The sequence below is a fragment of the Vibrio sp. 2096 genome, assembly GCF_033339595.1.
Lineage (GTDB): Bacteria > Pseudomonadota > Gammaproteobacteria > Enterobacterales > Vibrionaceae > Vibrio > Vibrio alginolyticus.
The window spans coordinates 1-57,671 of sequence record NZ_JAWOUX010000009.1; the positions used below are offsets into that span (position 1 = coordinate 1).

Annotated in this window: 49 protein-coding genes (1 of these 49 running past the window's edge); 16 read left to right on the plus strand and 33 right to left on the minus strand. The window is 42.5% G+C overall.

The genetic code is table 11. From position 1 onward, the window contains the following. Positions 1–198: 198 nt before the first annotated feature. From R7Q41_RS16550 to R7Q41_RS16570, 5 genes are all read right to left on the minus strand, one after another. Positions 199–1,494 (minus strand): hypothetical protein, encoded by a 1,296-nt coding sequence (locus R7Q41_RS16550; RefSeq protein ID WP_318144584.1) that lies wholly within the window; start codon positions 1,492–1,494, stop codon positions 199–201. 647 nt (positions 1,495–2,141) lie between these two features. Further along, the gene (locus R7Q41_RS16555) at positions 2,142–2,426 is read right to left on the minus strand and encodes a MazG nucleotide pyrophosphohydrolase domain-containing protein (RefSeq protein WP_025794344.1); all 285 of its coding nucleotides are present in this window, start codon (positions 2,424–2,426) and stop codon (positions 2,142–2,144) included. Between the two features lie 151 nt (positions 2,427–2,577). Beyond that, positions 2,578–3,282 carry a hypothetical protein gene (locus R7Q41_RS16560; RefSeq protein WP_318144585.1) on the minus strand — a complete coding sequence of 235 codons (705 nt, stop codon included), beginning with the start codon at positions 3,280–3,282 and terminating at the stop codon, positions 2,578–2,580. A 135-nt stretch (positions 3,283–3,417) separates the two neighbouring features. Next, positions 3,418–3,792, minus strand: coding sequence for a hypothetical protein (locus R7Q41_RS16565; protein ID WP_025441761.1), 375 nt, complete (start codon positions 3,790–3,792; stop codon positions 3,418–3,420). Between the two features lie 114 nt (positions 3,793–3,906). After that, positions 3,907–4,287: a hypothetical protein gene (locus R7Q41_RS16570; protein WP_318144586.1), complete on the minus strand. Its 381-nt coding sequence runs from the start codon at positions 4,285–4,287 to the stop codon at positions 3,907–3,909. A gap of 253 nt (positions 4,288–4,540) precedes the next feature. Here R7Q41_RS16570 and R7Q41_RS16575 point away from each other — a divergent pair, with 253 nt between their 5' ends. Continuing rightward, the gene (locus tag R7Q41_RS16575) at positions 4,541–5,503 is read left to right on the plus strand and encodes an integron integrase (protein ID WP_017636093.1); all 963 of its coding nucleotides are present in this window, start codon (positions 4,541–4,543) and stop codon (positions 5,501–5,503) included. 43 nt (positions 5,504–5,546) lie between these two features. Here the strand turns inward: R7Q41_RS16575 and R7Q41_RS16580 are convergent, their stop codons facing one another. The 8 genes from R7Q41_RS16580 to R7Q41_RS16615 form a co-directional block, all read right to left on the minus strand. Beyond that, on the minus strand, positions 5,547–6,020 hold the full coding sequence (locus R7Q41_RS16580) for a DUF2947 domain-containing protein (RefSeq protein ID WP_017636094.1): 474 nt from the start codon (positions 6,018–6,020) through the stop codon (positions 5,547–5,549). A 13-nt stretch (positions 6,021–6,033) separates the two neighbouring features. Beyond that, positions 6,034–6,621: an HD domain-containing protein gene (locus tag R7Q41_RS16585; RefSeq protein WP_005376917.1), complete on the minus strand. Its 588-nt coding sequence runs from the start codon at positions 6,619–6,621 to the stop codon at positions 6,034–6,036. 1 nt (position 6,622) lies between these two features. Further along, on the minus strand, positions 6,623–7,207 hold the full coding sequence (gene rimJ / locus R7Q41_RS16590) for a ribosomal protein S5-alanine N-acetyltransferase (RefSeq protein ID WP_005376916.1): 585 nt from the start codon (positions 7,205–7,207) through the stop codon (positions 6,623–6,625). A 36-nt stretch (positions 7,208–7,243) separates the two neighbouring features. Continuing rightward, positions 7,244–8,788: a transcriptional regulator TyrR gene (gene tyrR / locus R7Q41_RS16595; protein ID WP_017820442.1), complete on the minus strand. Its 1,545-nt coding sequence runs from the start codon at positions 8,786–8,788 to the stop codon at positions 7,244–7,246. Positions 8,789–8,888: 100 nt separating this feature from the next. Continuing rightward, positions 8,889–9,929 (minus strand): YcjF family protein, encoded by a 1,041-nt coding sequence (locus R7Q41_RS16600; protein ID WP_005388274.1) that lies wholly within the window; start codon positions 9,927–9,929, stop codon positions 8,889–8,891. Beyond that, the gene (locus R7Q41_RS16605) at positions 9,926–11,302 is read right to left on the minus strand and encodes a YcjX family protein (RefSeq protein ID WP_064368575.1); all 1,377 of its coding nucleotides are present in this window, start codon (positions 11,300–11,302) and stop codon (positions 9,926–9,928) included. The genes R7Q41_RS16600 and R7Q41_RS16605 overlap by 4 nt, the downstream gene beginning before the upstream one ends. 256 nt (positions 11,303–11,558) lie before the next feature. Next, complete coding sequence (locus tag R7Q41_RS16610) at positions 11,559–11,744, minus strand: hypothetical protein (RefSeq protein ID WP_005376906.1); 186 nt, start codon at positions 11,742–11,744, stop codon at positions 11,559–11,561. A 174-nt stretch (positions 11,745–11,918) separates the two neighbouring features. After that, the gene (locus R7Q41_RS16615) at positions 11,919–13,436 is read right to left on the minus strand and encodes a fumarate hydratase (RefSeq protein ID WP_005376905.1); all 1,518 of its coding nucleotides are present in this window, start codon (positions 13,434–13,436) and stop codon (positions 11,919–11,921) included. A 270-nt stretch (positions 13,437–13,706) separates the two neighbouring features. Here R7Q41_RS16615 and pabB point away from each other — a divergent pair, with 270 nt between their 5' ends. Continuing rightward, complete coding sequence (gene pabB, locus R7Q41_RS16620; protein ID WP_318144587.1) at positions 13,707–15,071, plus strand: aminodeoxychorismate synthase component 1; 1,365 nt, start codon at positions 13,707–13,709, stop codon at positions 15,069–15,071. A gap of 365 nt (positions 15,072–15,436) precedes the next feature. Here pabB and R7Q41_RS16625 read toward each other — a convergent pair whose 3' ends face one another. Both R7Q41_RS16625 and R7Q41_RS16630 read right to left on the minus strand, forming a co-directional pair. Beyond that, positions 15,437–17,137, minus strand: coding sequence for an ATP-binding protein (locus tag R7Q41_RS16625; protein ID WP_005388280.1), 1,701 nt, complete (start codon positions 17,135–17,137; stop codon positions 15,437–15,439). Between the two features lie 7 nt (positions 17,138–17,144). Then, positions 17,145–17,684, minus strand: coding sequence for a heme NO-binding domain-containing protein (locus tag R7Q41_RS16630; RefSeq protein ID WP_005388282.1), 540 nt, complete (start codon positions 17,682–17,684; stop codon positions 17,145–17,147). Between the two features lie 231 nt (positions 17,685–17,915). Here R7Q41_RS16630 and R7Q41_RS16635 point away from each other — a divergent pair, with 231 nt between their 5' ends. The 5 genes from R7Q41_RS16635 (at position 17,916) to R7Q41_RS16655 (ending at position 24,059) form a co-directional block, all read left to right on the plus strand. After that, complete coding sequence (locus R7Q41_RS16635; RefSeq protein ID WP_115386131.1) at positions 17,916–18,515, plus strand: CoA pyrophosphatase; 600 nt, start codon at positions 17,916–17,918, stop codon at positions 18,513–18,515. A gap of 345 nt (positions 18,516–18,860) precedes the next feature. Then, complete coding sequence (locus R7Q41_RS16640; RefSeq protein ID WP_318144588.1) at positions 18,861–20,114, plus strand: aromatic amino acid transport family protein; 1,254 nt, start codon at positions 18,861–18,863, stop codon at positions 20,112–20,114. Positions 20,115–20,211: 97 nt separating this feature from the next. Then, positions 20,212–21,573 (plus strand): L-serine ammonia-lyase, encoded by a 1,362-nt coding sequence (locus R7Q41_RS16645; protein ID WP_005376899.1) that lies wholly within the window; start codon positions 20,212–20,214, stop codon positions 21,571–21,573. A 208-nt stretch (positions 21,574–21,781) separates the two neighbouring features. Continuing rightward, entirely contained in the window at positions 21,782–23,497 is a 1,716-nt protein-coding gene (locus tag R7Q41_RS16650; protein WP_318144589.1) for an EAL domain-containing protein, read from the plus strand. A 94-nt stretch (positions 23,498–23,591) separates the two neighbouring features. After that, positions 23,592–24,059, plus strand: a complete 468-nt coding sequence (locus tag R7Q41_RS16655; RefSeq protein ID WP_017636099.1) for a GNAT family N-acetyltransferase — start codon at positions 23,592–23,594, stop codon at positions 24,057–24,059. 88 nt (positions 24,060–24,147) lie between these two features. Here the strand turns inward: R7Q41_RS16655 and queD are convergent, their stop codons facing one another. The 4 genes from queD to R7Q41_RS16675 form a co-directional block, all read right to left on the minus strand. Continuing rightward, on the minus strand, positions 24,148–24,519 hold the full coding sequence (queD, locus tag R7Q41_RS16660) for a 6-carboxytetrahydropterin synthase QueD (protein ID WP_017820449.1): 372 nt from the start codon (positions 24,517–24,519) through the stop codon (positions 24,148–24,150). 589 nt (positions 24,520–25,108) lie between these two features. Beyond that, positions 25,109–26,026 carry a hypothetical protein gene (locus R7Q41_RS16665; RefSeq protein ID WP_052346880.1) on the minus strand — a complete coding sequence of 306 codons (918 nt, stop codon included), beginning with the start codon at positions 26,024–26,026 and terminating at the stop codon, positions 25,109–25,111. A gap of 20 nt (positions 26,027–26,046) precedes the next feature. Next, the gene (locus R7Q41_RS16670; RefSeq protein ID WP_318144590.1) at positions 26,047–30,846 is read right to left on the minus strand and encodes a PAS domain S-box protein; all 4,800 of its coding nucleotides are present in this window, start codon (positions 30,844–30,846) and stop codon (positions 26,047–26,049) included. After that, entirely contained in the window at positions 30,846–32,048 is a 1,203-nt protein-coding gene (locus R7Q41_RS16675; protein WP_318144591.1) for an EAL domain-containing response regulator, read from the minus strand. The genes R7Q41_RS16670 and R7Q41_RS16675 overlap by 1 nt, the downstream gene beginning before the upstream one ends. Positions 32,049–32,428: 380 nt before the next feature. On the opposite strand from R7Q41_RS16675, the gene R7Q41_RS16680 reads away from it, so the two are divergent. Continuing rightward, positions 32,429–34,054, plus strand: coding sequence for a methyl-accepting chemotaxis protein (locus R7Q41_RS16680; RefSeq protein WP_005389247.1), 1,626 nt, complete (start codon positions 32,429–32,431; stop codon positions 34,052–34,054). A 189-nt stretch (positions 34,055–34,243) separates the two neighbouring features. Beyond that, complete coding sequence (gene asnS, locus R7Q41_RS16685; RefSeq protein WP_047103214.1) at positions 34,244–35,644, plus strand: asparagine--tRNA ligase; 1,401 nt, start codon at positions 34,244–34,246, stop codon at positions 35,642–35,644. 90 nt (positions 35,645–35,734) lie between these two features. On the opposite strand, the gene R7Q41_RS16690 is transcribed toward asnS, so the two are convergent. Both R7Q41_RS16690 and R7Q41_RS16695 read right to left on the minus strand, forming a co-directional pair. Next, positions 35,735–35,959: a hypothetical protein gene (locus tag R7Q41_RS16690; RefSeq protein WP_017636102.1), complete on the minus strand. Its 225-nt coding sequence runs from the start codon at positions 35,957–35,959 to the stop codon at positions 35,735–35,737. A gap of 98 nt (positions 35,960–36,057) precedes the next feature. Beyond that, the gene (locus tag R7Q41_RS16695) at positions 36,058–37,449 is read right to left on the minus strand and encodes a PLP-dependent aminotransferase family protein (RefSeq protein WP_238969967.1); all 1,392 of its coding nucleotides are present in this window, start codon (positions 37,447–37,449) and stop codon (positions 36,058–36,060) included. Positions 37,450–37,707: 258 nt separating this feature from the next. On the opposite strand from R7Q41_RS16695, the gene R7Q41_RS16700 reads away from it, so the two are divergent. The 3 genes from R7Q41_RS16700 to R7Q41_RS16710 all read left to right on the plus strand — a co-directional run bounded on the left by R7Q41_RS16700 (position 37,708) and on the right by R7Q41_RS16710 (position 40,006). Further along, positions 37,708–37,938 carry a hypothetical protein gene (locus R7Q41_RS16700; protein ID WP_276439344.1) on the plus strand — a complete coding sequence of 77 codons (231 nt, stop codon included), beginning with the start codon at positions 37,708–37,710 and terminating at the stop codon, positions 37,936–37,938. 245 nt (positions 37,939–38,183) lie between these two features. After that, on the plus strand, positions 38,184–38,483 hold the full coding sequence (locus R7Q41_RS16705) for a hypothetical protein (protein ID WP_104975446.1): 300 nt from the start codon (positions 38,184–38,186) through the stop codon (positions 38,481–38,483). Positions 38,484–38,815: 332 nt separating this feature from the next. Beyond that, positions 38,816–40,006, plus strand: a complete 1,191-nt coding sequence (locus R7Q41_RS16710) for an amino acid aminotransferase (protein ID WP_042522780.1) — start codon at positions 38,816–38,818, stop codon at positions 40,004–40,006. An 89-nt stretch (positions 40,007–40,095) separates the two neighbouring features. Here the strand turns inward: R7Q41_RS16710 and R7Q41_RS16715 are convergent, their stop codons facing one another. After that, positions 40,096–40,737 (minus strand): outer membrane beta-barrel protein, encoded by a 642-nt coding sequence (locus R7Q41_RS16715; RefSeq protein WP_064368581.1) that lies wholly within the window; start codon positions 40,735–40,737, stop codon positions 40,096–40,098. A gap of 314 nt (positions 40,738–41,051) precedes the next feature. On the opposite strand from R7Q41_RS16715, the gene R7Q41_RS16720 reads away from it, so the two are divergent. Beyond that, the gene (locus R7Q41_RS16720; protein WP_017636107.1) at positions 41,052–42,941 is read left to right on the plus strand and encodes a DUF294 nucleotidyltransferase-like domain-containing protein; all 1,890 of its coding nucleotides are present in this window, start codon (positions 41,052–41,054) and stop codon (positions 42,939–42,941) included. Between the two features lie 8 nt (positions 42,942–42,949). Next, positions 42,950–43,669: a 3'-5' exonuclease gene (locus tag R7Q41_RS16725; protein ID WP_005376881.1), complete on the plus strand. Its 720-nt coding sequence runs from the start codon at positions 42,950–42,952 to the stop codon at positions 43,667–43,669. 70 nt (positions 43,670–43,739) lie between these two features. On the opposite strand, the gene R7Q41_RS16730 is transcribed toward R7Q41_RS16725, so the two are convergent. Then, a complete protein-coding gene (locus tag R7Q41_RS16730; RefSeq protein ID WP_005376880.1) occupies positions 43,740–45,623 on the minus strand; it encodes a methyl-accepting chemotaxis protein in 1,884 nt (627 codons plus the stop codon). A 231-nt stretch (positions 45,624–45,854) separates the two neighbouring features. Continuing rightward, positions 45,855–47,426, minus strand: coding sequence for a BCCT family transporter (locus R7Q41_RS16735; protein WP_005376879.1), 1,572 nt, complete (start codon positions 47,424–47,426; stop codon positions 45,855–45,857). A gap of 387 nt (positions 47,427–47,813) precedes the next feature. Between R7Q41_RS16735 and R7Q41_RS16740 the strand changes: the two genes are divergently transcribed. After that, positions 47,814–48,290 (plus strand): MarR family winged helix-turn-helix transcriptional regulator, encoded by a 477-nt coding sequence (locus R7Q41_RS16740; RefSeq protein ID WP_005376877.1) that lies wholly within the window; start codon positions 47,814–47,816, stop codon positions 48,288–48,290. Between the two features lie 40 nt (positions 48,291–48,330). On the opposite strand, the gene R7Q41_RS16745 is transcribed toward R7Q41_RS16740, so the two are convergent. From R7Q41_RS16745 to R7Q41_RS16770, 6 genes are all read right to left on the minus strand, one after another. Continuing rightward, positions 48,331–48,969, minus strand: a complete 639-nt coding sequence (locus R7Q41_RS16745; RefSeq protein WP_005376875.1) for a response regulator — start codon at positions 48,967–48,969, stop codon at positions 48,331–48,333. Further along, positions 48,962–50,317 (minus strand): cache domain-containing protein, encoded by a 1,356-nt coding sequence (locus R7Q41_RS16750; protein ID WP_005376873.1) that lies wholly within the window; start codon positions 50,315–50,317, stop codon positions 48,962–48,964. Before R7Q41_RS16750 ends, R7Q41_RS16745 begins: the two co-directional genes overlap by 8 nt. 151 nt (positions 50,318–50,468) lie before the next feature. Beyond that, positions 50,469–51,755, minus strand: a complete 1,287-nt coding sequence (locus R7Q41_RS16755) for a TRAP transporter large permease (protein ID WP_005376871.1) — start codon at positions 51,753–51,755, stop codon at positions 50,469–50,471. A 12-nt stretch (positions 51,756–51,767) separates the two neighbouring features. Beyond that, positions 51,768–52,307 carry a TRAP transporter small permease subunit gene (locus R7Q41_RS16760; protein WP_005376869.1) on the minus strand — a complete coding sequence of 180 codons (540 nt, stop codon included), beginning with the start codon at positions 52,305–52,307 and terminating at the stop codon, positions 51,768–51,770. A 115-nt stretch (positions 52,308–52,422) separates the two neighbouring features. Next, positions 52,423–53,514, minus strand: a complete 1,092-nt coding sequence (locus R7Q41_RS16765) for a TRAP transporter substrate-binding protein (RefSeq protein WP_017636112.1) — start codon at positions 53,512–53,514, stop codon at positions 52,423–52,425. A gap of 414 nt (positions 53,515–53,928) precedes the next feature. After that, the gene (locus R7Q41_RS16770) at positions 53,929–54,333 is read right to left on the minus strand and encodes a hypothetical protein (protein WP_005376863.1); all 405 of its coding nucleotides are present in this window, start codon (positions 54,331–54,333) and stop codon (positions 53,929–53,931) included. Positions 54,334–54,606: 273 nt separating this feature from the next. Between R7Q41_RS16770 and R7Q41_RS16775 the strand changes: the two genes are divergently transcribed. After that, on the plus strand, positions 54,607–55,272 hold the full coding sequence (locus R7Q41_RS16775) for a DUF2982 domain-containing protein (protein ID WP_005376857.1): 666 nt from the start codon (positions 54,607–54,609) through the stop codon (positions 55,270–55,272). 18 nt (positions 55,273–55,290) lie between these two features. Here the strand turns inward: R7Q41_RS16775 and R7Q41_RS16780 are convergent, their stop codons facing one another. The 3 genes from R7Q41_RS16780 to R7Q41_RS16790 form a co-directional block, all read right to left on the minus strand. Continuing rightward, positions 55,291–55,947 (minus strand): MBL fold metallo-hydrolase, encoded by a 657-nt coding sequence (locus R7Q41_RS16780; protein ID WP_005376855.1) that lies wholly within the window; start codon positions 55,945–55,947, stop codon positions 55,291–55,293. Positions 55,948–56,076: 129 nt separating this feature from the next. Then, the gene (locus R7Q41_RS16785) at positions 56,077–56,625 is read right to left on the minus strand and encodes a DUF882 domain-containing protein (RefSeq protein WP_025998732.1); all 549 of its coding nucleotides are present in this window, start codon (positions 56,623–56,625) and stop codon (positions 56,077–56,079) included. A gap of 166 nt (positions 56,626–56,791) precedes the next feature. Continuing rightward, positions 56,792–57,671, minus strand: partial view of a L,D-transpeptidase family protein gene (locus tag R7Q41_RS16790; protein WP_005376852.1) — the 3' portion only. 662 nt of this gene lie beyond the right edge of the window; the window shows 880 of its 1,542 coding nt (coding positions 663–1,542); its start codon lies beyond the right edge, outside the window; its stop codon occupies positions 56,792–56,794.

Below are 57,671 nucleotides of genomic sequence, written 5' to 3' on the forward strand. Positions count from 1 at the left end.
GAAAGGTGTAAAGACGAGCGCGAAAACAGATAAACACCAAAACTTATGACCTTTGACGTCAAACCCGTACTAACGCCGCATTAAGGTGTGAGCAACGCTACCACGAAACTTAACCAAACCGCCGTAAACACGAAACCCAACGATGGAATGAGGAATGCCAAGCGTTGGGAATCACTCTTAAATGCTTTGTTAGAACAATTAAATGATGGATAATTCTTCATGCTTAGGGCTAATTTTTGGATCAATATAAAACTCGCTCCCATTCATCAATATCACTGCATGTCTTACAATACCAGGTGCTAATAAACCAATTTCGTTATGAGAAATAGTTCCCTCTTTATCTGCTCCTGCCACCGTAAACAAGTCACCTCTTTGATAAACATAGCTATCATCTGGTATTGAAGTTTGTTTAGATGTTATTGAATCCACAAGTTTTAGAGGTGCTTGTTCAGTTGAGTATGAGCCAATTGGTATTTTTAGTTGGAACCAATCGTCTCCTCCTAAATTAAGCGCATATTTAGCATTAGCTTCAAATTTTATACAATGATTTAGATGCGATTGATTGTGTTCATTGCGAACGTATGTTGGTTGATAACAAATTACACAATCTATTTCTTCTGAATCTATTAGTTCCTTTATTGGTTGCTCCATATGTTTATAGTTAGCCCCTTCATGCATACGCATAAATACAACTTTCACTTGATTACTTTTAGTTTCTACGTTTTTATTTAAATTATTTACAGCTTGCCTTATTTTCTTTACATATCTCAATTTTTCACTTTCCGCTGGCATACTCATAATTTGAATGGTATGGGATACTTTTTGCCTTGAATAGGCATATTCCGTTGATGGAAGAGATGTAAAATTAAGTAAGATAGATTTATCTAATTGATAAGACTGATTTGATTTAAAACGACCTTTGCTAAGAAATTTAGTTATTTTATCAAAATCTGGTTTGGTTAAGATTTTATCTGATATTATCTGTAAGCTTAATCCATACCCTTTACGGGCTAGTGCTTTAACAAATGTACTTCTCACTAAGTCACTTTGTGACTTAAAAAAAGCATAAGAATCTGAAGCATCGATATTTTTAATGGAAACAACTTGGCTGTTTCCATTAACAAGATCTATGGAAAAATCATACCCTGGATTCTTACCAGGAGCTGGGTGAATTTTTGACTCAAACAGACTAAAAACACCAAAAAAGAATATTTCAGTGAAAAAACCAAGTGTGTTTCTAGGGTTCTCTTTTTTTATTTTCCGTATTGTAGATTTCAGCCACTTTTGGTTTTCTTCACTAAATTGCTGTAAACACTTACCTAAAGTATAAAGTTCTACCGTGGCCAAGCGATCCGGTCGATTCCATAATGTTGGTAATGTGTGGTTAGAGTTTGACTCTAAGTAATCTATTCCGAAGTATTCAATAATTGAAGTCAGAGCTTCTTCACCATCATTATCATAACTAAGCTTGTCTAAAGCTCTTCCTTTAATCATAAGTACCTCATCTCATATGCCTGACAATTGTTCTAACGCCGCATTAAGGGGTGAACAACGCCACCACCAAACCAAAACCATTGTGCCGTAAACACTAAAGTTAGTTCAAACCAAAACTGCCAAGCGTTGTGAATCCCTCTTGAATGCTTTGTTAGTTGCCAAGCCTAAAGCTTTGATTTGAAGCCAATGACTGCTTTGCCAACACTGTTTTTATGTGTTTTGAAAACTAAAATCAGGCGTAGTTTCAAAGCGACTGTCACTGAAACCACTTGGAACTCAAAGCGCCGCAGAAAACGAACCAACAACACCAAAAAGCTCTTTTAGACAGACAATGTCACCGAGCTGACTTTCAACAAATAAATCGGTTTCTGAAACAGAAAATTCAACCTCAAAAGAAACCTGAGAACGATTTTCACGCCCCCCCCGAACGATTCAAAATTTATGTACGAAACGCCACCAAAAACACACTGATTTTAATTCTAAACATTCTGCTTTAGCTGCGTTTTCCTCGTAGGCAACTAACGCCTTGTTAAGGGGTGAAGCACGCAACACCGATGCTACCACATACCGCCTTAATCACTAAAACCAACGCATAGTAAAAATACCACGCGTGCTGAATCCCTCTTGAACAATTTGTTATACGCGTTCTAGCGGTTGTACTTAACCTTGTTCAAAACTTCTTTTAGTTCATGCGTTTTCTCAAGGTTTACACCGTGAATATTGGCTAAAGCACAAACATAATACAAGACGTCATATAACTCTTCTGCGATTGAACCTTTAAGTTCATCTAGCGTTGGTTGCCCACTTTTACCTTTGCGAATAGATTCCGATAATTCGCCAACTTCTTCGATTAGTTTTAAAAAATAGTGTCCAGATTGCTCTGGCGCATAATCGAATTCTTTTATATGACTTTGTAACTCAGATAACTTCATAACGTCCTTTTTGTATCATTTTCTATTAAGCGTATAACGCCCTGTTAAGGTGTGAGCAACGCAATACCGATGCTTCCGCATGCCACCTTAAACACTAAACGCAACGCATAGCAAAAATGCCAAGCGTTGCGAATCACTCTTAAACAGTTTGTTAGGTTAAACTATCACTGTGCTTATATCTTTCTCTCATTACGTCACTGCTAAAAGGGAAGTAAGTTTCCTCGTTAAAGTAATCTTTAACATTCGACGCAGGCAACTTTCCTTTAGCCGCTTTAATAATCTGGTATGTAACTTCTTGGCACCACAAACAGAACTCTCTATTTTCGAGTAACTCTATCCAACTGGTTGCCTTGTTGGGTGCTTCAATTATCTTTTTCTGGAGGAGGTTATTTAGAAATTTGGGGTATCCAGACAATTTTCCAGTATCATTACAAATGATGACTTCTTCTGGTTTTAAATGCACCAACTCATTTCTAATTCGCTTTAACTCCTTGAGCTGCTGATACCATTTTTCTGACTCTTCCCACTCACCGATAATCGAAAGTTTATATAGAATATCTTTGCGTTCAGCAGCCTTTAGCCTATCTAACATTTCGCGCTCAACATCTGAAAGATAATAATCAGCTGGATGACCGTTTTCACCAACACGAACTGGCGTAGAACCAAAAAAGCTATACATCGCAATAACATCATTAATGAATGTTTCAACAACCGTGTAGCAAATAATTGCGCAAGCCACTCCTTCTCCACGTTTTGTTGGCTTATGAGTACGATCAAAAATAGCCAGATGATGATATGGAATAAACTTGCTGTTATTTTCTACTTCTGTTTCTTTTTTACGTGTAAAAATTGACACCTTATCTCCTTTTAACCTAACGCCGCATTAAGGGGTGAACAACGCCACCACCCAACCTAAGCTATTGTGCCGTAAACACTAAAGTTGATTCAAACCAAAACTGCCAAGCGTTGTGAATCCCTCTTGAATGCTTTGTTATGTGTAAGTTCCCACCAGTACTAGGATACTGACCAAACCGAATAGCACCCAAGACAAATGCTTACCTTTAGAGCCAAATAAAGCAATGACAAAGTGTGTACCAAACGTAATTGAAACTATTTGTCCAACCATAAATTTGTTTAATTCAGGCTGAGCTAACGCGGCAACAATACCCGCAAACCCAACCCATGTTATTGACGTTAAATGCCAAGCAAAACGCAATGTCCGTTTCGTAAAGTCGTCGCTACCAAAGAGCTTTGGTAAATTATCTCGTTTGAACAATCTAGAGAGAATATAACGCTCGCCAAGGTAAGAGTGAGCGAAAGAAACTGCAATTAATAAAAACACAGCAATATATAATATGAACTCCATTTCTCCTCCTTACACATAACGCCGCATTAAGGTGTGAGCGGCGCTTGGCTATACTTGAGCGAAGCGAAACTGCCAAGCGTTGCGAGTCACTCTTAAATGCTTTGTTAGGCGTATTTACGGAACATAAATCATATCAACATTAACAACAAAACTATTCTCTGATTCAGTAACTTGTGCACTCAGTACTAAATCACTCCTGCCTTCTGACTCAGTCCACAAATCAATTAAAACATCCCAATGGTTACCCATCCACATACAAATAGACGATTCCCAAGTTTCATCAGGAAGCTCTATCAACAACTCGCCGTAATCATCAATGAACTCTTCAATTTGAGTTGAGGTTTCACTTGTAACAGGAGCTAGACCTTCTAAGCCACTACTTATTGTGTAATCACGCTCTACAAATGATTTTACAATACTGCAAAACATTGGACGCCAAATCGAAGGGATGGGTTGTTGATTATCCTCATCTTTTGTAACTTCAAATTCAGGCATAGAACTCCTATAAATAGCGGAAAAATGATTTACGCCTAACGCTTTCTATACGGCGACTTGCCGTCTTTCTGGCAGGCTACCGCCTTCTTTCTTATCAAAAGCGCTATCAATCGTAGCACTTATCTGTATGAAACAAATAGAAAAACAGTATGAATATGTGTGGTGGCGCGCGCAATTAGGCGGCGCACAGCACGCTAATTTCAAAAGTGGTGATACATTAACGGAACTGTGTAAATAAACAGGTTAATTTATCATGAAAAGTCAGTTTTTACTTAGTGTAAAAGAGCACATGCTTACTCGTCATTATGCGAATAAAACTATCGAAAGTTATCTATTTTGGATAAAACGTTTTATCACTTTTCACCAGCTCGCCCACCCATCAACACTAGCAGAAGATGATGTCATTCAATTTCTGAGTTACTTAGCGGTAGAAGAAAAAGTTGCGGTAAAAACGCAAGCTTTGGCGCTGAACTCAATATCATTTTTATATCGTGATTATTTTAAAACCCCACTATCACTTGATATGAGATTTCAGAAATCCTTGACCGAAAAGAAACTTCCCGTTGTGTTAACCAGGGAGGAGATCCGAAGATTCGTTCAGCATATCGACCCGAGGTATAGACTCCATATTCAGCTACTTTACGGCTCCGGGCTTCGAGTTATGGAATGTTTACGCTTAAGAGTTCAAGACATCGATTATGATTATGGTGCAGTTCGCGTTTGGCAAGGAAAAGGAGGTAAAAATCGTACAGTCACATTAGCCAAAGAACTACATGAACCACTCAAAGCTCAAGTTAATTTAGCAAGAAACTACTACTTTAAAGATAGGCACATGCCTGGTTATGCGGGCGTATACATCTCTGAAGGTTTACGACGTAAATACCCAAAAGCGGAGCTAGATTTTAACTGGCACTTTTTGTTTCCATCAACAAAGTTAAGCGCAGATCGAGACACTGGTGAATTGAGAAGGCATCATATCAATGAAAGCGCAATACAAAGAGCAGTAAAGCGCGCGGCAAGCGACGCAAGCATTGAGAAAACTGTAACTTGCCACACACTAAGACACAGTTTTGCCACGCACTTATTGGAATCTGGCGCAGACATTAGAACTGTTCAGGAACAATTAGGGCATACTGATGTAAAAACCACGCAGATCTATACTCACGTTATCGAGCGCGGGGCTGGTGGTGTGTTGAGTCCATTATCCAGCCTTTAGAAAAACAAAGCCACCTCGAAAGGTGGCTTTGTTTTATAACTCTTTATTGACGAACACCGAGTTTCACATTGCCTTTTGAATCAAACCAAAGTGCTTGCGAACGGCGACGTCCTATTAGTATCGGACCATCGTCATAAAAGAGAAAGTTCTTCCAGTGCTTTTTAAAAATAGACCATTTCGTTTCGATGACATTGTACTTCTCGTAGCAAAAGTAAACGGTTACATCGTCTTGCCAATCGATATGTGCCTCAGCTTCCGCTGGCATGTCAGGATCATCCGACTCCCACGCAGCCATCCAATCCACAGTTTCAGACCAATTCGCCTCGTTCATTGGCCAGTCTTGGGAACTTAGTCTATCCATATCAGGGCTTTGAGCACTGATATTTTCTTTCCAAAATTGTGCTGAGCGGGCTTGGCTCATCGGCTTAATAAAAGCCAAATCTTCTTCTGGCACAGGCATCGACTGATGCGTAAAAATCCATTTTCTTTGGTATTCGTCCAAAGGCAAATAAGACATTCAGTCTCCTTTATTACGATTTCAGCCAACCTTTCTCTGTGGCTTCTTCAATCAACTCTTTCGCTTTGTCCCATAAGGTAACAGAGCCAAATTCAATTCGTTTATTAATGGTAAGTGCTTGTTCGCGTGAGACACCATGTTCCTTCCAACTCTGACCATTATTATGGTAGTTCAAGAGCATTGGAATTAACCGATCGAGTGCTTTTGCATACTTAGCATCATCGGTCTGCGCGGCTTCAAATTCATGCCAAAGCGCCAATAGCTCTTGCTCCTGATCGCTGGGTAACATACCAAACAAGCGCTCTGCAGCTCTAATTTCTTTTTCTGCTTGCTCTTGAGACGCAGCAGTATCATAAACAAAGGTATCGCCCGCGTCGATCTCTACTACGTCATGTATCAATAACATTTTCATCACTCGGCAAATATCAACAGGTGCATTCGCATGCTCTTCCATCAATATTGCCATCAGTGCGACATGCCAACTATGCTCACCACTATTTTCGAGGCGCCCTTCAGCACTTTTAACTCGAGTTCGGCGCAAAATGCTTTTGAGTTTATCGAGCTCGATTACAAGTGCTAACTGCTTTTCCAGTCGTTCCATACTATCGCCCTTCTGGCTGCCAATTCGGATTAATAAGCGACGTTAGAACGTGGTCTTGCCACTCACCATTAATCAAAAGGTAATCTTTTGCATACCCTTCTCGGTTGAAACCTACATGCTCTAGCACAGCTTCACTGCGTTTATTGTGAGGCATGTAGCCAGCTTGAATACGATGCAGTTTCTGAACGTTAAACATGTAGTCGCAAGCCATGGTTAATCCACGACGCATATAACCATGCCCTTGCGCTTTTTCAGCGAGAGAATATCCGACGTTACAAGAATAAAAAGGAAAACGACTCAAACTACTAAAGGATATCGTACCTAGCATTTCACCCGAAGAGGCTCTGACTAAAAGGCAATAATACCCCAATCCCATTCGATGCAGCTCATTGAGCTTGATAAGCTTTTGCAACCAACCGTTCACTGAGAAAAAAGCCTCTTCACGTTTCGGTTCAAACGGTTTCAGGTATTCTCGGTTGGCTTGAAAATATTCGGCAATCATATCTGCGTCACCGATTTCAGCGGTACGAAGAAGCAAGTCACCGTCCAACTTATGAACGGCGATAGATGAGCTGTTATCTTCCATTACAAATGATTAATTCCGTCTTTTCGTTCAATTCGATTAATTCTTACGTATACCGTAATCACGCAGTTTATTAGCGATTGAGGTATGCGATACATTCAAGCGCTTAGCAAGCTTGCGGCTTGATGGGAATGACTGATACAAACGTTCCAGAACTTGAGATTCATAATCACGCATGATCTCATCCAAAGAACCGTCGATGTTAAGCGTTGCACTACCAGCGCCGACTGACTGAGGCTGAGGTAAATTGAAGTGATCCGCGTTTAGTATATCACCATCCATTTCCGTGAGCGCTCGAAGAACCATGTTATCCAGCTGGCGCATGTTTCCTGGCCACTGATAATTTGCAAGGGCATCAACTAGACCATCATCAAACTCTGGCTTATCAATCCCAAGCTGTTGAGCATGTTTCGCCACAAACAACTCAAGCAATGGTGCAACGTCGTTTGAGCGCTTACGTAACGGAGGAATGCTGAGCGTAAGTACGTTGAGACGATAATACAAATCTTCACGGAACATTCCTGCTTCAGAAAGCTCGGCAAGGTTATGTTTTGTTGAAGCGATGATACGAACATCGACATGCATCTCATCTTCTGCACCGACACGACGGAAATTACCATCCTGTAGAAAACGTAACAGCTTGATTTGAAGGTGCGAACTCATTTCACCGATTTCATCAAGAAATACCGTGCCGCCATTTGCTTGCTCAAAGATGCCTTTGTGGCCTTGTTCATGATTGAATGAACCCGGCGCATGACCAAAAAGTTCGGTTTCTGCTACATCGTCAGGCATAGAAGCACAACTCAAAACTAGGAATGGCTTGCTCGCGCGGCTAGAACGGCTGTGGCAAGCTTTAGCAAGCATTTCTTTACCAGTCCCCGTTTCGCCCTCAATCAACAATGGTTGGTCAAGCACAGACAGCTTCTTAGCTTGGTTCATTAGTGCTTTATGACGGTTCGATATACCAACAAAGTGCTCAAAACCCAGAGGATTATGCAGCGGTAGTGCTTCTTCAATTCTGGCAACTTGCTGACTAGAGCGAATCGTCATTAGAGTACTCGCTAGAGTCGAGTTTTGCGCTTCGTCTCGGATATAAACGGGCATCAACTCTAGAACATAGTCCAAGCCATCAATCACAAGGTTTTCCCGCGTTCGACCATTAACACCTTCAGACCAACGAGAGAAACGAACACTTGGTAACAAAGCACCGATTTGAGTACCAATCACTTCTTGCTTGTGAAGGCCAAGCAATGAAAGTGCAGACATGTTTGCCATGTCTACGGCACCTTTAAGATCAATGGCAAAAACCGGATCGGGCAAGTTATCAACTAACGAGAGCAGCTCCGTATTGTGGCGCTCCATCGGCATAAACTGGATTTTACGTACGTCTTTCACCCCCGGAATACGGCGGATTTCAGCCATCAGCTCACTAAACGTATCAAAATCAATATCCGGGCAATTCAAATAGATAATACCGCTAATATCGATTTCGATACCACGCAAGTCGATGCTTTTAGACGCTAAAATATCGAGCAGTTCTCGGGTCAAGCCGAGTCGATCTTCACATAAGACTTCAAGACGCACTTAAAATATCCCAATTCACAACTGTCAGGAAAAGTTGACAGTAGTTTCTATCATGCTTGGAATGGCGTCAAGCAATCCTATCCATCAAAGTTGATATTCGTTACGGTTTCATCGTAATTGATGCAACTTTCGCCGCCACTGCCTTGCGTATGGTGCCCAACTTAACCTGACGGTCAGGATACCAGGGTAGTGGACGCAATAAGGTCATCGCTTTCAAGCCCAAACGTGCCGTTAGAATACCAACACCTAGTCCCTGCCCTGCACGAGCAGAAACTTTGCCAGCAAGATCCATCGACATCAAATCCATACTGGCATCAATAGCGAGCTCACTGGCTCCAGCCGCCGCCATATTGACAAATACCGCTCTTAGTAACTTGATGCGAGAGGCATAACCTAGCTCTACCCCATATACTTTGGAGAGGTTGTCGATCATTTTGAAATTTCGCCACGCCACCAGCAACATATCAGCGGCAGCCAGAGGGCTCACGGCGACTAGGGCCGCACACTCGGTTGCGTGCTGTGATACGATTTTCGTTGCCAACTTGTCTTGTTGGCTCACCACCATCGAGTCATACATATCAAGAATTTCAGCGTCACTATGAGCAGGGTTAATACTGTTCTGCCAACGATCAAAGCCCGGATTCTCTGCCATCACACCACTTTGTTCTGCTACGGTTTCGCAAAAGGCTTTCCCTTTCCCAACGCTCTCACTATTAACAAGTGCTTCTGCTTCTTCTTGAACACTAAAATGATTTCGTAGTTTTCGCAGTTTCCAAAGCTCTTTACCCATAGCTCCTAAACCAAGCGAAGCGATCGCAGCAATAAACCCCGTCCAGCTTAAGGCCAGCCAATCAGAAGCCTGAATTGCGGTTATAACCGAGTCCACCGCTTGCCAGCCAACCAAACCAGCAAAAGTTGCAAATGCGCCAGTCGCGAGCCATTTTCTGCCCGATTTTGGACGAATGACATGCTCGAGTTGCAATTCCTGTTCGGTCTCCTGGTGCGCTTCTTTAACTTCAACAGGTACAAATGTTTCTTTTTCGCCGAATGTTTGCTGCGCCGTCAACTCCGGTTGATTCGATTGCTGCTCTTTTTCCATTACCTTTTCAGAGAAAACTTGTTTTTGCTTCAACTCACTCATTTCAATTTATCTCCAATCAGGTAATCCAGTGCTTTGTCTAAGCGTATGTGCTTCACTGGCTCATCATTCGGTGAGGGCATCGGACGAAACGACGTAAAATCAAACCCGTTGTTTTGCCAATAAGCTGCATTTGGTAGCTTTTTCGGCACCTCTCCGGGAAACATAGTCATCGGCTCACCACCCAATGTTGTTCCTTGTAACGCCGGGATGGTCTTATCTCCAGAGGAAATAAACCCCGTCGTGGTTGCTTGGATGGAAGCGATACTCATGCAGCTCATCTCAATATTCTCGTAGGCTGCCGTTTGCCATGCTGGATGCACCATTTGTTGGAGCAGAGACACCAAATTTGGGTGCTGATCGGGCGTGATATGATCCGCTTTTGTAGCAGCAAACAACACTTTGTCGATTTTTGGTGAGAACAAACGACGCAAAAAGCTACTACGACCATAACGGAAGCTATGCATGATCTGTTCTAGCGCTTGGCGCATGTCGTAAAACGCTTCATCACCAGCATTGAGAGGCTGCAAACAATCCACCAGTACAATCTGGCGATCGAAGGTCGCAAAATGATGCTTATAAAACGCTTTCACTACTTTCTGTTGGTATTCCTGAAAACGGGCTTCTAGCATCGCTAAGTTACTGCCCTTGGACGCTTTGCTTTCCGAATCAACGCGACACGGGAAAAACTGTAGTACCGGCGCACCTGCTAGTTCACCAGGTAATACAAAGCGGCCAGGCTGAACCCAATGAAGGCCAACGTCTTTACAAGCATGAAGGTACTCGGTGTATGTGTGTGCAACTTTCTCAAGTAGTTTCTCATTCACTTCTGCAAAGAGATCCACTTTCTCCAGTTCAGAAAGCCAAGCTTTGGCTAAATCGCCACGCTGGCCTTTAAGTGCATCAAACTGAGTTTGCGACCACGTTGCAAAGTCCATGTCCAATAAAGGCAGGTCGAGCAACCACTCTCCTGGATAGTCGATAATATCAACATTTAAAATTGCGGTTTTACTCAACAGCTTTTTCGTAGTTTTATTTGGTTTGTACTTGAGCGCTAAGCGAATCTCACTCACATCACGTGTCGGTACTGGCCACTGAGGTGGAGTGGCATGAATTTGGCTCATCGCCTCATCGTAAGCAAAGCGTGGCACCATCATATTCGATTGAGGCTCACGCTTCGCCCCAATAAGGCGCTTATCTCTAGCCGCAGTCAAAAGAGGCAAATTGTCATGGGTTGCAGTATGAAGAAGCTGATTCACTAATGACGTGATGAATGCCGTCTTACCGGCACGAGAAAGTCCGGTGACAGCAATTCGAACATTAGAGTCCATACCTCTGTTGATAAAGTCATTAACTTCTTTCTTTATTCTTTTCATTGCGCTTCTTTATCTTACTCCACTTTAAAACAACGTTGTCAGCGACTTCGAATTTCGATCTATGAATACTGTTCTATCCCGAATTCTATGAGTTTAACTTTATATACCTTAATAAAAGATGAACAAAACATCCGGCTTGATGCTGTATTAAAAAAAGAAAAGCCCCTGAGTGGTTCAGAGGCTTACTTAATCTACAGCATTAGTAACTCTATATGCGCTGATTACTATGTTAAACAGGAACCCGCTTTCTTTAAGCCTAGTCGTCTTCGATCAACTTATAGATAACAAATAGAGCGATTTCCAAAATCAACCACAACACACATGTGATGGTTACGTACTTTTCATCAAAGATGCTGATACCGTGAAGAATCAAGTCATAGCCAACAAAGCCACCTATCACTACAGCAAGAATAATTTGTAGAATCTGAATAAAACGAGGCATGCCGTCTCCTAATTATTGTTCGCATAACGTTTGATTGCTATGCCTAAAGGTTTATATCCTTAATTATATAGACAAAAAGTGCAGGTTTCGCTGCACTTTTGTCAATTGTTTGCTAGGTAAATCAGCACCTTGTCACATTCTCTCTACTGAGACGCAGCAAGATTGCCCTTTGCCTTATGCTTCCATCTCTTGAATTTTCACTTTCCAAGTGTCTGGACCGATTTGGTGCGCGTTAACACCATTTGAGTCGACAGCCACTGTTACTGGCATATCTTCAACTTCAAATTCGTAAATCGCTTCCATGCCTAAATCTTCAAATGCGACAACGCGAGCTTTCTTGATCGCTTTCGCCACCAAGTATGCAGCGCCACCTACAGCCATTAGGTAAACCGCTTTGTGATTCTTGATAGATTCAACCGTTGCAGGGCCACGCTCAGCTTTACCGATCATGCCCATGATGCCGGTCTTTTCTAGCATCATGTCGGTGAATTTATCCATACGCGTAGATGTTGTTGGGCCAGCAGGACCAACGACTTCATCACCAACTGCATCGACAGGGCCTACGTAGTAAATGAACTTACCGTTGAGATCTACGCCTTCAGGTAGACCTTCACCGTTATCTAGCATGCCTTGAATACGTTTATGCGCAGCATCACGACCAGTCAGAATTTTACCTGATAGAAGAACCGTTTCGCCTGTCTTCCACTCTTGTACTTCTTCTTTAGTAATTGTGTCTAAGTTTACGCGACGCGTATTTTCGCCCGCTTCCCAAGTGATATCTGGCCAATCTTCTAGTTTAGGTGGTGTTAGCTCTGCTGGGCCGCTACCATCAAGCGTGAAGTGTACGTGACGAGTCGCCGCACAGTTCGGGATCAAACAAACAGGCTTAGAAGCCGCGTGCGTTGGCGCAGTTTTGATTTTAACGTCGACAACAGTCGTCAAACCGCCAAGACCTTGCGCACCGATACCAAGTTTGTTCACGCGATTGAAGATATCCAAACGAAGCTCTTCTTCTGCGTTTTGTGGGCCACGGTCAATAAGCTCTTGAATATCGATGTGTTCCATTAGAGATTCTTTTGCCAATACCGCTGCTTTTTCAGCCGTACCGCCGATACCAATGCCAAGCATGCCAGGAGGACACCAGCCAGCCCCCATTGTTGGTAGCGTTTTTTCTACCCACTCAGCAATATCGTCAGATGGGTTTAGCATCACCATCTTAGTTTTGTTTTCGCTACCGCCGCCCTTCGCAGCGATCTGAATTTCAACTTTATCGCCCGGAACCATGTTGATATGTACGACGGCAGGCGTGTTGTCTTTGGTATTAATACGTTTACCAGCAGGGTCCATAAGTACTGACGCACGCAACGGGTTATCAGGGTTCGTGTACGCTTGTCGAACACCTTCATCTACCATCTGCTGAACCGTCATGTCGGTCGAATCCCATTGCACGCCCATACCGATGTTGACGAAACACGTCACAATACCAGTATCCTGACAAATTGGACGGTGACCTTCTGCGGACATTCGGGAGTTAATTAAGATCTGAGCAATCGCGTCTTTAGCGGCTTGGCTCTCTTCGCGGTGATAGGCTTTTTCAAGAGCTTGAACAAAGTCTAGCGGGTGGTAGTAAGAAATATACTGTAGCGCATCAGCGACACTGCTGATCACATCCTGCTTGCGTATTACCGTCATTACATGCCTCGTTATAGTTATGCTTCCATTATTGGCTTAGCTTCAATCGTGTTTGTTGAGCTTATTGCTCTTTTGAGGTTCGTTTTTTATAAACAATTGTCGAACGGCTGATATCGACACACGAAATGCTGAAGTTGCCTACTTGTAAACCATCTCAAAACCCTATGAATAGAGGGAGTTTGGCTATACAGAGGAATATGATACTCTTGCTGCCCATGACATGCCATGCAGTGAACGATCTCTTTGTCACAAATTACACAAATGAACAACATGGACAATCAATTCATTGATTTTAAAGCGTTGGAATACGCACCAGAGTTTGCTCTTCACCTTTTTTCTCGCATTCAACACCTACCTTGGGCGATGTTGCTGCGTTCTGCATCAAAAACGCATATCGATAGCCGCTTCGATGTATTGGTTGCCAACCCAATTGCAACGTTAGAAACCACTGCCGACAACACACAAGTTGAAACGCCATCGAATGCCTATTCAACTCAAGATGACCCATTTGCGCTGCTTCATCAGATGCAAGAACAGTGGCTTCCTCACGTAGAGTTAAATAAAGAATTGGATTTGCCTTTTGTCGGCGGTGCGCTAGGTTACTTCAGTTACGATTTAGGTCGCCGCGTAGAAACGATGCCAGAAGTGGCAGAAAAAGATCTCAACACGCCGGATATGGCGGTAGGTCTGTATGAATGGGCCGTCGTTGTTGACCACAAGCTTAAAAAAGCATGCTTAGTCGGTCAGAACATCGAGCAAGCTTGGCAATGGTTAAACGAGCAAAAAGCAGAACAAACCGTTGACTTCGCTTTGTCTGGTGCTTGGCAGTCAAACATGACAAAAGAGAGCTACGCCACTCGCTTTGACAAGGTGCAAGAATACTTGTTGAGCGGTGACTGTTATCAGATCAATTTGGCGCAACGCTTTAACGCACCGTATCAAGGCAGTGAGTGGCAAGCGTATCTAAAATTAGAGTCCGCCAACCAAGCGCCATTTTCCGCTTTTATCCGTATGCCTGAGTCTTCGATTTTGAGTATCTCTCCAGAGCGCTTTTTAGAGCTCAAAGATCGCGTCATTGAAACAAAACCAATCAAAGGTACTCGCCCACGCAGCGAAGATCCAAAGAAAGATAACGCTAATGCCCATGACTTGCAGACAGCGGAAAAAGATCAGGCAGAAAACCTGATGATTGTCGATTTGCTGCGTAATGATATTGGTCGGGTTGCATCACCGGGTAGCGTTCACGTGCCAAAGTTGTTCGATATTGAAAGCTTCCCTGCCGTGCATCATTTGGTGAGCACCATTCGTGCAAATTTGGATGAACAATACGCTCCTGCGGATTTGCTGCGAGCGTGTTTTCCAGGCGGTTCAATTACGGGAGCACCTAAAGTTCGCGCAATGCAGATTATTGAAGAACTGGAGCCGCATCGACGCAGCGCGTATTGCGGCAGTATTGGCTACATTTCACGCCATGGTCGTATGGACACCAGCATTACTATCCGAACTCTTGTAGCGGAAAAAAACAAACTTTACGCTTGGGCTGGCGGCGGCGTCGTGGCAGATAGCGATTGCGCCTCTGAGTATCAAGAAACGTTGGATAAGCTTTCAAAGATTTTGCCAGCGCTGCAATCGTAGGTTTCAACAGCACACAACGCCGCTTTAATGCTATTGACGAAAACAATCTAAAACGCCTCCAGAACGGATAATGCCGCTCATTTAACAGCGAGTGGCATATTTCTGTATCTCATCACCCTGCACAGCGACGAAAGAGCGTGATACAGGTTCTTCTATTCAAGCACTTTGTGGTCAAATTTGTTTCATTATCCGCTCGGCGTGCTGCTACTAGATTCTTAGTCTCGCCAAGGCTCGCTAGAATGACCCAAAAAACATCGTTAAATGATCGGCATTATCCAGTGTGGTGCGTTTTTTTGTGTGTTTTATTTGCATGTACTTTAGCTTTTAGCCGTTGGCCAACAAACATACTTTTTAAGAGGCAGCGTCTACTGCTCAAGCCACTTACACATAATCTGTTCGATATCGGTTGCGGTGTACGGCTTAGTGAGGATGTCGTCCATGCCTGAATCAATGCACTTTTGACGCTCTTCGATGGTAGTGCCAGCGGTTAATGCAATAATAGGATGAGTAAAGCCACGCTCTCTCAGATACATCGTCGCCTCATAACCATCCATTTCTGGCATTCGGCAGTCCATGAATATCAGTTCGTAGTCTTTACTTTTCACCGCTTCTAATGCTTCTTTGCCGTTGGCTTTTAAATCAGGTGTAATGTCGAGTTTTTTCAGCATTTGAGTAACAATGACTTGATTCATTCTGATGTCATCAACCACTAATATTGACCGTCCTGCTAAATCGCTTCGCTCTATGGTGACCAATTCCCCCTCTGCTGTGCCTTGTGCTTGCCCTTCCTCAAGAGGAATAGCAACTTTAAAAGTTGTCCCTTTGCGCTCTTCACTCTCAAAGCTAATTTGACCTTGCATCAAATCCACGAGATTTTTACAAATCGCGAGACCTAAACCTGAGCCTTCAAAGCTGCGTTTCGCCGAGCGATCAACTTGGACAAATGGATCAAAGAGTGACGGCTGTGCTTTTATTGGGATGCCAATACCAGTGTCTTCAACCTCAAAATAAGCCGTGCCGTTAAGCCATTCCACCCGTAACACGACACCACCCAAGTGAGTAAACTTAATCGCGTTTCCCACCAAGTTAACCAAAATTTGTGTAATGCGCTCTAAGTCACCGACTAAAAACTCTGGAATCCCCAGCTTTTTGTCGATAGAGAAATGGATGCGTTTTTCCGCAGCCTTAGCTGCAAATACACCCATTATGGCTTTTTCAAGCTCCTCCCAGGCAAAAACTTTATGTATGATTTCCATCATACCGGCATTCATCTTACTGAAATCAAGAAGATCATTAATGATAACTCTCAATAAGTCCCCTGATTGAGTCAAATTGCTCAAGTATTGACGCTGCTCTTCTTCTAATTGGGTTCGACTCAATAACTCCGCACTACCCAATACGCCATTGAGAGGAGTTCGCAGCTCATGGTTAATCATGGCGACAAACTCCTTCGTCGCTTTTTCTGATTCCTCAGCCCGCTTTCTCAGCTCGACCTCTCGCTCTAAACTTAAGTGTCGACCAATAACACCATGAACTAAGTCAGACACGAGCTCCATCTGTTTGGAAATAAAAGACTGATCGATTTGATCTTGCAACACAGAGAAAATCAACTCCCCAACCGTTTCCCCATCAATGATAACTGGCAAATGCAAATTCTCTCCCTGCCAATTAGGAGAGGTTAAAATCTCGTTGTTATGACGAAGCTGTAAGTGACCAAAGTGATGACGACGCAATGAGCTCAGCTTTGTAGCGTCAAGAAACAAGTAAGCCGCAGAAATGATCGAGTTAGAAGTGAGCTGCTCAATAAAGCTCGCTATCATTGCTTCATCGAACGTGCTCGATAAAAAAGTACGACCGAACTTAATCAACGTGGCATCAATTTGCTCTTCAAACTCAAACTTACGAAGATCCTTTTTAGATTTCAGCTCTAGCTTTTTCAATGCAACACTGAGTTGCTGGTTGGATTCATATAACTCTAAGCTTTTCTGTTCCAACAGCTGCTCAGCTGCTTTTCTTGATGCAACTTCTCGTTTGAGTTTCCTTTCTAATGAGGAACTTCCCGTCATATCGTTCTTATTGAGCCTCTAACCAAAAACGTACTTTGCTGCCATCTTCTGACTGGTTTTGATGTTTGATATGAACTACCTCACCAAAATGTGCAGCACAACCTTTTATCAATCCTAAGCATACGTGAGACATACATCTTGCGCTGTGGTAGTCAAATACCAATTGGGATTGGTTTTCACTAATGAAATCAAATTGCGGAGGGTTAGCATCAGGATAGAGCTTCTTAACTTCGACATGAATAAAGTCTTCAACATGGCGAACAAATTGAAACGTCGTTTCACACTGTTGCAAACTGGCGTGACTAGGAATGGAGCGAAGTAAATTCAAAAAGACGCACTCTCCAAACACTTCTTGCAGTTGCTCGGGGGGAACACCAGATACTTTACTGAGATTCACGATCAACTTAACCAAGTCTTTGTGATCGTAACTACCAACAGCGGTGTAAACACCTTCATCGTTAGAAAGATCGAGAACTTGGTCTAACACATCAAGACCGAATTTCTCTTCTACTAACTCCATGAACTCGGTGAAAATAATCCCTTTCATTGGCCAATACTTGTCCTATAGTGACGTCCTAAAATAAAGAATGGTGTATAACCTTATAAGTTTCAAATTAATATGTTCAAGCAGAGTGAGACACACAACACAAAGAGGGAAAGTGCTGGCGAGTGCTTTAATGCGAATGTTTTATTTGGTAACCAGTAACGATAACGCCATACGCTTTGCCGTCTTTGAGTATAATAAATAATGGTTAGGCACGATAAATAAGGACTCAGTTTGGTTATCGACAAAACTCATTTACTACAGAACTTTCAATTTCGGCTTCCAACGGGCTACCACAAAGAGTCCCTTGCACGACTGAAATGGATGAAAGAAAAGTCCCTGAGAGATGCGGCAGTCTTAATCGGTTTTGTGGAACGCGATGACGGGTTACAAGTCATTCTGACTAAGCGTGCAGCCCACTTACGCCATCATCCGGGACAAATCAGCTTTCCCGGTGGCAAATATGAGCAGGAAGATATTCAGCTCGTGAATACCGCTTTAAGGGAAACCAAAGAAGAAGTTGGGATAGAAGATGAGCATATTCATGTGTTTGGTCAACTGCCTACACTACCAACGATTAGTCAGTTTAATGTGACGCCTTTTTTGGCTTTTGTTTCTCCAGAATATAAAACGCATATTGACCCAAATGAAGTAGAGTCAGTTTTTGAGGTTCCTGCCAACCATATTCTGAACCCCAAAAAATTGTATAGCACCAAATTTGACCTAAAAAGAAGCAGTCATCGTGTATTTGCTATCCCATATAAACAGCATTTCATCTGGGGCATGACGGCACAAATTATCGAATCAATGCAAAAACATATTATTTCACATTAAACAGTTGTTGATATCGGTGCTTTTATAGGCGCGATCATTATGCGCATCAATATTAATAAAACGTTGCTTCATAAACATTCATTCACATTAGATTAATTTTCCATTTTCACCGCAAACGCTTGCGGTGAAATAAATTTATACAAACAGCCCTATTGATAAGTTTTTCTAATTTTACTCATTAGCAGAAATCACGAGTAGCACATCATTTTCGTGATAAAAAGCAGGTTTTTGACATATCATTCAATAAGCGTAAGCAATAAATGATTTAGATCTAATTTTCCTAGTGTAAAATCTTGCAAAATTACTCCCGACTTATTTCCTGTTCCCAAAATGAGTAACTAAAAAATGAATACAACTACTTCTGCGGTTTCTACCGCACAATCGTCTAGTAAGTTTTCTTACAAAGACTTTACCTGGTGTCTGTCCCTTTTTGGTACGGCAGTAGGTGCAGGTGTACTGTTCCTTCCTATTAAAGCAGGTGCAGGTGGCTTCTGGCCATTAGTAATCCTAGCCCTAATCGCAGCACCAATGACTTGGTTCGCACACAAATCTTTAGCTCGTTTCGTTCTTTCTGCAAAAAAACCTGAAGCAGACATCACCGACACAGTAGAAGAGCACTTTGGTAAGACTGGCGCAAACCTTATTACGTTCGCTTACTTCTTCGCTATCTACCCAATCGTACTTATCTACGGTGTTGGTATCACAAACACAGTTGACTCTTTCCTAGTTAACCAAATAGGCATGGAATCTATTCCTCGCTGGCTACTTTCTGGTGCGCTTATTGCTGCAATGACAGCAGGTGTAGTATTCGGTAAAGAGCTTATGCTGAAAGCAACTTCAGCAATGGTTTACCCTCTCGTGTTCATCCTACTAGCATTGTCTGTATACCTAATTCCTGGTTGGAACACTTCAATGATGGAAGTGTCGCCTGACTGGGGTGCAATGCCAGCTATCGTATGGCTAGCAATCCCTGTTATTGTGTTCTCTTTCAACCACAGCCCAATCATTTCTCAGTTCTCTAAAGAGCAACGTCGTGTATACGGTGATGACGCAGTTAAGAAAACTGACGCTATCACTGGTGGCGCAGCAATGATGCTGATGGGCTTTGTTATGTTCTTCGTTTTCTCTGTTGTACTTTCTCTGTCTCCAGAGCAACTAGCAACAGCGCAAGAGCAAAACATCTCTGTTCTTTCTTACCTAGCAAACGTGCATGAATCTCCACTGATCTCTTACATGGGTCCTTTGGTTGCTTTCGCAGCGATCACCTCTAGCTACTTTGGCCACTTCTTAGGTGCGCACGAAGGTCTAGTTGGTCTAGTGAAATCTCGTTCAAAATCACCAGTAAGCAAGATCGAGAAGATGTCTCTAATCTTCATTGTAATCACAACTTGGATCGTTGCTATCGTTAACCCAAGCATCCTAGGTATGATTGAAACAATGGGTGCACCGATGATTGCGGCAATCCTATTCTTGATGCCAATCTTCGCAATGCAAAAAGTTCCTGCGATGGCTAAGTACAAAACTTCAGCACCTGTGCAAATTTTCACAGCAATCTGTGGTCTTGCTGCAATTAGTTCTGTAATCTACGGCGCTCTTTAATCATCTCTGCCCAGTGCAGTATGATTAATCCAAAAATATAACGATAAAATTAAGCCTCCCAACTCCCCTTGGGAGGCTTTCTTCTGAGGTAATCGATATGATTAGTGTTTTTGATATCTATAAAATCGGTGTTGGACCTTCAAGCTCACACACTGTAGGCCCAATGAAAGCGGGTAAAGAGTTTATTGATGATCTTCGTGCAATGGGAAAACTGCGCGACATCACTAAAATCACCGTTGACGTTTATGGATCACTATCACTGACAGGGAAAGGTCACCACACAGATATTGCTATCATCATGGGTCTTGCAGGCAACACTCCTGAGAAAGTTGATATCGATTCTATCCCGGGCTTTATCGCTCGTGTAGAAGAAACTGAACGCCTTCCTGTTGGCATGCACTGTCACACAGTATCGTTCCCACGTGAAGGTGGAATGAACTTCCACAAAACAAACCTAGAGCTACACGAAAACGGCATGCAGATCCACGCTTGGATTGATGACGAAAAAGCGTACTCAAAAACTTACTACTCTATCGGCGGTGGTTTCATCGTTGATGAAGAAAATTTCGGTAAAGAAGCTGAGAACCCAGTAAAAGTACCTTACCCGTTTACAACGGCAGAGGAACTGGTTAACCAATGCCACGAAAGTGGATTGTCCATCAGCGCACTAACCATGAAGAATGAGCATGCGCTTCATTCAGATGAAGAAACTCGTACTTATTTCGCGAACATCTGGCGCACAATGCGCGAGTGTATGGATCGCGGTATGAATGAAGAAGGTATTTTGCCTGGTCCACTACGCGTGCCTCGTCGTGCAGCAGCACTTCGCCAGCAGCTACTTACTTCAGAAAAGACGACAAACGACCCAATGTCTGTTGTTGATTGGGTAAACATGTTTGCTTTCGCAGTAAACGAAGAGAACGCAGCAGGTGGCCGCGTTGTTACAGCACCAACTAACGGTGCGTGTGGCATCATCCCTGCGGTACTGGCTTACTACGATAAGTTCATCCAAACTGTGACTGAAAAAGATTACATTCGTTACTTTGCAGCTTCTGGCGCAATCGGTGGTCTTTACAAGCGTAACGCGTCGATCTCTGGTGCAGAGGTTGGCTGTCAGGGTGAAGTTGGCGTGGCATGTTCTATGGCAGCAGCAGGCCTTGCTGAGCTTATGGGTGGTAGCCCAGAGCAAGTATGTATGGCAGCAGAAATCGCAATGGAGCACAACTTAGGTCTAACGTGTGACCCAGTTGCAGGTCAGGTTCAGGTTCCATGTATCGAGCGTAACGGTATTGCGGCAGTAAAAGCAATCAACTCTACTCGTATGGCACTACGTCGCTCTTCAGCTCCAACTGTTTCTCTAGATAAGGTTATCGAAACCATGCTAGAAACAGGTAAAGACATGAACGCGAAATACCGCGAAACATCTCAAGGTGGTCTAGCAATCAAAGTGATTTGCTAACACGCCTTTCTGAATACCAATCAAAACCCGAGTTTATGCTCGGGTTTTTTTATACCCCAAAAACCCAGGAGAATGCGTTATCAGGACAAAAAAAAACCTAAAACGTTGAATATATCCAAATATTATGGATATCTCAGTAAAAAATCACATCTCTTCCCTAGCTTTATTGATAACGTAGCCAAAAATTAAACTTGGAGCACATCAACACATGATTAGGTTTGAAATTGGAAACCAAATCTGCGTTTGCTTGTCCGAAAACGAAATATCTCTAGAGCTCAATCAGTCACTCCACCACTCCATTCCTGTCAACCCAAATGAGTACGCCATTCTGTCAACTATCGCCACATACGGCAGTTTAAATACGCCGATTAGTCAGCGGTTAATAGAAAGCAAAATCACTCAACAATACAAAATGACACTGCCTGAAAATGGCTTTAAAAACGCGGTGGCCGCTCTAAGAAAGAAATTTCGCAAGCTCACGGAAGAACATTTAACCACTAACAAAAACATTATCGAAAACATTCACCGGACCGGATACTTCATCCCTTTTACTATGCAAAACAACCATCAGAATGGCATCGAACATCAACAGAAGATCAATCAATACACAACCAATAGTCTTCGCAAAGCGCTTCGTATTTGCCTGCGTAATAAAAAGATCTATTCAGAAGCAATGTGGGTTGTGTTGATCACTGCGATCATTTTCTTTGCTATCTGTTACTACGCGATAAACAGCATCGTTAAACATAATTATCTGGATAACGCCTTCGAAATTGCAGAGAACCTTTCCCGCAGGAGTTGCTTTGCTAATGAAAGCGAACTGAAGTCACTATTTGATAATGTGAAGTTGGTGGAATCGAGCATGATGCTAGATCGTTTCAATATTCGATGCTTAGTCACTCCAGAAACCGTTGTCCCTGTCAGCAAAAAAGCGTTTGAAGAGTGGAGTAACAATAGCAATTACACTACCCAATCATTTGACTTAAATAACGCAACTGTTTTGGTTCGTGTTAAAAACATTAACTTATCCGACAATGTTGAAAATCATATTTCACGTTTTTTTCTTTCCGGTATGAAGCTATCAACGAATACCGGAACATCGTTAGAGATTGGTAACACCAATGAACGCTTCTTCAATTATCACGTAAAGAATAGTGGCTATAAAGAGGTGTATTACATCTCTGGACCGTTTCAAAGTATCATTCTACTGAGCTTACTTTTTCTCATTATACTGCGTCACCGCTCCCTACAAGCCTTTATGGCTTACTTGTGCGCAATTCGACAATTCAAAATAAAACTGGAACCGATTTATAACACTTCGGCACAAAAGATTGTGCACTACGAAGCCCTCTCCCGGTTTAAGGTAAAAAATACGCAACGGTTTATTGAAACACTGATCCGCAATGGATTGCTGCTAACTCATACCTTACTGGTGATTGATTCCATCTACACCAAACAAAAAGCGTTGCCCATCCCTATCAGCATTAACGTTTGTCCTTCTTTGCTGCGAGGGCGTAACTTTTCAATCCTATATAGAGAGCTATCTAATCGGGATTGCCGTTTGCTGACAATCGAAATCACAGAAAATGCATCGATGTACTATACCTCTGAGATTTATGGCAATGTCGCGAAACTAAAAGCTCTGGAATGTAAAATCAGTATTGATGACTTTGGCACCGGCAATAATAATGTGGCGCTTATCAGCAAGCTGAATCCGGACTACCTCAAAATCGACCGAGAATTTGTTATTGGCCTAAAATCTGATGATAAAAAGATAGAAACCTTGCGTCAGTTAATTGCTATGGGCAATACGTATCGCTGCACGGTCATTGTTGAAGGCGTAGAAACGGCAGACAGTGCTCACTTACTCACAACATTGGGCGCCTATATTCACCAAGGTTATTATTACCCTCTTCATTGCTAGCTTTTCTTCACTCGGTTAGTTACTTAAAATAGATCTAATACTCTATAAAAACTCGTGGTGGCATAACGGTATGCCGCCAATTTGTGATTAAGCGATGATTGCGATTAAACCCACCAAACTGAAAGATTTTTCAAGTTTGATGCAATTGGATGTGCAAGAAGAGCAAAAAGGATTTTTTACACCGTTTGAAATGGCTTATCAAAAACGTAGTAAGTCAGAGGCGTTCTTTACGATTTATTCTGATGATCTATTAGTAGGCTATCTTGTTATCGATAAAGGTTTCTCCCAACATGCGCCGTTTGCTAAACGATACGAACTGGAGCTTAAGTACTTGATGATTGATCAACGTTTCCAACGTCAAGGGGTTGGGAGTGAGGCATTGCGTAAACTGTTCCTTTATGCGTATACCATTAACCCTAAAAGCACCTCTCTTTGCGCCACTGTTCCACAAAGCCAGCAATACGCTATCAGTTTTTTTGATGCGTGCGGATTCATTAATACAGAGGAAACAACATTGGGTGATAATGAAAAAGAATGGATTCTACGACACCCACTAAGCTAGCTGGTGAAGCATAATCAAAATTGGGCCATTCAGATACAACAAAGGCAAGCTTCTCGCTTGCCTTGTTTAATGCTCAATAGAAAGTGACTTATTCGCCTTTGTAAATACAACCCGCTGTGCACGTTTCTTTGATTTCTACTTTACTTAGCAGTGGTAAGCTTGGCTTAAGCTGCTGCCAAATCCATTTTGCTAACACTTCGCTAGTTGGGTTCTCTAACCCTTCAATGTCGTTTAGGTAGTAATGGTCTAAGCGATTGTAAATTGGTTTAAATGCAGCTTTGATCTCTGCAAAATCCACTACCCAACCTGTATGTGGATCAACTTCACCTTCTACATAAAGACGAACAAGGAAAGAGTGTCCGTGCAAACGACCACACTTGTGACCTTCTGGTACGTGTGGCAAATGGTGTGCTGCTTCGAACATAAACTCTTTGTATATTTCAGATGTATAAGATGACAACTTAGTAAACCTCTGTTTTAAATGACTTTTCACACCGCGATTTGAGTATTAATACGTCTCGATAGAAACACTCACATACACGCTGTATTTCTCATACTCCTCGATGTACAAAAAATCCTAATGATGGAGCAGAGAGCGATAAATAACGACACGGTTATTATCCTTAGCACAGAACCAACGTGCAAGCTTTCTAAAAGTAAGTTCATGACAAAAAGAACTCTCAATGCAACCCATTTAGTAGATACTAGTTATTCTTTCTTCATATCACCAGTCATACTCAAGGACGATAACTGGCTATTGGCATCGTGCTTACATTGAACACTTTAGAACGTCTCATTGTATTCAAAAGTACCCATACGAGTTTTTCTATATGCAATCAGACAACTTCAGCTTAAAATTATCGTAGGTTACCAACGGCTAACAAATACACCCAGTCGATCACGCGAGTTGATTAGTGTTAATAAATTAGTCCTAGTTCGTAAAGAACGCCGACAAACCAGAAGCTATCGAAAAAATATAAATTAAAAAGAAAATTATATGAAACATGCTGTCGAGATATTAATTAATAAAAATTATAACATCTCTATTCTTATTGAGCGTATTTTATAGCTTCAATAACTGTATCGTCTAAGTTTTTATTATATAAATGTTTCTTACATCCGATTTTAACCTGAAGCTCTAAATTAGATATGTTTTTGTACAAATCATGGTATAGATTATTAAAATCCATAGTGTTTATATCATGAACCAATATAGTAAAGATGCTATCATTTAGTCTGGCTATATAATTATCACCTCTTTGAAAATTTTTTAAAATTTCACATAAATTGTATAAATTACTCTTATAAGAATCTCCACTCTCATCCAATATACCCAGTGCATCAATAGCAATTATATATAATGGAACACCAACGGTTCTGACATCGCTCTGCTCTTTTTCTAAAAATATAGACCAACCTAATCTATTAAAAAAACCAGTCTCAGCGTCCTTAAACTGACTTGGGAGGTGATACATTTGTCTACTCGCCGCGGTATTTCTCTCTATTTCCATACACAGCATGCTAGACAAAAGCTTTGAAATAAGCTCTACCGTGGCTTGCCCATCAGATGGAATAGATTTATGAACTGCAGTATCTATAGCACACAATGTTCCAAACAACTCCCCATCAGGGTAACAGATAGGGATTCCAACATAAGAGCAAATACTTAGCTGTTGGTTTATAGGTGCACATTTGTAATTTTCAATAGCTTGCACAGAAGGAGCCCACCTAGGCCCGTTACCTTGTACCATTCGGCTACAAATCGAATCGCTCCAAACCAACGTCGATAGCTCCTTAATATTGTACTTGTCGCTTTCTACCTGCAAAATGATCCAATCTTCTTCATTTTTTCTTGTTAACATCCAGGCGCCAAATCCATACTTTTTATGAAGATACTTCAGTGTAAAGCGACTAGCTTCTTCGAAGGAGTCGAAAGGAGCTTGATCTATCGTATTTGAGTTAAACATCCATATCTCCTAAAGGAACGCTAAATTATATTCTCTTGCATTAACTGGCTCTCAACCTGTTTAATGAGCTGCTTTATCTCTCTCATAAGAGAGTCAACTTTCCTAGCATTGACGTAGTTTTCTTCTAACCTTTTGAATAAAAACCCTAATGACAATACCCCACTTGATGTAGCCGCGCCCTTAGCTCCATGAGCAAGGTTTCTCACTAGTTCAAGGTTAGCCTCTTTAATGGCAGCTTCTAGCTTCTCTATGTCTCGAACAATATTATCCCAAAACATTGAGAGCACTGCTTTCTGCATCTCCACATTGTCAGACCCGATAACGGCAGATAGATGATCATAATCGATCAATTTAGAGAAATTAGCCTTCTCAATTGAATTCATATGCGATGTTTCAATCAGCTTTGTATCACTCTTGTTTCTTAATGTTTTTCCCCTTAAGCGTAACGACAGCACTTTATTCAACGTTTTTAACTCCACAGGTTTAGTTATGTAGTCATCCATACCGGCTTCTAAACAATGCTCAGCCTCACCTAACATTGCATTAGCGGTAAGGGCGATAATTAGTGTTCTCCCCTCGCCCCTCATTTCCTCTACTCGCCTTATTTCTGATGTCAACTCAAATCCATCCATCCTTGGCATATGACAATCTGTTAATACTAAGTCATAATCTCCCTCTGACCATCGTTCAAAAGCTTCTTTTCCATCAGAAGCCATATCATAACTGAAACCAAGATGGTCCAGCTGTTGAGATAGAACTAACTGGTTAGTCGGTTGATCTTCAGCACAAAGTATAGTGATGCCACTTTTATCCTTATCATTCGAATCAAACTGACAATTATCTTTACCATAAAGGCACTCAGACCAATCAAAGTCAGGGCTTTCTTTTCCAGATAACACCGCAAGGGCCGCAATAAAATCACTGGGTTTGAAAGGATGTGTACCAATCACATACTTATTAGGTTTAATATAACCTTTAATTGCTGTTGGATTATCTATGACTTCTAAAACACGGAATTTACTATTTTCATCTAATTGGTTTGCTTGGTCACCAATATAAATAATGCTCGACTCACTCTGATTCGTTAATTTTTCAATCTCATCAAAAATATCTGCCACTTTGAGGTCCAAAAGCATTTTTCTGACAATATGAGATAAGTTTTCATCATCGATTTTTAATACAACTTTAAAACTCGATAGTTCATAACTGTAGAGTGCTGGCGAGGATTCATTAGGCTCTGCGGGAATGGAGAATGAAAAACAGCTTCCGTAACCAAGCTTGCTTGAAACTTCTATTTGTCCTCCCATAAGCTCAACAAAGGATCTGCTAATACTAAGCCCTAAACCTGTACCTCCAAATTTTCGTGTAGTTGAGCTGTCCGCTTGAACGAAAGGAGTAAAGAGTCGAGACACTTGCTCTGGGCTCATTCCTACTCCGTTATCGTCAACTGAAATTCTTAAACTATTGTTTTGATAACTTACACATAATTTGATAACTCCTTTTTTCTCTTCGCTACTTGTAAATTTGATAGCGTTACCTAACAAATTTAGAAGGACTTGACGAATTCTAACGGTGTCTAGCAGTAGTTCTTGAGGAATTGTATTTTCGAAATAAAGATACAAACCGATACCTTTCTGATGAGCATTAACCCATAAGGCATCTAGGGTTTTTTCAATTAAACTAAGAATATTTACAGTGGTAAGGTCAAGCTCGATTTTTCCTGACTCTATTTTTGAAAAGTCTAATATGTCGTTTATTATCTCTAGCAAAGAAAACGATGAATCACGTATTGTACGAACCATACTGTGCTGGTCTGTACTCAGATTTGTTTCTTTAAGTAAATCAACCATACCGATTACACCATTCATAGGCGTACGTATTTCATGACTCATGGTAGCGAGAAAACGAGACTTCGCAGCATTAGCCTGTTTTGCCGATAAGGTTTCACGCTCTAAAGCAGCTTGAGCATCCTTCTCATCAGTGATATCCACGTTAACTCCAAAAACCATCTCATCACCAGATTCTTTGTCGAAGACAACATCTCCAGCCGCTTTTATCCACCGAATTTGATCTGTATCTTGATTAATTATTCTAAACTCAGCGTTGAATACTTCCTTGGTTTCTAGAGATTTAGTAAAGGCATTTGTTGCTTGTTCGTAATCGTCTGGATGTATTGCTCCTTCCCAATCTTTTACTGAAAGCTTAGTGCCTTTTTGGACGCCATAAAGCTCATACATCTTATCGTCCCACTTAAAAACTCCTGATTCCGTGTTCAGCACCCAATTGCTAATTCCTCCTGCATCTGAAGCTAGGCGCATACCCCTTAATAACTCATCTCTAGATCTTTTCGCCGATCGAAGCTCTTTCTCAATTTTCTTCCGATTAGATATATCTTCTATTACTGATATAAAATATTTAGGTTGATTATCATCGTCTAAAACAGCCGATACAGAAACCGTAGCCCAAAATATTCCTTTTTCTTTACTAAGATATCGCTTGTCTATTGAAAAACTACGCTTTTTACCTTCAATTAATAAAGACATCATTGCTCGACTTTTGTTGAGGTCGTCGAGATGAGTAACCTCTTCTACTGACATACAAAGTAATTGCTTTTCACTGTAGCCAAATATGTCACACATTTTATCGTTAACTTCGATGAAACTTCCCTCTAAACTAACACGACAAATTCCTACAGCGGCTTGGCTAAAAGCGGCTCTGTAGATAACTTCTCGTTCACGTAGTTCGTTTTGAAGCATTAATTCTCGTTGCTTTGTATCCTCTTGACTAGTTATATCTTTTATAATCCCAACAAACACTTGAGAGTCATCAACCTTAGTTTCTCCTACAGATATCTCTATTGGAAAAACACGTCCTGACTTATGCAAACCTTTAACTTTTCTTGGAGTTCCAATTAACTTCTTATCACCAGTAAACAAAAACTTACGAATATATTCATCATGTTCATGAGCATAACTCGATGGCATAAGTATAGAAACATTCTCTCCGATTAGTTCTTCTCTAACACGTCCAAATATAAGTTCAGTTGATCGATTAATATCTAATACAATTCCATTTTTGTCGATAACAACGGTGCCATCTAAAGCGGTATCAAATACCGTTCTTAATCGAGTCTCAGACTCTCTAGCTTCTTTTGTTCTAGTTTGTATTTCTCTTTCCAGCTTAATCTTTGTCTCTTCTTCACGTCTTTTTATCTCTGTTATATCAGTAATGATACCAATGAAATGTGTGATTTTATTTTCATCATCAAAAACTGGGTCAATTCTTAAATTATTGTAGAATAATGTTCCATCTTTACGGTAGTTCCGCAAAATAACAGATATAGATGAGTTGTTTTTTAGAGCCTCACGTATCGCCTCCAAACCATCTTGTTCTTTATCGTCACCTTGATCGTCACCTTGTAAAAATCGACAGTTTCTACCAAGAACTTCCTCTTTAGAATAACCTGTAAGAATTTCAAAAGCTCTATTTGCAAAAATAATTGGATAATCTTCCCGATTAATATCAGTAACAATTATTCCTGATGCTGTAGAGTCTATTGCTTTACTCTGAATATCTAACAAAAACTTTTGTTCATCCGTTTCTTTCGTCAGCCTTTCTCTTTCGATAACAATTTCTTTTAAATTATTAAGCTCTGCTACCATAACCGCTAGTTCATTTTTACCGTAAATAGCAGGAAGCTCTATATTCTTCTCTCCACTTGCTAATCGCTTAATACTCAGCGCTAAGGCACTTAGCGGACGAGCAATCTGTTTGCCCAAATAGAATGATACTAGTAAAATCAAACCCAAAATTAGTATTGAAAGAAGCAATGTATTTTTAAAAAGGGAGTCAGACTCGTAAAATGCTTCATCAACACCAACACGAATCATTGCAGACCAACCCAGACCAGGGTAATCATAAGCACCACTGGTATGTGCGTAACCTGTAACTTGTTGCACTTGTTTTCGAAAATGTCTTGAAATATTAGACCCACTGAGCCCTGCGACCGCCAGTCTTGCTCCCTCGACACCATTATTTGCTAGATTCAAACGACTTAAGACACTAAAATCTCGTGTATATCTTGACTTACTCTGTCCAACAGGATCATAGTCCACGATAATTCTTCCTTGATCATCAAGGATGGTTAGCTCTGCACTTTGCAGCCCTCGGCTTGAAAGTAGCTCATATGTTTCCTCAACTATCTTTTCGACCGCGCTAAAATCGACGACATTTACCCAAAGTCCTATACTTTGACCATTAGCGTTGCGAATAACTGATGCAAAAAGCATATCGAAAGAGTTAGAGTCATTATCAATCAAATATCGATTCGGACCCGTTACATAACTGCTTTCTGGTTGCTCTGGCTCAAGCGTAAGACCATTCATAGCCTCTTGAAACCAGATGCTATCACGTATTTTACTAGGGCTTATATCAAGATCTATGAGTTCCTTTCCAAAAGGATTTTCAGAGTTGCTAGCTAAAACATTTCCATTAGAATCAAATATTATTACTCGTCTATACACCTTATAATTTCTTACAAAATCATTTAGGTTATCTATAACTTTAGGACTGAGAGCGTTTTTGTCTAAATAATTCACTTCAAATTGACCTAAAGAAAGTTTAAAAGCCTGTACATCGTGATATCGTTCAAATAAATTTCTCTCTATTAGTCTAATTAATAAAGTGGCTTCCCTTTCTATATTTGTTAAAGTGGTATCCTGAAGAATATCTTTACCTTTCCAAGAAACAAATGTAACCGCACTTAGCATAACCAAACTTAATATAAAAAATAATAAAGGTAACTTAATAGAAAACTTCATTAACGACTCTCACTATTAAAGTTAAATTCATTAATTACATTTATTATTTCACTAGACTTAGTTGGTCTGTAATAAAAATATCCCTGTCCTATTTCACAACCCTTACTAATTAGAAACTCCTCCACCTCAATGCTTTCAATACCTTCTGCAACAACTGACATTCCTAGCGCTTTTCCCATTGCTATACTTTGCTCAACAATCGCAGCAGACTTAATGTTAGTGAGACAGTTAAAAACAAACTCTTTATCTATTTTTATTTCATTAAATGCGATCGTATGTAACTTAGCTATTGATGAGTACCCAGTACCAAAGTCATCGATAGATAACTTAAATTTCATAATTCTCAACCTGAGCATTTGAGTATCGACAATAGTCGGGCTGGAGCTTATTGCTGTTTCAGTTAACTCACAAATAATGTTTTCATGTGGAATACCATACTTATCAACTGTTCTACAGAGCCAATTGGGAAAGTCATTATTTTCTAAAACTTTCCCTGATATATTAAACGCATATGTTAGATCACAAAAAGAGTCATAGTTTTCTGATATTTCTTTCAAGGCCTTATCAATAACATTCTTCGTAAGATCAAGTATGATAGAAGGAGACCTTTCTGCTGTGGGAATAAAACTATCCGGTGGGATCAATGAACCTTGGTCATCACTAATTCGTGCTAAAATTTCTACACCTTTCATCTTTCTTGACGCCAGATCTACTTGAGGTTGAAAGTAAGCTTCAATTTTCTGTGCTTCTAGGTATTTAACTAGTTCATCTTCAGGCAGTTCGAAAAGTTGTGTTTCTGTACGTTTAAGAGTGGGTAACGCTTCAATTCCCTCTATGATATTTTGAACCACTTTAAACGTTATAGGTTTTTCTACACACCCTATAATGTTCAAGTCATAAAAGCGCGCTAAGTTAGATGTAGATGCTAAGATTTCTTGTTCTTCACTACTAATGATTATGACAGCACCTGGAAACTTCATGGTACCTAAAAACATCAGGACCTCGAAGCCATCCTCTACTGGCATATTCAAGTCACAAAAAATTACGTCGAATTCGTCAAACGCCACAAGCTCCTTTGCTTTCTTGCCATTTTCAGCTTCTAAAACTTTCTTTATACCTAAGTTATTCAAACAGATCGTTAATGTTTTCCTGACCACTGGCTGATCGTCAACTACGAGTATCTTATATTCTGAAGTCTTCACGCTATCCTCCCCTTCAGAAAGATGTGAGCCACTAACTACAAGTACTTCACTTCTATCAATTTTCAGTGTAGATGCGAGCAACGGTTTATGCCAAAATTACGCGTGATTACATGTGCTGCTCTCAAAAATGACGTATGTTTTGGTTCAACTTTACTAAATACAAACGCAACAAAACGTGGAGGGCTCTCAGCGCAAGTAATCAAAACTTTTGTCTCGGCGTCGTATTTTTGTCACGCGCCAAACATTTGATTACACAGCACTCACATCACAATTACATATCCCCAACATGTGTGGGGTCACAATCATTCATTTCGTTGTTCGCAGTGCGCATTTGTGCACATTAATATTGTGCAGTTCGTTCCAATTACACTTATAAATTTATGCGCTCAACTATCACTTTTAAGCTCTTACTGGCGTTAATTGCTGTCTTCAGCTGCGTTCTAGCTGCCTCTACGGCTTACCAATACCATCAACAAAAAACCTTAATCAATGATGTTCTTAGTGAACAACTCCATGATAAGGCTAGTAATTATTTCGATAGCCTAAATATGATGATGCTTACGGGCACCATGTCGCAAAAAGAGACCTTACGTCAAAAAGCCCTGGCCCAAGAAGGCATTGAAGCAGTTCGCGTGTTGCGAGCTGATACTGTGACCAAACTTTACGGACCTGGGCAACAAAACCAGCAGCCTGTCGATGATATTGATCAACGAGCGTTGAATGGTGAACTGGTGATTGAACCAATCTCAGCCGATTGGGGCAAAGGGTTAGTAGTCGCGCTACCAATGAAATCGAGCGAAAATTACCGTGGCACCAACTGCGTTTCTTGCCACGTTGCACCAGCAGGAGAAGTGTTGGGCGCGATTCGCTTGGAATACAACATGAATCATGTCAATTCAATGATCAGTAAACAGGCAATGTTTGCGATGGGAATAATGGCCGTAATCGCATTTGTGGGCTTCATCATAACGATGAGTTTGATTCAGAAAATCATTGTACGACCAATTCAAAGAACGTCGAAATTCATGTCGAATGTGAGCCATAGCAAAGATCTATCTCAACGACTTATGCATCACCAACAGGATGAAGTGGGCCAACTTTCTACAGCCATCAGTTCATTCATGGATACGGTCTCCGAAAGCTTAGAACGTGTGCAAGACACCTCTCACTCACTTGCCGACTCCGCGAGTAAACTAACTGCTGTCGCGCAGTCCACAGATAAAGCGGCCAATAACCAACAGCTAGAGACCAACGAAGTACAAAGTAATATCACCGATATGTTGCAGCAACAAACTGCTGTTGAGGACTCGACTAACAACGCTACTGTTTTGGTCAATCACACCGTTGATGTCGCCACTCATAGTGCAAGCCAAGCACACAACGTCAGTGAAGACATCAAACAACTAGTAAGTAACATTGATACCGTACGGGAAAAAATCAGCTCTCTAAATCAAAGAACCGAAGAAGTGTCGTCCATTCTTGTGGTTATTAAGGGTATTGCAGAACAAACCAATCTGCTCGCGTTGAATGCTGCTATTGAAGCCGCCCGAGCCGGAGAGCAAGGGCGCGGTTTTGCGGTCGTCGCGGAAGAAGTGCGTAACCTGGCTTCTAGGACGGCTGAGGCCACTGGTAATATTGAACATATCATTTCTCAATTCCAGCAAGGAAGTGAAGAGTCATTAACTTCTGTTGATACCGTCTGCCAGTTTGCTCATCAACGCTCTGTCGATGTCGAGGCACTATCAGCCACAATGCATAACGTTGTTGACGAAATGCGCCAAGTGCTCAGACATGCAGAAGATATCCAAAACCAGACGCAAACCACATCTGATGTAAGTCAGCATATTCAATCTAAAATAGATGTGATCACACTGCATGCTAACGACACATCGCAATCAGCATCGCACACGCGTGATATTAGTGTTGATTTAGAGCATCTATCCGAACGTTTAGAGCAATTACTAAACCAATTCACACTTTCAGAGCACAAAAGAGTGAATAAATAGAGAGATTCTCCCCATCAAAACGAATATAAAGGTTGATGCGAGCGAATTGACAGGTAATATGTCTCGTTGAATCTGTAAAATGTTACCCAACTCAGCGCTTAGCTTGTTTTTTGAACAAAAATGTTATTAGACAAGTACTTTAAGTAAGCGTTGAGTTGAATTTTTACCTCAATGGAGAATATTGAAAACATGACTTACGCGCCTGTATCAGACGTATTGAAAGGTCAGCTAGCAGTAGACAGCGAAGTGACTGTTCGTGGCTGGATCCGTTCACGTCGTGATTCCAAAGCTGGAATCTCTTTCCTTGCCATATATGACGGCTCTTGTTTCGACCCGATTCAGGCCGTGGTCCCAAATAATCTTAATAATTACGAAGACGAAGTATTAAAGCTAACGACTGGCTGCTCTGTTGAAGTAACTGGTAAGATTGTTGAATCTCCTGCAAAGGGTCAAGACTTCGAACTTGCTGCCACTGGCGTTAAAGTGGTTGGTTGGGTTGAAGATGCTGAAACTTACCCAATGGCAAAAACTCGTCACTCAATCGAGTACCTACGTGAAGTTGCGCATCTACGTCCGCGCACAAACGTAATCGGTGCAGTAGCACGTGTACGTAACTGCCTATCTCAAGCAATCCACCGCTTCTACCACGAGCAAGGTTACTTCTGGGTATCTGCGCCGTTGATCACGGCTTCAGATGCTGAAGGCGCTGGTGAAATGTTCCGCGTATCTACGCTAGACATGGAAAACCTTCCTCGCACTGACGCTGGTAAAGTGGACTACAACGAAGACTTCTTCGGTAAAGAGACGTTCCTAACCGTATCTGGTCAGCTAAACGCAGAAGCTTACGCTTGTGCGCTAAGCAAAGTTTACACTTTCGGCCCTACTTTCCGTGCTGAAAACTCAAACACAAGCCGCCACCTAGCAGAATTCTGGATGGTTGAGCCTGAAGTTGCGTTCGCAGAACTGGATGATGTAGCGAAACTGGCTGAAGACATGCTCAAGTACGTGTTTAAAGCAGTGCTTGCAGAGTGTCGCGATGACCTTGAGTTCTTCGCTCAACGCATCGACAAAGAAGCAATCACTCGTCTAGAGCAGTTCGTTTCTTCTGACTTCGCGCAAGTTGACTACACTGACGCAATCCAGATCCTTCTTGATTCAGGTCGTGAGTTCGAATTCCCAGTTGAATGGGGTATCGATATGTCTTCTGAGCACGAGCGTTTCCTTGCTGAAGAACACTTCAAAGCACCTGTAATCGTTAAGAACTACCCGAAAGACATTAAAGCATTCTACATGCGTGCTAACGATGACGGTAAAACAGTTGCAGCGATGGACGTTCTAGCACCGGGCATCGGCGAAATCATCGGTGGCTCTCAGCGTGAAGAGCGCCTAGACATTCTAGATGCACGTATGCGTGAAGTGGGTATCGATCCTGAACATATGAGCTGGTACCGCGACCTACGTAAATACGGTACAGTGCCACACGCAGGCTTCGGTCTAGGCTTCGAGCGCCTAGTATCTTACGTAACTGGTATGGGCAACGTTCGTGACGTGATCCCATTCCCACGTACTCCTCGCTCTGCGAACTTCTAATCACTTTTTAGTGATATTGAATTAAAAAGACCTCCCATGTGGAGGTCTTTTATTTGTACGAATGATTTTCTAGCAACCGGTGTATGCACTCTAGTTGTTATTTTCGTCGTCATCCTCATCTGCTCGCGCTGCGTATTTTACTCCAACCACACACAAGCCAAACATCACAAATGGGATAACGGCAGCAGTGTATTCCGTCCAAACCATATGAGAAAAAGATTTCGCCAATATCAAGTGTGCAAACACCAACAAAAATGCGCTAAAAATAGCAACACCCATCAACCTAAGTTCATGCTTTACCAACTGCTTTTTCATTACGGCTCCTAACCTAAATGGTTGTCTGCCCATGATTGAAACACAGCTTCGGTATCGTCCACTGATACAGTTTGAGCAAAAAACAGGTAAACAGTTGGCTAATGAAGTAATTCTCCGACCGTCTTCACGGCTTGTTCTAATTCATCATTTACAGGTAACGATGTATTAAGCCTCAGGTAGTTCTCATAATTTGGAGTGACAGAAAACAACTGACCAAATGCTACAGTGATGTTCGCTTCCAATAACTTCTGATAAATCGCTTTTCCGCACTTTGTTTTCGGCAGTTCTATCCAAAGAAAATAGCCGCCTTCCGGTTGCGTGTAACGAATCGATTGGGGAAAGTACTTATCAACCAGTTCAATAAACGCCAATTGCCGCTGCTCAAGATTCTTTCGCAGTTTTCTAAGATGGCTATCATAACTATCGTTTTGCAAGTAATGCGCGATACCCTGCTGGATTGGCGCGCTGCCTGACAACGTCGAGATAAGTTGCAGCTTTTGAAGTTGCTCATTGAAGCGTTTGTTTACCACCCAACCCAGCCTATAGCCAGGGCAAAGGCTTTTTGAAAATGATCCACAATGCAACACGCGCTCTTGTGTATCAAAAGCTTTAAGTGAGCTTGGCTTTTTTTCAGAAAAATAAAGCTCTGAATACACATCATCTTCGATCAAGTACACATCGTATTTGTCAGCCAGTTCGACGATACGTTGCTTCTGCCCGTCACTTAATAAAGTTCCTGTTGGATTGTGAAAGTTAGTCATTAACCAACATGCGCGAACATCATTGCCGGCAAAAGTCGCTTCAATTTGATCCACTGAATGTCCAGTTAACGGATCCACCGTTATTTCTATCGCCTTTAGACCTAAACGTTCAATCGCTTGAAGTGCGCCATAAAACGTCGGTGATTCAACTACAACAGTATCTCCAGGCTGGGTCACGGCCTGAAGGCTCAAATTCAACGCTTCTAATGCGCCAGAAGTAACGACAATATCATCATGGGTAAACACCATACCTTGTTGGATGTACCGTTGAGCAATCAAACGGCGTAGAGACTCACAGCCCGGCGGCAAGTTATCCAATAACGTCTCTACCCCCATCTTCCTGCCTGAGCTGGCTAGGTTGCGGTTTAGCGCCTCTAATGGGAACAATGCTGGGTCTGGAAACGCGGAGCCAAACTTCACCGCATTCGATGAAGCCTGATTTTTGAGGTAGTCGTAAAGTTCATCGTTGATGCTGGAGCGATAAACGGAAGTGGCTGGAGAACTCGGTTCGAAGCGGTCCAACTCCGCAGTCACAAAGTATCCAGACTGAGGTTTCGCTGCGACCCAACCTTGTGCTTCGAGCAGCTGATAAGCTTGTAATACCGTACCTGCGCTGACAGAATGGTTTCGGCTTGTTACACGCACTGATGGCAGCTTTTCCCCTGCTCTCCAAGTATTTTGCTGAATCTGCGTTTTGAACAGCTCAGCCAGTTGACGGTATCGGTTCATGTTTCCCTCATTTCACTTACAGCCGCACCATAGCATACTTCGCGCCAGCATTCTGATATGGGAGTATTCAATTTAGCAACGTAATTTATCAAGCTTATAATAGATATTTCAGCCACGAAGTGAGCGTTTATATCCCATACTTTGACCGTTACACACATATTGCCTCACATCTTTGCAATACCTAAAAGCCAAGGTTTTACGTTGGACTGAGTTCGTTAAACTCACTTCGAGCTACGGTCTTTAAATCAGGAGGAAGCGATGAAAGTTTTTACAATGGACGATCTCTCGTATCGCGGAAAACATAAAGGTGTACATAGTTGGAACCATCCTGGCAGTACCACCCCTTATTATTGGCATCCTGATTGGCTGCATATCGCTGAAGATGCTTTGGGTGAACACAAAAAGGCTGACCTTGAAGTCCCTGATGGAGGAACAGCGACAGAAGAGCATGCAAAAGCGGCGATTCTCAAACACTTGAATGACGAGTAGTTTAGGCTCTATCACCGTTCAAGAATAGCACTAGGTAGGCGAATCCATCGTTGTATGCTTTAAACACAAATAAAGCTAAAACCTGCCAAATAGTAAATTCTTCTGAATGAGAAGTACGCATCTTCTATAGCGTTCAAAGGGCAAAATAAGTCGATTGTTATCACATTAATTTTCATTACATCTGTTACATTTAAATAGTAATGGTGATGCACACCTCAACTCATGGATTATGAGAGAAAACAATAATGGCGAAATACAACGAAGAAGATATTAAATACAAAGGTGAATCCAACGGCGTACATTCTTGGAGCTCTCCTTCCGGCCAACCTTATTACTGGCATCCAGATTGGTTACACGTTGCAGAAGATGCGACGGGTACGCACCCGAAGCAAAAACTTGAAGTTGAAAAGACAGAAGTACCAACCGAAAAGCACGCGTTAAAAGCGATCTTAAAGCATGTGAATGACTGGGCGACTGAAAAGCTTTCTTCTAACCCTGACATCGAAACCAATGCGGTTGAGTCGGAAATCAATCTGAAGAAATAACCCCAACCGATATCCATACTTCTAACAGTAAACGCTCCACCTTTGGTGGGGCGTTTTTGTCTCAACAAATCCTCACTAGACAACTATAAACGCGTTAACGCAAAGCACTGAATTGAAACGATTGGGATGTGTGCAAAACTTCTCCAACCATGGCATAAATGCCCTTCAAACTCTGTGCCTACCAAACGTTTTCATGGCAAAAACTTTAGTTATGTTAGAATTCTGTTTCAAATCGCAACTTTTTTAGGTTTTCTTTTCAGTAACGGTTGTAACCAATATTGCTGAAAGGTATAAATGTTAGCACACCCCTTCGATTAACATGGATGAAGATTATGTTTGAAAAAGTAGTTGCCGCTCCGGCTGACCCTATTCTTGGCCTTACTGAAGAGTTTAAAAAAGATGCTCGCGCAGACAAAATTAACCTTGGCGTAGGTATTTACAAAAACGAGCAAGGCGAAACTCCCGTTCTTGCGACAGTAAAGAAAGCTGAAGCAGCACTTGTTGAAACTGAAAAAACCAAATCTTACCTAACCATCGAAGGCACAGCAGAGTACGGCATTGCAGTGCAAAAACTGCTTTTCGGCTCTGATGCAGAAATTGTAAACGAAAAACGCGCTAAAACAGCTCAAGCTCCGGGTGGTACTGGTGCACTACGTGTTGCCGGCGAGTTCATTAAACGTCAACTAGGCGATGTAAAGATCTGGATCAGCAACCCTACATGGGCAAACCACAACGGCGTATTTACTGCTGCTGGTATCGAAACGGCACAATACAGCTACTACAATGCTGAAACAAAAGACAAAGACTTCGATGCGATGCTAAATGATCTGCAATCTGCATCTGAAGGCGACATCGTGCTTCTACACGGCTGCTGTCACAACCCTACAGGGATCGATCCTACGGCTGAAGAGTGGGAAACATTGGCGAAACTTATCGCAGAGAAGAAATTGCTTCCTCTGTTCGACTTCGCCTACCAAGGCTTTGCTAAAGGTGTGGAAGAAGATGCTGCAGGTCTTCGTACTTTTGCTAAGTACAACAAAGAAATCCTAGTCGCGAGCTCTTTCTCGAAAAACTTTGGCCTATACAATGAACGCGTAGGTGCCTTCACGTTAGTAGCAGAGTCAGAAGAAGTCGCAACAACCGCATTTTCTCAAGTTAAAGCCATTATTCGCTCTATCTACTCTAACCCACCTGCACACGGCAGCGCTGTCGTGACTCACATTCTTGGCAACGCCGAAATGCGTGCGGAATGGGAAGCTGAAGTAGCAGAAATGCGTGACCGTATTCAAGAAATGCGTGAACTGTTTGTAGCGACACTAAAAGCAGAGGGTGTGGACGCAGACTTTAGTTTCATCGAACGTCAAAATGGTATGTTCTCTTTCTCTGGTCTTTCTAAAGAGCAAGTTAACCGCCTTAAAGAAGAGTTCGGTATTTACATTGTCGGTTCTGGCCGAATCAGTGTTGCTGGTATGACGAAGTCAAATATGGGCCCTCTGTGTAAAGGCATTGCAGCGGTTTTATAATCGACTGTCGCATACTTCATTAAAAGGAAAGGTCAGCATAAGCTGACCTTTTTTGTTTTAACTTAACGCCAAAAACGAACCCGTCCGATCTAGTAGACAAACTTCAAACTCAGCCCAACTTCATTGACGTAATCTGAGCTTTCACCGCTGTAATCAGTATCTCTAAACTGATAAAAAAGACCAGTGCCGATGACTTTATGCCATTGGTAGTTAAGACCGATCTTAAAATTGTTCTCATCAACGATATCACTACTGTTCAACTCCACTTCAGCTGTCGCAATAAGCTTTTCACTGAGCAAGTAATTCACCCCAACAGTTACAGCTTGAATCAATTCGCTATCGGAAGACAACGTATTATCCGTTTTGTCGTCCGTCGCTTTCGCTTTGATTGCGCCTATTCCATATAGCCCGTAGATATCGAATTGCTCTGTAACTCCATAACGGTAACCACCACCAAACAAAAGGCGGTCAATGCGAAGAGTAAAATCATCCGGATGGAAAAACTGCGCTGAGTAATCAACATTAAACAACCAGTTCTCAGTAAACAAATAGTTACCACCGAGTCCAACTGTGGTCGCATTAGAGTTATCTAACCATTCTTCGTTTGTCGTTCCGGCACCAACATCCAAATGAATGTGTTCGTACCCAAATTTTTCTGCTTGGTCCATGACCGCTGCGCTTGATATCGCCGGCAAAGCAGCTAAAGAAACAAGCAATAAATTTCTCACCATTCGACTTCCTTTCATGAGAATTATCTAAACACTGTATTCCATCGCCTGAGCTACTTGGCTCAAGAAGAATAGCTTAATCTAAAGACGTGATAACGATCTGAAACAGCCAAAGAGCTAATCAGTCATCACGAAGAAAACATATCGACGACGTCTTTTTCAATTGAGGTGACCATATAGTAGTAAAAATGAAGCTCCCTTATCGTGCGATATGTCAGAATCTTATGACTGAGCACGAAAATCGCGGTTCAGATAAGACTCTGTTTTAAAACTAAGTTAAGATTACTTTATTATTTGCGAACTAAAAGGCGCCTTCGATGGATGCAGAACTTCTCGAGATTTACAACTTTCTCGCCAAGTATCCCCCGTTCAATGAACTCCCTGAAGAAACACTAAACAAGGTGACAGAGAGTGTCGAAATCTCGTACTACCGAGAAGATACCCCCATCATCCATTTTGGAGACTATATCCAAGATTTATACGTGGTGCGAAGCGGTGTTGTTGAAGTTTATCGACGCAAAGGTGAGCTGTATAACCGCCTTGACGAAGGTGACCTATTTGGCCAGATGGGCATGCTCACCAATAACAAAGTCCGCTTTCCGGTAAAAGCCATTGAGGATACCCTGCTCTACTGTATTCCTGGTGACATTTTCCAAGAAATTTACGATAACTTTGATTCCTTTGCGGATTTTGTTGAAGTTGAAAATAGCGCTCGTTTACGCCAAGCCATTTCAGAAAACAAAGACGCCAATGACCTGACGACGTCGAAAGTGAAAACCTTGCTGACTGGCGATGCTCATACGATTGATCGTGGTCAGACAATCCAGCAAGCCGCGCAGCAAATGGCGAATGACAACGTATCGGCTTTACTTATCGTCGACCCAGATTTCGTTCGTGACGAAGACGATCCACAGTCCCCAGTACTTGGTATCATTACTGACCGTGACTTGTGTACCCGTGTGTTAGCTGAAGGTTTGTCCCCACAGGACGATGTGTCCAGTGTGATGACCACGGAGGTCATGTCTCTTGACCACAACGCTTACATCTATGAAGCAATGTTAACGATGCTGCGTTACAACGTACATCACCTACCAGTGGTAAAAAACCAATTACCAATCGGTATTATCGAAACAACCGACATTGTTCGTTATGAATCTCAGAATTCGTTGTTGTTGGTGAGTAGTATTTTCCAACAACAGACTATCGAAGATTTAGCCGTTGTTGCCGAAGAAGTGAAAAGCAGCTTCGTGCGTCTGGTCAATGAAGATGCCAACTCTCACATGGTGGGTAGCGCGATGTCGGTCATTGGCCGAAGCTTCAAACAGCGTCTGCTAGAAATGGCAGAAGAAGAGCTTGGCCCACCGCCAATTCCTTATTGTTTCCTTGCACTTGGCTCAATGGGGCGAGATGAGCAACTGTTGGTGACTGACCAAGATAACGCCATCATTCTAGATGAGACCTATCAAGAAGAGAAACATGGTAAATACTTCGAAGCCCTAGCAAAATACGTCAGCGATGGGTTAGATGCCTGTGGCTACAAATATTGCACAGGTGATATTATGGCAACCAACCCACTATGGCGCATGACTCGTTCAGAGTGGGAAGAGTGTTTTGCTGACTGGATTGATAACCCGAACCCGAAAGCACTACTCAACGCCTCCATCTTTTTCGACTTGGATGGTGTCTATGGCCGCTTAAAATGGGCAGAACAGTTAACTAGCTTTATTGTTCGTCGCGCTCGAAAGAACAACCGCTTCTTAGCGTGTTTGGCTCGTAACGCACTAAACAGAACACCACCTCTAGGCTTCTTTAAAGACTTCGTGATGGAAAAAGATGGCAGACACAACAACTCCATCAACCTCAAACGTCGCGGTACTGCTCCTCTGGTCGACTTAATTCGTGTTCACTCTCTGGCAGTTGGCTCACGTGCACAGAACTCGTTTGAGCGTCTCGACGACATCATTGACGCTGGCATTTTGCCAAAAGGTCGAGCACAAGACTTAAAAGACGCGTTAGAGTTTATTTCCATGGTGCGTATTCGTCACCAAGCGACGGATGTGGAACTAGGCATTGATCCTGATAACAATATCGAACCAGAAAACCTCTCTGAGTTTGAACGTCGCAACCTAAAGGATGCATTCCAGATCCTAAGCAATGGTCAAAATTTCCTTAAGTTCCGCTACCAAGCGAACAAGAGCTTTAAGTGAGGTTTAGCATGATTAAAAAGCTCTTTCAGAAGCCAACCATTCAGTGGCCAACGAAGTTTGAACAAAAGCTGGAGATGGCGAAGGATGAGAATTTAATTGCGTTTTATAGCAACAAGCCGCCTGCTCCAGAAACACCGTTATCTGAGGTGGAGTTCGTGGCGTTAGATTTCGAAACGACGGGTTTGAATCCTGAAAAACATGACATAATTACTATTGGTTTAGTGCCGTTTAACCTGAAGCGAATTTTCCTACGTAACTCGCGTCATTGGAAGGTACGTCCACAGCGTGCACTCGATGAAGACTCAGTCATTATACACGGTATTACTCACAGCGAATTGATCGATGCGCCTGACTTAGGCGATATCTTAAGCGAGCTGCTACCATGCTTAAGCGGGAAAATCATTGTTGTTCATTACCGTCGTATCGAGAGAGAGTTTCTGGATAAAGCGCTCAAAAGCCGTTTAGGGGAAGGTATTGAGTTTCCTGTTTTAGATACGCTGCACCTTGAAGAAACGATTCAACAGAAACGTTCAGGCTCTCTCTGGGAGCGTTTAAAAGGGAAAAAACCAGAATCGGTTCGGCTAGCGCAATCTCGACGCCGTTATGGGCTGCCAGACTATACGCCTCACCATGCATTAACCGATGCAATTGCTACCGCAGAGCTACTGCAAGCGCAAATCGCCCATCATTACAGTGAAGAGCAACCCATCAGTGAGTTCTGGCTGTAATATACTTCACGCTTAATAGCGATCAAAAAAGGAGCCAGATGGCTCCTTTTTTACTTAGGTTGAGACAAGATTACAGCTTAAAGCGTTGAATCTCTTGTTCAAGTTCGTGTGATAGCTCAGACAGGTGAGCAGCTTGTTCTGCTGCTTGATGAGCTTCGACTGACAGCTCGTTAGACACATCACGAATACCTTCAGTGTTACGAGTGATCTCAGTGGTTACCGATGCTTGCTCTTCTGCTGCTGAAGCAATCTGCGTTGCCATATCACTGATACGCTCAACAGCAGTGTGGATTTGCGTCAAGCTCGCTGCAGCCGCATTGGCATCATCAACACTGGTGTCAGCTAGACGACGACTGTCACCCATAATACCGACCGCCTTGGCTGTTGTGCCTTGTAGCATCTCGATAGTTTCTTGAATCTCTTGCGTTGAAGCATGAGTACGTTGGCTCAATACGCGGACTTCATCTGCAACCACAGCAAAACCACGGCCTTGCTCACCTGCACGTGCCGCTTCGATCGCCGCGTTAAGTGCAAGTAGGTTCGTTTGCTCTGCAATGCCTTGAATCGTTGATAGAATCGTATTGATGCTATTTCCGTGCGCTTCTAGCTCTTGAATCACATCAGTAGCAACTTGAACTTCTTGCGCTAAGTTCTGAATAGAACCTTGCGTTTGAGTTACTTGGCTTGAACCGTGTGAACAAGCTTGAACCGCTTCTTCTGAGTTACTTGCCGTGCTATCAGCATTACCTGCAATTTCTTGTGTCGCTGCTGCCATTTCATTCACAGCCGTCGCCACCATGTTGATTTCATCTTGCTGGTAAGAGATACGCTGACTACGCTCCTCAGCTTGCTGTGCTGTCGTGCGTGCTTGCTCTGAAAGCGCAGAAGATACGTGGCTAAGCTTAGTAACCATTGTGTGCATGTTGCCAACAAAACGGTTGAAGTTTTCCGCCAGTTTACCTACTTCATCATCACTGCGTGGTTCTAGGCGTTGCGTTAAGTCACCTTCGCCAGATGCAATTTCTTCCAGTGCATTTGATACGCGGTTCAAGTCACGGAACAAGAAACCAACTAGCCAAGAAACTGCAAGAATAACCACAATCGTGATCGCCACAGCAGTGAACAATAGATCTCGTAGCAATACCGCATGACCTGCTTCTTCTGTTGCGCGATCCATTTCAATCGCAAACATCCAATGCGTACCAGGAACTTTATTGAAGTAGTAAAGCTTCTCTTTTCCTTTGATTACCGTATCTTCGATACGACCTTCATCGGCGGCGCGCTCAATTGCCTCTTCTGAAAAATCTTTTAGAACACTGGTGATAGGCTTAAGCGTCAAGCTTTTATCTGGATGCGCTAAGAAGGTGCCTTCATTCATGTCGATTAGCATCGCATGCGCGTTTTCACCTGCATCTAAGTTAATCACATCGCTGATAAGCTGATCGATCAGTACGTCCGCACCAACAACACCAACAAACTGACCATTTTTCATTACTGGCTCAGCAATGGTCACAAGTAGTGCATTCGTGATTGCGTCTTGATATGCGGCTGTGATGATTTGCTTACCTGCGGCATCAGCATCCTTGTACCAAGGACGTGTGCGAGGGTCATAATCAGCACGGTTACGCTCCGGATGAGAGCGGTACATATCACCGTTTGGTGTACCAAGGAAGATGTCATCGAAGCCACCAGCCTTGCGAGCTTGTTGTAGGAAAGGAACAACGTCTTGCTCGGTCGAGTAATCGTTGAACGCAGTGGCAATATCTTTACGGATATTGACCCAATCAGAAATTCCCTCTGACGCAGTAGTACTAAGACTTTGCGCACGTGAATAGACACCTGAACGAGTCTGATCAAATAATTGACCAGCCGACAACCAAGTAAGTGCTGTTGCCATCACAACAACAGCAGAAAGGCTTGCGCCTATAAGCTTTTGTTTTAATGATAATTTCATATTTATAGTTTTTTGAGTTGGGAGAACAGTTAAGGTGCATGAATATTACACACTTTTTTACGACTATTCACTAATTTTTAAAAAACAAAATAGCACATTAACTCTTTGTAAAGTATGAACTTTCATGTGTCATTTTTTTGTCTCGAGCGTCATAAAAACCGCACAAAAAAAGCCAGCAAATTGCTGGCCTTTTGATTAATTGTTAGTCAGACGGTTTTATAAAATGCCGAATTACTGACGCTCAGTTCGCATACCCATCAATAAGCTCACACACATTGCAAGCAGAATGAAGGTAAATGGCAGTGCTGTAGAAATGGCACCGGCCTGAAGAGCTTGAACCGCCTCGGAGCCACCAATCCATAGCAGAGCAACCGCAATTGCACCTTCCATGAATGCCCAGAAGACACGTTGAAGTACAGGTGCATCGACTTTACCACCTGCCGTGATACTGTCGATAACAAGTGAACCAGAGTCAGAAGACGTAATGAAGAACACAAGTACCAGCACAACAGCGATGATAGAAAGCATGCTACCAAATGGAAGAACATCAAACATTTGGAACATAGCAAGTGATACGTCAGTCAAGCCATTTGTGCCCAGCTCACCTACTTTATCAACAACTTGCTCGATCGCCAGGCCACCAAATACAGACATCCAAACAACGGTAACCGCAGTTGGAACCAGTAGAACTGCTGTGATGAACTCGCGAACGGTACGACCACGAGAAACACGCGCGATGAACATGCCTACGAATGGCGACCATGAAATCCACCAAGCCCAGTAGAACACTGTCCAGCCTTGGAACCAAGCTTCGTCCGTACGACCAAACGGGTTACTTAGTGGGATGATATTCTCTACATATGCCATAAGTGTGGTTGGAATCGAACCTAGGCTCGCCGCCCAACCGATAAGACCAACAAGGAGAAGTAGCAAGAACGCCACAACCATGTTGATGTTACTAATGACTTTAACACCACCATCGATGCCGCGTACGACTGAAACAACAGCAAGTAAAGTCACCACGGTAATAACGACGATTTGCAGACCTAGGCCTGGCTCAACACCAAATACGTGATGAATACCACTTGCTGCTTGCTGCGCACCTAGACCTAGGGATGTAGCAAGACCAAATAAAGTCGCAAGCACAGCCAGAATGTCCACAATGTGGCCAGCCCAACCCCATGCACGATCACCCAGAAGTGGGTAGAAGATCGAACGCATAGATAGCGGTAAACCTTTGTTGTAGGCAAAGAATGCTAAAGAAAGTGCTACAACACCGTAAATTGCCCATGGGTGAAGGCCCCAGTGGAACATAGTTGCACCCAGTGCCAATCTCGCGGCTTCTGGTGTATTTGCCTCAACACCAAGTGGCGTTTCATACCAACCGGTGAAGTAAGCGACAGGTTCTGCAACACTCCAGAACATTAAACCGATACCCATACCAGCTGCAAATAGCATTGCAAGCCATGACATAAACGAGTAATCGGCAACAGCGTCTTTACCACCTAGTCGGATCTTACCCATTGGTGAGACGATAAGCGCCAAACAGAAAATAACGAAAATGTTACCTGCAATAATGAACAACCAATCGAATGAACCAATAATTTTCCACTTCAGCCCATCAAGTGCCGTCTTTGCGGTATGTGCATCTAGAACTAATGCAGCGACAAGAAACAGCGCAATTAAACCTGCACTAATACCAAAAACTGGGTTATGAACATCAAAACCCCATTTTTGAACGTTGTCCTGACCTACCGTATAGTCGGTACTATCGATACTGTACTTATCTATACCCTTTGTCATCGTTCCTCTCTATTTTTGTAGTGTTTTTACGTACCAAACAAAAAAATCTTTCGAACACGATACGTTTTGCATTCCGTGAAGGCGCAAGATCCTATCATTTGACACGTTTTTGTCTATCTTTTTGCTATTAAAAAATCCAATAACTTACTTTTCACTGTGTGATTACGGCCTTTGATAGAACAAATCACTACTACAATAGTTAGACCACAAACATTTATTGCTATAATAATTTTAGCTCTTCTTATTTTGTCGAAAAGGCGCGACAAAATGGTATTGAGGACACGGCGTAAAATTGTAGAGGTAATTTTTGATTTCCCCCCTTTAAATAAGGGCGCATTTAAGTTAGTGTCGCCTCGATAAATGTTCCCTACAGACTGGATGAATAAATTGGAAAAGTACGAAGAAGTATTGGTCTCGATTCGTCAGATCATCCGCGCTATTGATTTACATTCTAAAAAGCTGAGCAAAGAGTCTGGATTGACTGCTCCACAGTTGATTTTGATGCGCGCTATCAATGACTTAGATAACGTGACGATTAAACAGTTGTCTAGCCACACTAACATGAGCCAAGCGACCGCAACGACCATTCTAGATAGACTAGAACGAGGCCAGTTTGTTGAGCGTCAGCGCAGTGTTCAAGACAAGCGTAAAGTGCATGCTGTACTTACGAGCAAGGGCCAAGAAGCCTTAAAACAAGCACCAACGCCGCTGCAAGAGCACTTCATTAATCGATTCCAAAAATTGGAAGAATGGGAGCAATCCCTTCTACTATCTTCCGTTCAACGCATCTCGACGATGATGAATGCAGAGGACATCGATGTTGCTCCAATGCTAGAGCTTGGTAGCATTACCAAAGCCGATTAGTTTCGCTCCCACGTGCTCGCTTTTTGCGGGCACTACTCTCCTACTCAGTCAAGCCAGTTTCAAACGCATATTTTGCTAACTCTGCCGTCGAATGTAAGTCCAACTTGTGCTTAATGTTATGGCGATGCGTCTCTACCGTTCGATAACTAATATTGAGTAAAGTGGCGATTTTTTTGCTGCTGTTTCCTTGAGCAACTAATTTAAGTACCGCTTCTTCCCTGCGGCTGAGAGGATTCGTTTTTTGCGTGGCAGGCACCACTTCTTGGGTAAAGAGTGTTTGTGTGACGGATTCACAGAAATACGTCGAGCCTTGGTTCACCGTTTTTATTGCTTGCACCATTTTCTCGGCCGAGATTTCCTTGAGCATATATCCTACGGCACCAGCTTGCATGACCTTCATGATGTACTCGCGATTATCGTGCATGGTCAACATAAGTATTTTGCTCTCTGGGCGCGCTTCTTTAATTACACCAGTCGCTTCAATACCGTTCATTATAGGCATGCTGATATCCATCAATATGACATCCGGTTGCAAGTGCTTTGCGACCTCTATCGCTTCCAAACCATTACTTGCTGTACCCACCACTTCGATGTCAGGCTCTAACTCCAAACGAGCCATGAAGCCATCCAACACCACTTGATGATCATCGACAATCACTACACTAATCGGTTTATCCATAAACTATTTCATCCAAATTAAGCAGCACAGTAATCTCTGTTCCCAAGCCAAGCTCACTCATTAGCTCAAATTCACCACCGATGAACTCTACACGCTCTTGCATGTTCCTTAACCCAATCCCTTGTTGGTGCACTGCATGGTTAACCACAAATCCAACCCCATCGTCACGTATGAGTAATTGCAGCATATTGCCCATTTTTTGCAAAGTAACCGTTACTTTTTTCGCTCGCGCATGTTTTTCAATGTTATTCAAAGACTCCTGAGCGACGCGATATAGCGTCGTTGCGACTTCCGAAGTCAGTTTATGCTGCTGAGTATCGAAATTGCTCTCGATATCAATCCCGGAATGGGAATGAAAGTCCTGTAGCAAGGTCGTCAGTGCTGCTTCTAAACCGATATCATCGAGGGCGCTTGGACGGAGCTGATGAGAAATATGCCGCACCTCATTTATCGCGGTGACGAGCGATCGTTGTGATTTATCTAAGTGGGATTTGAGTTTTTCGTCTTCCAGTCTATGACTCATTAAGTCTAAATGACATTTACTGGAGACTAACAACTGATTGATTCCATCGTGCAGTTCTCGCGCTAAATGCTTTTTCTCATCTTCTTGGAACATCACGGTTTTATGTGCCAATTCTTTCAGGTTCTTATCAGCGAGGCGATGCTCGTGCAGATTGATCGCCAGAGTGAGAACAATGATTACAGCAACGGTCACCGCTAAGATCACGACGACTGAGAAAAATGTCGTTTCGATATTTTTGTTCACTGCCGCGCGCATATTGGCGACTTCTCGGCTGACATCCTCAATATACAGCCCAGTCCCTATCATCCACTCCCACTTATCGAGCCATGCAGCGTAACTAAGCTTAGGGACGACTTCACCCGTAGATGGCTTTTGCCACAGGTACTGATGAAATCCACCACCTGATTGCGCTTGATACAATAAAGCTTCGATTAAGCGATCGCCATTTTCGTCTTCAAGATAGAGTAAGTTTTCCCCGACAAGCTCCGGAAGAACTGGGTGTACAAGGTTGGTACCATATTTATCATAAGCAAAAAAATAGCCGTCCGACCCATAACTCAAACGATTTAAAATCGCTTTCACACGCGTTTTGGCAACACTCTCTTCTAAAGTCGGATCGTTGTAGATGTAAGAAATGGAGTCAAAAGCGACGTCGACCGTATCTTTCAGCGCCGCTTCTTTTGATTGGATCAGGTTTTGATGAAAGATCTCCACCTCCCTTTTGCCAAGGGTCTTAGTTTGATAGATAGAGATCCAGCTGATACTCGCTGACACCAATACCACGGGTATCAGTGTCAGCAGAATTAACTTTGCTTTGAGAGGCATCCCTTCCCTCCATGAAACGCTGCCTTTACAGCTTACTATCTTAGCAGTACAAACGAATCGATTGTGTCTGCATAGACATAATTAACAGCTTAACAACTTGTCTCAAAAGGTAAAAACTCTCAGTTCACAAAATCTCTTTATTATCGAGTGATTAACTCATACCGTAAAAACCTGGGAAAAACAGCAAAGACGCCAACACAACAATCTGAATCGCGATGAATGGCATCACACCTTTGTAGATATCTCGCGTAGTAACCCCTGCTGGAGCGACACCTTTTAGATAGAACAAACTAAAGCCAAATGGCGGTGTGAGGAACGACGTCTGCAAGTTCATCGCAATAAGAATCGCAAACCACGTCATATTAATGCCCATCAATTCAGCGACTGGCGCAATAATTGGCACGATGATAAAACAGATTTCAACGAAGTCGATAAAGAAACCTAAAATCAGAATCACCACCATGGTAATAATAAGGAATCCCCACTTTTCACCCGGCAGTTCTAACATCCACTCTTCAACTAAATAATCACCACCGGTGTAGGTAAATGCCATTGAGAAGGCGGTCGCACCAAGTAAGATCGCAAAGACCATTGCGGTTACCTTAACTGTCTCTTTTGATGCATCATAAATCATCGACCAACTAAACTGTTTATACAATAGCGATAAAATAATCGCACCTGCACCGCCCAGTGCCGCTGACTCTGTTGGTGTTGCAATCCCTGCAAAGATGGAGCCCAATACCACGATGATCAATGCTAAAGGTGGCAATACAGCTTTCAGTGCGGTGAGCACTTCTTGTTTACGACTGATCGACTCATCACGCTCTATCGCCTGTGCGGCTTGAGGGTTCAACTTCGCGTAGATGAGAATGTAGATCACATAGGCGCCAACAAGTGTAATACCGGGCCAGATCGCAGCTTGAAATAGGTCCCCTACCGGTACGCCAAGTACATCACCCAACAAGATCAACACGATAGAAGGTGGGATAATTTGGCCCAACGTGCCAGACGCACAAATAGTCCCACACGCTAAACCTTTGTCGTAATTGTACTTGAGCATCACAGGAAGAGATATTAAGCCCATCGCAACAACTGATGCGCCTACCACACCCGTTGAAGCTGCAAGCAATGCGCCAACTAACACGGTAGAAATAGCGATACCACCGCGAACGCCACCGAACAAACGCCCCATTGATTCTAGTAGCTGTTCAGCAAGCTTCGTTTTCTGTAGCACTAGCCCCATAAAAACGAACAGCGGTACGGCCATTAACACCGTATTTTCCATAATGGACTGAATTCGATACGGCATAAAAGCAAACATCTCGATGCCTTCAGCCCAAACACCAAAAATCAGCGCGATACCACCAAAAGTAAAGGCAACGGGAAATCCCAATAGAAGCGCAAAGAGCGCAACAAAAAACATCACTATACCGATCATAATGACTTCCTTTTACGACTTACCGTTATTACCGGCATAGATGAGATGAGGGTTGACAATTTTGTTGATTGAATGAAGTAACAATCCAATACCACTCACCGCCATAAAGAAAAATGACAGCGGAATCATCGCTTTGATAATCCAACGATATGGTAAGCCACCTGGGTCACCAGACGTCTCGCCTAACGCGTAACTCTCCTTGGCGAAATCAATACCAAACCAAGCTACCAGTAGGCAAAAAGGGAATAAGAAAAATAGTGTGCCTATGATGTCGATGATGGATTGTGCTTTGTAAGATAAGCGTTCATAAAAAATGTCGACGCGAACATGGCCACCGGACTTAATTGCGTAAGGCACACCAAGCAAGAACACGGCAGAGAATAGATGCCATTCCATTTCTTGGAATGCGATAGACACATCATTAAACACGTAACGCATGACAACGTCGTACACAACGTTTGCTAACAACAAAATAAACAGGATGCTGGATAACCATCCGAGGAAATCGCTAAAGCGGTTAAATAATCGCTCAATATAAATAAGACTTCTCATTCCGAACTCCGTGGAACGTTTAGATGCGCTCCGCTATAGTGCGGAGCATTCATTATGAAGTTTTCTTGGGCTTCGATAGCAGGCTAAACCTCTTGGCATCGCCTGCTTCATAACGTTATTGTTGAGCTTGACTGTTTAAGTACGCTCGGTGCGAAATATCTGACCATGGTCGAACTTGATTCATATAGTTCGCTTGTGACTCTTGAATCTCTTTCGCCAAAGCATCTTTTTCTGCATGTTCTTTCAACAAACGATCGTTTGCTTCTCGCAACGCAGCTACGACTTCAGGTGGGAAATCTTTTACTTCAACATTTGGGTATTCAGACTTAATAGATGCCCAGTTTTTGCCGCTTTCGTGTTTCGATTGCGTGTACATATCGTAAGCGGCCGTTTTCATGGCTACTTGCAAAATCGCTTTTAGATCATCAGGTAGACGGTTCCAGGTGCGCTTGTTAACGAGGAACTGAAGCTCAGTCGCTGGCTCATGCCAACCTGTGTAGTAGTAAGGCGCGATTTTGTGGAAGCCCATACGTAGATCCAGCGATGGACCAACCCATTCCAAGGCATCAATTGTGCGACGCTCTAGAGAAGTATATAGCTCACCAGGGGCGATATTCGTTGGCTTGGCACCTAACTCAGCCAAAATCTCACCAGCAAACCCTGGGATACGCATTTTCAAACCCTGTAAGTCCTCGACGGACTTGATCTCTTTTTGGAACCACCCGCCCATCTGAGTATCGGTATTACCGCCAGGGAAAGACATCAAGTTATGTGGAGAGTACACTTTTTCCATCAGCTCCATACCACCGCCGTAGTAAAACCATGCATACTGCTCAGTTGGCAACATACCGAAGGGCATAGAAGTGAAGTAAAGTGTGTTTGGAACCTTACCCTTCCAGTAATAAGACGCTGAGTGGCCCATGTCATACTGACCCGACTTAACCATATCAAACACCCCAAAAGGCGCTTTATGCTTGTTTGCGGAATCAATGCGGATTTGCAAACGTCCGTTGGACATCTCTTCCGCCATTTTGGCCATGTTTTTTGTGGTATCACCAAAAATTGGGAAATTAGGCCCCCAAGTTTCAGCAAGCTTTAAACGATAGACTTTTTCAGCAGCGTTTACAGAAGTCGCTGCGAGTGCCATCGCGGCAGCGACAGCGGTTGTTTTGAGCACTCGTTTTAAAGATTTTTGGATTAGACTCATCGTTCACGTCCTTTATCACCAAGGTTATTGTTGTCATCCATTTCATTAGGATTGGCTGTATTCGGTATAAAAGATGTAACAATGTTGTCTAATGCGAAATGGGCATGAACACGGAAGCGAGTAATTCATCAATAAGGCATTAGCCTAAGGTATTACGTACAAGTACGTAGGACAACCGTCATGACAAAAGACTGTTAATAGCAAAATCAATAAATTATATTTTTATCTATGAATAAAAATAAAAGACAATACGTACGTATTTTTCTGCCAAAAAATTTACATAGTATTTAAGAAAATGTGACAAACCACTTATTGGTAGTGTTAAAGTCAGTACTTAATGCATTATTTCCAATACCAAGATAAAAAAATACCTCGGCATCGGCCGAGGTATTCAATCCAGAACGGTAGCGGTAATTAAACTGCTTTGTAGATAACTTTGTTACCTGCTAACTGCTCTTTTTGAACTAGGTTTTCTTCAAGAAGCTTCTTTAGTGCGCCAGTAGCCCATGATGCCGCTTTAGTATCTTCTTGACCTGCAGCTAGACCGATGCCTTTAGGGTTAATACCTTCAGCATTCGCCATAACGATGTCTAATACTTGTTGTTGCTTAGGAGTAAGGGCAACATCAACTGTTTTCACTGCAGCTACTTTTTTATCAGCTACTACTTTCTCCGCAACAGCTTTTTCAGCAACAGAAGGTGCTACTGCTTTTTCCGCAACAGGCTTCACTGCTTTAGGTGCTGCAGCTAAGTTTGCTACTGTCGCTTTAATGCGTTTTTGCAGTTTCATCTGCACTTTACGCTTATGAGCAAGTCTCATTGAATATTTCTCCAGTTCACTGCATCTCAGCAGGGATGAAAATTTGAAGCGCGTTTTATACCAAAATTCACAAGCAATTTGTAGGTTTTAGCGGCGAAACGCGATGAAAAATGCGCTCAAAGCATAGAACGTCTACTATTTAATCAGATATTTTATGAACGGATTTATTGAATACTGGGTATAAAAACAGAGGTTTGTTTTATTTTAAATGCAAATCAATGCACATAAAGCTACCCACTTATTTTTGGACAAGTATTCGATGAGGTTATAAGCATGGAAACGCTGCACCTAACAAATTCACATTTCAAACCCGACTCCCCTATCAACAGAATACTTTTGTTGCTCGTTGCACTCATCACTTTGTTTTTGGTTGCCATTTCTCCGGGATGGAAGCAAGCCATGTTGTCGGTCATTTTGATGTCTGCAATCGTTGGTTTCGCCATCTTGATGATTAAGAAAAGCCAAGTCACTTTTACGCTGACAGCTTCTCACTTTCAGCAACACCTTTTTAAAGGAGGTTGGGTCGTCCGATGGCGAAATATTGAGTCAATCGGTATTTGTAGCTACCAACAGGAAGGGTGGCACCAACCGCTACCTTGGATCGGTATTCGTCTAAAACACTACTCACCCTACTTAAATTCAATCTGCCCTCGTATAGCGACAGAAATTCTCCTCAGCCAGCGAGCACTGCTTTACTTAGGCGCGAAACAAAATCAGTGTGAAGATAAGTTTGAGGATATGGTGCTTGACCCTAAACCGTATATAAACAGAGATGGGATTGAGTACAAAGGTTTGTTAGCGATGCTCGCCAACCGGATGAAGTATCAGAGAGGTTTCTACGGCTACGATCTATTTATATCAGCAAGTGATCTAGATCGTGAGGCTGAGGATTTTGTGGGACTGACTCGGCGATACTTAGCTGCCGCCGAGCCAGAATAATGCTTAGTACACGCACTTTTAGTAAAGCGGCATCTCGTCAGCAACAAACGGGTTAGTTTTACGCTCATGACCGAAAGTCGATTGAGGGCCGTGACCAGGGACAAACGTGACATCATTGCCTAAAGGCCACAATTTCTCTTTGATAGAGCTAATCAACGTATTGAAATCACCTTGTGGGAAGTCAGTTCGACCAATGCTACCGTTAAACAAAACGTCACCCACAAACGCTAAACGCGCTTCTTCACTGTAAAGCACAACGTGACCAGGTGTATGACCAGGTGTGTGGAATACGTTCAGCACTTGATTACCGAAAGTGACAGTGTCACCCTCATTTAGCCATTGGTGCGGTTCAAACGCTTCTGTCAGCGGGAAACCAAACATTTGGCTCTGACCTTCCAAACCTTGCAACCAGAAGTTATCTGCCTTGTGAGGACCAACAATCTCTGTACCGCCAAGCAGTGCAGACAGCGGCTCCGTGCCACCTACGTGGTCCAAGTGGCCGTGTGTTAGCACTAGGTTTACCACGTCAACACCCAGCTCTTTGATAAGCATAGCGAGCTGCTTTTCATCGCCGCCTGGGTCAACCACAATACCTTTCATGGTTTCGTCACACCAGACAATAGAACAGTTTTGAGAGAAAGATGTTACTGGAACAACTTGGTATTTCAGAGCCATAGATAACCTATACCGAATAAATTTGCATGAAAACTGCCGCAACTATGACACTAAGGCCTAGCGACTTCAAGCTTTGAACTGTGGGTAATCGACGACGTTCTGAGACTAGAAACCTTGTCTCAACTAGCACTACCAGGAACGAACAGCTCCCGTATCGATATGAACAAAGTTACTACCTGGATAATAACCCACGCCACCGGCTTTTAGGCTTAATGCAGCATCACGAACCGTTGAAAGCTTCACGCCGTCTAAACGAAAATCAATGGCCTTTCCTTCCATGTGCATGCTCTTTTTCGCTACACGAGAAGACCCGTTGCGCAGCGAGGCATTAGTGGCAGGAGAACGGTAACCTGAAATGACGATCACCTCTGCTTCTGTACCAATTAACTTTTGAATTTGGCTTATTTGATCGAACAAGCGTCGATCCATCGGATGAACCTCATTTCGTCGATGGTCTCGACAAAACTCATTCAGCCTTTGCAGTTCATCATTAATGTATCGTTTTCCATCGAAATAGCATGTTTCGAGGATCTCTCCAGTATTAAGGTTGTTCATCGCCAGCGCACGTGGCTCGTCAGGGAGTGAAGCCCAAGAAAATGATGGCAGGGCAGACACCAACACCACACCACCAGCGGTCATTTTAAGGAAATCTCGGCGGGAAAAGTTACGACTTACCATTTCAAAATACAGTGCTCAACAACTAGACAAGTCGTGGACATTAACCAAACACATTTGTCACGTCAAATGCATAAAACACTCCATCTTGATTTTCAGATGCAGTAATTATTGATTAATTATTGAACGAAAAGAGAATTCTTCGTTTTGTAAATTTTCCTTAAAGATTTCAACTGCGGTGATCGTACTTATAGATATCATCACGGTAGTAAAGCGTTCCCTCTTCCAACCATGCTGTTTGATAAATGATGTGTACTTGAATGCGCTCTCCCAAAGGAACTGACGTGTTAGACCGACGAGAACTTTCTCGCTTTTTCGCTAAACGTTCTTCCAACCCCTGAGTTTTGAACAGAAGTTCTGCTAACTGGTCTGCATGTTCGACACGGACACATCCTGAGCTGAATGCGCGTCTGTCCTGTTCAAACAAGTTCTTACTTGGCGTGTCATGCAAATAAATAGCTTGTGGGTTAGGCATATTGAACTTGTACAATCCCAGTGCATTTTGTAAGCCCGACGCCTGTCGCATACGATAAGGAAATGTTCTCGGATTCACCGTTGCCCAATTGATGGTTGTAGGGTCAATAATTTCGTTCGAAGTCCAAGACCGAATGATTTGAATGTTATGGTTAATCAAATACATCGGATTACGTTTTACTTTAGGAATAATGTCTTTAACCATGATAGTCCAAGGCACGTTCCAAGTTGGGTTGAGAATAACTGAATCCAGTGCTACCGACATGATGGGCGTTTTTCTTGATGCTCTCCCTACCACGACTTTAGACTCAAACAAGGGTTGACCGTCATGCCAATACGTGACTTCGTATCCAGGCACGTTAACAAAGACAACATTATCCCTTTCTTTCGACCAAATTCTTGAACGCTCAGAATTCAACGCCAGCAGATGCAATCTCTCTTGAGGAGAAAAGTTGATCCATCGAATGGTATTCGGGCCGATAACGCCATCTTCTTTCAAACCATGAATACGCTGGAACTCTTTTATCGCAAGCTCTAATTGTTCGTCATATTCTTCAGTGACTAAATCCAAGTAA

Coding starts and splice junctions, on each gene's coding strand:
- R7Q41_RS16640 (WP_318144588.1), top strand. CDS start 18,861: ATGAATACAACTACTTCTGCGGTTTCTACCGCACAATCGTCTAGTAAG.
- R7Q41_RS16785 (WP_025998732.1), bottom strand. CDS start 56,625: ATGGTAAGTCGTAACTTTTCCCGCCGAGATTTCCTTAAAATGACCGCT.
- R7Q41_RS16715 (WP_064368581.1), bottom strand. CDS start 40,737: ATGGTGAGAAATTTATTGCTTGTTTCTTTAGCTGCTTTGCCGGCGATA.
- R7Q41_RS16735 (WP_005376879.1), bottom strand. CDS start 47,426: ATGACAAAGGGTATAGATAAGTACAGTATCGATAGTACCGACTATACG.
- rimJ (WP_005376916.1), bottom strand. CDS start 7,207: ATGGAAGATAACAGCTCATCTATCGCCGTTCATAAGTTGGACGGTGAC.
- R7Q41_RS16630 (WP_005388282.1), bottom strand. CDS start 17,684: ATGAAAGGGATTATTTTCACCGAGTTCATGGAGTTAGTAGAAGAGAAA.
- R7Q41_RS16725 (WP_005376881.1), top strand. CDS start 42,950: ATGATTAAAAAGCTCTTTCAGAAGCCAACCATTCAGTGGCCAACGAAG.
- R7Q41_RS16710 (WP_042522780.1), top strand. CDS start 38,816: ATGTTTGAAAAAGTAGTTGCCGCTCCGGCTGACCCTATTCTTGGCCTT.
- R7Q41_RS16745 (WP_005376875.1), bottom strand. CDS start 48,969: ATGGATAAACCGATTAGTGTAGTGATTGTCGATGATCATCAAGTGGTG.
- R7Q41_RS16700 (WP_276439344.1), top strand. CDS start 37,708: ATGAAAGTTTTTACAATGGACGATCTCTCGTATCGCGGAAAACATAAA.
- R7Q41_RS16650 (WP_318144589.1), top strand. CDS start 21,782: ATGATTAGGTTTGAAATTGGAAACCAAATCTGCGTTTGCTTGTCCGAA.
- R7Q41_RS16585 (WP_005376917.1), bottom strand. CDS start 6,621: ATGGAACGACTGGAAAAGCAGTTAGCACTTGTAATCGAGCTCGATAAA.
- R7Q41_RS16670 (WP_318144590.1), bottom strand. CDS start 30,846: ATGAAGTTTTCTATTAAGTTACCTTTATTATTTTTTATATTAAGTTTG.
- R7Q41_RS16605 (WP_064368575.1), bottom strand. CDS start 11,302: ATGAAAAGAATAAAGAAAGAAGTTAATGACTTTATCAACAGAGGTATG.
- asnS (WP_047103214.1), top strand. CDS start 34,244: ATGACTTACGCGCCTGTATCAGACGTATTGAAAGGTCAGCTAGCAGTA.
- R7Q41_RS16780 (WP_005376855.1), bottom strand. CDS start 55,947: ATGGCTCTGAAATACCAAGTTGTTCCAGTAACATCTTTCTCTCAAAAC.
- R7Q41_RS16655 (WP_017636099.1), top strand. CDS start 23,592: ATGATTGCGATTAAACCCACCAAACTGAAAGATTTTTCAAGTTTGATG.
- R7Q41_RS16570 (WP_318144586.1), bottom strand. CDS start 4,287: ATGCCTGAATTTGAAGTTACAAAAGATGAGGATAATCAACAACCCATC.
- R7Q41_RS16665 (WP_052346880.1), bottom strand. CDS start 26,026: ATGTTTAACTCAAATACGATAGATCAAGCTCCTTTCGACTCCTTCGAA.
- R7Q41_RS16750 (WP_005376873.1), bottom strand. CDS start 50,317: ATGCCTCTCAAAGCAAAGTTAATTCTGCTGACACTGATACCCGTGGTA.
- R7Q41_RS16755 (WP_005376871.1), bottom strand. CDS start 51,755: ATGATCGGTATAGTGATGTTTTTTGTTGCGCTCTTTGCGCTTCTATTG.
- R7Q41_RS16775 (WP_005376857.1), top strand. CDS start 54,607: ATGGAAACGCTGCACCTAACAAATTCACATTTCAAACCCGACTCCCCT.
- R7Q41_RS16690 (WP_017636102.1), bottom strand. CDS start 35,959: ATGAAAAAGCAGTTGGTAAAGCATGAACTTAGGTTGATGGGTGTTGCT.
- R7Q41_RS16760 (WP_005376869.1), bottom strand. CDS start 52,307: ATGAGAAGTCTTATTTATATTGAGCGATTATTTAACCGCTTTAGCGAT.
- R7Q41_RS16770 (WP_005376863.1), bottom strand. CDS start 54,333: ATGAGACTTGCTCATAAGCGTAAAGTGCAGATGAAACTGCAAAAACGC.
- R7Q41_RS16625 (WP_005388280.1), bottom strand. CDS start 17,137: ATGACGGGAAGTTCCTCATTAGAAAGGAAACTCAAACGAGAAGTTGCA.
- R7Q41_RS16645 (WP_005376899.1), top strand. CDS start 20,212: ATGATTAGTGTTTTTGATATCTATAAAATCGGTGTTGGACCTTCAAGC.
- R7Q41_RS16555 (WP_025794344.1), bottom strand. CDS start 2,426: ATGAAGTTATCTGAGTTACAAAGTCATATAAAAGAATTCGATTATGCG.
- R7Q41_RS16705 (WP_104975446.1), top strand. CDS start 38,184: ATGGCGAAATACAACGAAGAAGATATTAAATACAAAGGTGAATCCAAC.
- R7Q41_RS16610 (WP_005376906.1), bottom strand. CDS start 11,744: ATGCCTCGTTTTATTCAGATTCTACAAATTATTCTTGCTGTAGTGATA.
- R7Q41_RS16680 (WP_005389247.1), top strand. CDS start 32,429: ATGCGCTCAACTATCACTTTTAAGCTCTTACTGGCGTTAATTGCTGTC.
- R7Q41_RS16615 (WP_005376905.1), bottom strand. CDS start 13,436: ATGACGGTAATACGCAAGCAGGATGTGATCAGCAGTGTCGCTGATGCG.
- R7Q41_RS16550 (WP_318144584.1), bottom strand. CDS start 1,494: ATGATTAAAGGAAGAGCTTTAGACAAGCTTAGTTATGATAATGATGGT.
- R7Q41_RS16695 (WP_238969967.1), bottom strand. CDS start 37,449: ATGAACCGATACCGTCAACTGGCTGAGCTGTTCAAAACGCAGATTCAG.
- R7Q41_RS16720 (WP_017636107.1), top strand. CDS start 41,052: ATGGATGCAGAACTTCTCGAGATTTACAACTTTCTCGCCAAGTATCCC.
- R7Q41_RS16580 (WP_017636094.1), bottom strand. CDS start 6,020: ATGTCTTATTTGCCTTTGGACGAATACCAAAGAAAATGGATTTTTACG.
- R7Q41_RS16565 (WP_025441761.1), bottom strand. CDS start 3,792: ATGGAGTTCATATTATATATTGCTGTGTTTTTATTAATTGCAGTTTCT.
- R7Q41_RS16600 (WP_005388274.1), bottom strand. CDS start 9,929: ATGAGTGAGTTGAAGCAAAAACAAGTTTTCTCTGAAAAGGTAATGGAA.
- pabB (WP_318144587.1), top strand. CDS start 13,707: ATGGACAATCAATTCATTGATTTTAAAGCGTTGGAATACGCACCAGAG.
- R7Q41_RS16730 (WP_005376880.1), bottom strand. CDS start 45,623: ATGAAATTATCATTAAAACAAAAGCTTATAGGCGCAAGCCTTTCTGCT.
- R7Q41_RS16575 (WP_017636093.1), top strand. CDS start 4,541: ATGAAAAGTCAGTTTTTACTTAGTGTAAAAGAGCACATGCTTACTCGT.
- R7Q41_RS16765 (WP_017636112.1), bottom strand. CDS start 53,514: ATGAGTCTAATCCAAAAATCTTTAAAACGAGTGCTCAAAACAACCGCT.